This is a genomic window from Corynebacterium sp. c25Ua_89, from assembly GCF_047459735.1.
GTDB classification, from domain to species: domain Bacteria; phylum Actinomycetota; class Actinomycetes; order Mycobacteriales; family Mycobacteriaceae; genus Corynebacterium; species Corynebacterium simulans.
On the sequence record NZ_JASBOD010000006.1, the window covers coordinates 1 to 55,316 of the forward strand.

A 55,316-nucleotide genomic window follows, 5' to 3' on the forward strand; every position below is an offset into this window, starting at 1 on the left:
TTTTCAAGAGCCGAGACCGAGGCCTTTTAAGTTTTAGTTATTCGATTTAGTCGAGGAGGCGGGCTACGCAGTCTGGGTCGGCGTCGGAAAGCATCTGGCGGAGTCGGTCGTACTCGTCCTGCTCACCGATTGCCTGTGCAGCGTGCGCGAGAGCAGCGATAGCACGCAGAACGCCCTGGTTCGGCTCGTGGGCATAAGGAACTGGGCCCCAGCCCTTCCAGCCGTTGCCGCGCAAACGGTCGAGGCTGCGGTGGTAGCCCGTGCGTGCGTAGGCATAAGCGGTGATATAGGCGATCGGCAGAGCCTCGTCCTCGCGCAGGCGGATTAGCTCCTGCTCCGCCAGCAGCGCCCACAGCAGTGGGGAATTAGGGTGCGCGACGATTCCGGCCTGCAGGTCGGAAACAGAATCCGCGCCTGGATCGGCAGGCAACTCAATAGGGGCAGGGGCTAGCATGTCTTTCATTTCCATGCCCGCAACCCTACCGCCAATCCGCTTGGTGGTGCAGATGGCTAGGGAATCTAAACCGCGTTCCAGAAGTCCGAGACGTGCAGATCAAAGGAATACAGCGCGCGCCGGACTACCGGCAGGGAAAGCCCGATGACGGAGGAGGGATCGCCCTCGATGCGGTCAATGAACCAGCCACCGAGAGCCTCTAAGGTGAAGGCGCCGGCGCATTCCAAGGGCTCGCCCGTTGCCGCATAGGCGGCGATGTCACGCTCGGTGGCAGACGCAAAGAAGACCTTGGTACGGGAGGTCTCCACGTGGCGCTTTTCGCCATGGATGATGCAGTGACCGGTTAACAGCTCGGCGCAGTGGCCGGCTTGGGCGCGCCAGCGCTCCACGGTGGCCTGTTCGGTGTGCGGCTTGCCTTGCAGCTGGCCATCCAAAAGCAGCATTGAGTCGCCGCCGATGACAACGTCTGCGGGGTAATCGGGCGCTACCCTTTCGGCCTTTGCGGTGGCAAGGGCTGCGACGACGTCGGCAGGCGGGGCGCTGCTTAGCGACGCCTCGATGGCTCTTTCGTCGACGTGTGCTGGGGCTAAAACAGGTTCAACCCCGGCCCCGCGCAAGATGGAGGCGCGGGATGGGGATTGAGAAGCGAGGACAATTCGCATGAATTCGGCTTCAACCTTGGCGCTTAGTAGTAGCGCACGTTACGGAACGCGGACGGGTTATAGGTCTGTCCCGGCTGGCCCCAGAGATCGCGGGTAGCGCGGGTATCTGCGGCCTTGGCGCGGGCATCGGCATCCAGCTGGGTCAAAACTGCGGAAAGCGCTGCGACTTCTTCGTCAGAAGGGTTACCCTTGAGGACCTTAATCAGGGGAGCAGTCATGGTGTTTTCCTTATTACAAGACGATGTTGCCGTGCTTCTTCGGCAAAGTAGGGACAATTTTACGTTCCAGGAGACGCAGTGCTTCGATGATGGAAGCGCGGGTCGCGGCGGGAGTGATAACCGCATCCACCAGGCCGCGCTCGGCTGCCTGATACGGGCTTAGGTACTCGGCTGCTTCTTCCTCAGAAATCTCGAGCTCCTGGGCCAATGCGGCGGCGGCGGCAACTGCGATTTCGGCGGTCGGCCAGGCGTAGGACAAGTCTGCGCCCAGGTCCTTGGAGCCGAAAGCGATGTAGCCGGTACCGTGCGCGCGGCCCACGATGATGCTGAGCTTGCCGACGCTCGCTGCGGAGTAGGCATGCACGAACTTCGCCAGCGCTGCGGTTTCAAGCTGCAGGGCGGGAGCATCCACGAATTCGAGGATTGGCGTATTGAAGGCGTCGCAGAGGCGGACAAAACGTGCGGCCTTGGCGGAAGCCGCGGCGTCGAAAGTTGCACGGTTGGCGATGATGCCGACGGTGCGGCCCTCGACGCGGCCGAAGCCGGTAAAGACGCCTTCAACTTTAGCTTCGAGCTCGAAGACATCGTCGCAGACTGCTTCGAGGACTGCGTGCAGGTCAACTTCGCCGGAATCGCCGACGATGCTGTTGAGGGCTTCGTCATCCGCAGACATATTTTCTTCGACGGAGCCCACCATGAGCGGGGCATCCGTGCGCGGGGCCTCAGCGCGGTTATTCGCCGGCAGGTAGCTCAAAACCTGTTGGATCAAGGCGATCTCATTGGCTTCGGAGCTGGCGTTGAGATGGCCGTCGGGGGCAATGGTGACGTCGGCAAGCGCGGCGACCAGCGAAGCATCCTTGGAATCGGCGTAGACCGCGGTGACCTGCGGGATAAGGCCAGATGCCGTGGTGGCGCGGGCCAGGATGCGAGCCTGCATTGCGGAGGAAACGATGCCTTCCTGGGCACGGGGCTTGTCTCCGGCGACCATGGCTACGATAGGAACGCCGGTCTTAATGGCAAGGTCATAAAGCTTGGTGATCTTCTCGCCGTAAACCTCGCCCATGGTGCCGTCAAAGATGGTTGCGTCCTGTGCATAAGCACATACCTTGCGGCCGCCTACCGTGCCATAGCCGGTGATAACGCCGTCGGTATAAGGGCGGTCATACTCGCGGCCGAAGTCGGTGGAGCGGTGACGCGCCAGTGCGTCGGTTTCGACGAAGGAGCCGGCATCGAATAACGCGGTAATCGCGCTACGTGCGGCAGGGACCTCGCCCTGTGGCGCTCGGGACTCGGTGAGTTTATTGCTCAGGTCCTCAATCTTGCCAGCGGTGGTCTTCATGTCAGTCATAGATATGCAGTCTACAAGCTTGGGCGCCATACGCTCACCTCGCGGTGAACGCATGGCGGGAAATCATATGGCGCCCAGTGCTAGGAAGAACTCGAGCGTAGACTAGAAAGCCCCCACGAAGATTGCGAAGATCCGTTTCCTACAGGTTCGCTTGGGGAATCGGAAGCATCATCGATTTCCGGAAGTTCCACGTATTCCGGAAGCGCCGCTGGTTCTTTAAGCGGCTGCTTGGCAGGGGCCATGTCCATTCCAATGTCTTTGGCGAAGATTACTCGGGTGCCGGTATAGACAGACTCAGCATTGGCGGAAAACTCAAACACGCGTGCGCCACGCAGTGAGTGCTGCGCTAATGTGCCGTCGCGGAGACCGTAGGCCCCAAAACCGGTGCCCGGGCCGTAGCCCAATTCGATGCCGTAATAGTTGCCCATGTAGGTGTTGATGTGGTCGTGGCCGCAGTAGATTCCGCGAATGTCGCCACGGGCCTGGGCCGCGGCATAAACACCAGAATTGAAGGCGCCTACATAGCAGTCTTCGTTCTTTTCTCCTATGATTCCATGCTTCTTTACCGCTTTCGTGTGGTCAAGCAGACCGTTCTTGAGCGGGCCGCCGAACCACATGTCGCGGTGCTCATAGGTAGGAATGTGGAAGAACATAAGCCCTTCGACCTGAGAACCTGTCGCCGCGGCCAGCGCATCCGACTGCTGTGCGTACCACGCAATCTGCTCTGGGTGAATGTAATCATAGGCCGGCAGATCTGCTGCATCTTGTCCACCGATGGTCTCCGGGTGATAGCGGCCAGAATCGAGAAGCCAAAAGCTGAAGCGAGCAGTCGCGGCGTCGTAAAGCACAAGATGCGTATTCGAAGCACCATAGCCGCCGGACGAGGCAGGCGCATTTCGGTTGTGGCGGTAGGAACGCACGAACTGCGTCATGTGCTGGTGGCGCACGCCAGTGCCGCCCTCCTCTGCGGAATCTTCGTCGTGGTTACCAAAGGTAACGGCCCAGGGGATACCACGGCTTTCCATTGGCAGGACCACGTTATTGATGGCTTGGTAGACCTGTTTTGGGGTGGTTGGGCCGGCGGAAATGACATCGCCGTTGATAAGCACAAACCCTGGCTTTTCTGCGTCGAGAACGTGCTCCATGAACTCGATTGTGCGCTTATCGGTTAGGTGATCATCTTGAGTGTCATTGAACTGAATGACTTTAAAGGATCCGTCGGAATTGAATTCCAGACGAGATGGCTTTTGATCGTCTTGCGAGGGGCTATCCAAGGGAAGCGAAGCATCTTGCGCGACTGCTGTGCTCCGGTTTGAAGCTACGGCGCCAAGCCCGAGAAGAGAGGCACCTGAGAGGAAATTGCGGCGTTTAATCTTGGACATAGCGCTTTCCTAGTCTCCTTATTAAATAAGAAATTTTTGAAATACAGTTGGAGACTAAGGCGCTTTGGTATCCGGGCAATGGCCGCCAGATGAAGAATAGGAGAATAGGGAGAAACTATATAGAGCAGGACGTTGCCGTGCTTGCGCGCTAGACGGAGGACGTTCTTGTCGGCGTAAAGGAGCGGCGGCTTGCTCGCGGCGTCGCTTAAGTTCGGCGATTTCTCCGGCAGTAGTGGCAGCCTGCTCATCCTCGAGGGAGGTCAAATGTGAGGAAATATTCATGTTTGCAGAGTTTAAAGAATGCCCTCGCGGTTTTGCGTCTCAAAACGCCGGTGATTTCCCTCGCAAAACTAGTTTGTGCTGCTAAGTGATGTGGGGCAAAGAAAAGTGCCTAGCTTCCCTTTGTGGAAAAGCTAGGCACTTTACGGTTTGAGGCTGGGGAATTTAGGCTGCGAGGCCGAAATCCATGAGGAAGAGCTCTACCTCGTAGACCTCTTCGGTGCGCGGTGCGCGGCCGGCAATGGAGTTGAATACGGAAACGATGTCATCCGTCGTGGCCGGTGTGGTGCCACGGTTGACAAGCTCCTCGGTAACGAGGGCTTCCATAGGGGTTGCGTCCAAGGCGTCAAGGCCCGTGCCGGTGACGCTCTTGAATGTGGTTGCGAACGAGTTAATCAGTCCGTTGATGGTATTCATTGATGCTCACCTTCTTTCGATCTGGACAATGAATCTTCGGCCGCTAGGGGTAGGGAAAATAAATGTAGGTAAAAACAAAGAAACTAGCGGACGAGCTGATAAGTACCCGATGGTACGCTCGGTCCGCTAGTTTAGCAACCTCTAGTTCCGTGTTAGTTAACTTTTCGTTAACTTAACGCTTGAAGAGCTTTGTTTTAGGTCCTGCCTTAATGCTTGCTGGAAAGGCCTGGGAAGAGCTCAATACCGAAGTAATTGTGAATCGAATCCTTAGCAATCCAAGAGATGGCAATCAGGATGATTACGCCCAGGACTGCGTAGACGGTCCAGCCCAAAACCTTCATCTGGGCGGAGGCCTCGGTGTCGCCGACGATGACGCCGTCGCTGTCGCGGATTGGGTCACCGGTCATGCAACGCATGCCCAAGGCGAAAAGGAGTGGGATGCCAGCGCCGAAGGCTAGTGCCAAGCCGGCGACGCGGGTGATGGCGACGAGAATTTCCATTGCGGTCATGGCGATTCCTACTTTCCTTGAGAGATTTCGTGGGCGGAGCTGGAAGCGTCGTCGACGACGCCGTGTGCGCCATTCGCGGCGCCCGGAGCGTTGCCGGTGGCAACGCCTGCGGCAACCTTTTCGTGAGCCTGCATGGAGGAGTCAACAGACTCAGCGTCAGCGTCCCAGTCATCGTTGACGTTGGATGCATCCACTGGGTTGCGGCGAGCGCGCAGCAGGATTACGGCGACCATGGCGAGCAAGATGATGGCGTCAACGATGGCGCCAGTCAGGGTGTTGGTTGCACCGCTAACCAGGTTTGCAATCCACCAGGTGGCGAAGCCGACTGCAGCAGCGCAAGGCAGCGTGATTAGCCATGCGGAAACCATGCGCATTGCAACGCCCCAGCGGACCCGTGCGCCCTTCTTACCCAGGCCGGTACCGAGGATGGAGCCGGTGGAAACGTGGGTGGTAGACAGTGCCATGCCGCCAGCGGCGGAGGTGAGGATGATGGCTGCGGAAGATGCCTCGGCGGCCATACCCTGTGGGGACTCGATTTCCACCAAGCCCTTGCCCAGGGTGCGGATGACGCGCCAGCCGCCAGACATGGTGCCGGCTGCGATTGCCACTGCACAGGCAATGATGACCCAGGTCGGGATGCGCTGATCGGCATTAGCCTCACCAGCTGCGACGAGGGCCAAGAAGATAACGCCCATGGTCTTCTGGGCGTCGCCTGCGCCGTGTGCCAAGGAAACTAGGCATGCGGTGACGATCTGGCCGTGGCGGAAGTGCTCGTTCTTTACGCGCTCCGGGATGGTGTTAGTAACCCAGTAGACCAGCGCGGTGCCGCAGGCCGAAACCATGGCGGCGATGAAAGGGGATGCGATTGCTGGGATGATGATTTTGCCGGCGATGGAAGACCAGGCAACGCCGCCGCTGCCAAGGGCTGCAAAGGCTGCGCCGATGAGGCCGCCGAAAAGGGCGTGGGAAGAAGAGGATGGCATTCCGAGGAGCCATGTAAATAGGTTCCAGAAGATGCCGCCAATGAGGCCGGTGAATACGACCATTAGGAGTGCTTCTCCATCGGTTGCGACAGAGAGATCGTAGGAATCAAGGTTGACGATGCCTTTTGCCACGGTTGCGGCAACATGAACGGAAAGAAAGGCACCGAGCAGGTTGAGCACTGCGGAAATGGTGACTGCGGTAAATGGCTTCAGAGCGCCGGTGGCAATGGAGGTGGCCATTGCGTTAGCAGTGTCGTGGAAGCCGTTGGTGAAGTCAAAGGCAAGGGCAGTGACGATCACGATGGCCAAGATGATTAGTGTCGCTGTCACGGGCGCGACCCCTTTCCAAGGTTCTTCTCGAGCGAGGGAGCGTGGCGTGACGGCCGAGATCAAACTAGGCGACAGTGTCGCAACCGCGTTCCTAACTAACAACGGTATAGAGTAGACCCCTCATGGGGTTGGGTCTAATCTCTCAATGGTTGCCATGACCTTGGGTTTTGCGCTTTATGTTCGGTATTTAAGTCATTAGATAGCCGGTCTTTGGTGAAGATTCCCGCTGTATACATATCGCGTTAACCTATTGTTAACCCAAGGCGGGGGAGTGCACCCCCCGACCGATATGCATTTTCCGTTTAGGTCCTATTTATTCACTGGCTTATTGGTCCTCGATGGGCAGCCAAGCGTAGCCAAATGGCCCTAATTCCACCGGGCCCAGATCGACGGCGTCCGCGGTGAAGTTGTGCAGACACAGAAGACCGCCCCGCTGGAAAGCAAAGATGCCTGCTTCGCCCGTTTCTACCGCCTCGAAGGGGGCGTTTGCTAGCTCGGGGAAGGCCTTTCGTTGGGCAATGAGTTCGCGCACGGTATTGAGCAGCGATGTCGGATCCGTTTTTTGCTCTTCGACGTTGATCTTCGTGCCGCCCACGATTGGGCGGCGCGGGTGCGGGGCCGTGGTGAAGCCAGCGCCGTCGCCAGGGGCCCATTGCATAGGGGTGCGCACCGCGTCGCGGTCTGGAAGTGAAGGAGAATCCGCCATGCCGATTTCATCGCCGTAGTAGAAGAAAGGCGAACCCGGCATGGAAAGCAAAAGCGAGAAGAAAAGCTCAATCTTGCGCCGGTCATTTCCCAGAAGCGGAGCCAAGCGGCGGGCAATACCCACGTGGGCACGCATCTGCTCATCCGGAAGGTAATGGCGATACATCAGCTCGCGGCTGGCATCGTCGACCATTTCGAGCGTTAGCTCGTCATGGTTGCGCAGGAAGGTGCCCCACTGGCAGCCGGCAGGTAGCTCGGGGATTTCATCCATGATGGAGTAGAGGGGGGTGGCGTCGCCAAGCGCAAGTGCCTCATAGATACGCGGCATCAGGGGGAAGTTGAAGACCATGTGGACGCGATTGCCGGTGCCGAAGAATTCCATGGTTTCTTTCGGCGGCTGGTTGGCCTCGGCCACCATGACCGCCTCCGGATAGTTCTCATCCATGAAGGCACGTAGCTTTTCGACGAACGCGATGGTCTCCGGAAGGGATTCGCCTCCCTGGCCATCACGCTCATAGAGGTAGGGGATGGCGTCCAAGCGGAAGCCGTCTAGGCCCTTGTCCATCCAGAAAGAAACGATGCGGAAGACTTCCTCGTGGACGGCAGGATTGTCATAGTTGAGATCCGGCTGGTGCGAGTAGAAGCGATGGAAGTAGTACTGCTCGCGCACCTCATCCCAGGCCCAAGTGGAATCTTCGACGTCGGTGAAGATGATGCGGATTTCGGGATACCGGTTCGGATCGTCTCCCCACACGTAGTAATCGCCGTAAGGGCCCGCAGGATCGCGGCGGGACGCTTGGAACCATTCGTGCTCGGTAGAAGTGTGATTGAGAGCGAGGTCCGTCATTAAACGCATACCGCGCTTGTGGGTTTCGGCTACGAGCTGTTCGAAGTCTTCCATCGTGCCGTAATCGGGGTGGATGGCGTAGTAATCGGCGATGTCGTAGCCGTCATCCTTCAAAGGGGAGGCGTAGAAAGGCGAAAGCCAGAGACAATCGACGCCGAGCCACTGTAGATAGTCAAGCTTTTCGATGACGCCTTGGAGCGTGCCGACGCCTTGGCCGCCGCTGGGACCCGCGTCCTTAAAAGAGCCGACGAGGGCCTGGTAGAAGATAGCGTTTTCGTACCAATTCATGCGAGGTCCTTTCTTTTTGCGCGCCAGAGTAGATATTCAATGGCGCACAGGCCACCGGCCAAAAGACCGGGCCAGATGGCGGGAGAGGCAGAGAAGAGATTGACTACTGCTTGGATTAAGGCAAGGAAGGCAAAGAAGCCAACAAAACCTAGAGCAGTGTCCCACAATAAAGCCCGACGCATTAGCTGACTTTGAGGTTGAACGCGGTTCCGTCGGACAATTGGATGGCGGTAGCGCCTTCCTTTAATGCGCGAACGCTGGCGTTGTGTTCCGTGGCGCCATCAGTGTGTGCCGGGGAAAATTCAGCGACTTCGGGATTGCTAACCTCGGCATCGAGACCTGCGGACTCGGTGATGACGAGGAACTCATCGATTTTTAGGTCGAAGGTCTGACCAGATAGCTCCTCTGTGCTCAAGATGAGTGGGGCAGGCATGCCCGCGGACTCAGCTTGGCTTGCTGCGACTTGTTCCTCCTCCGAAGGCGCGCACGCAGCGCTGGCCAAAGCTAGACAAGCAGAAATAGCGGCAAACCCTAAGTTTTTAAGCATTAGGCCTTCACACCTCCGGCGGTGAGACCGGCGACGATGCGATGCTGGAAGATGAGCACCATGATGATGAGCGGGATAGTCACGAGTGCGCCGGCGGCCATGGTAGCGGCATAAGGGTATTCGAACGCGGAGGGGCCGGAGAAGCGGGCGATGGCCACGGTGACCGGCTCAGTGGAATCATTCGAGAGCTGGCGCGCCAACATGAATTCATTCCACGTGGTGATGAAAGCAATGATGGCGGTGGTAAACAGTGCCGGTGCTGCGAGCGGGAGCAGAACCAGGCGGAAAGCCTGGCTGCGGGAGGCGCCGTCGACGCGGGCGGCTTCCTCTAGCTCCCAGGGCAGCTGCCGGAAGAAGCTGAGCAAGGTATAAACCGTCAGTGGCAGCGCGAAGGAAATATTCGGAATGATCATCGCGCGGTAGGTGCCGATCCAGTCGAGGTTGCCAAACATCTGGAAAAGCGGGGTAACCAAGGCGATGGCGGGGAACATGGAAGCCGCCAGAATTATGCCGGTAACGATGCCCTTGCCGGGGAAGTTATAGCGCGCCAAAGCATAAGCAGTGAATACGCCTACTGCGACGGCGATGGCGGTGGTGGCCAACGAAATGACCAAGGAATTGCCGAGAGCGGCAAGGAAGTTATTGCCCTTATCAGTAGCCAGTGCATCCTGGAAATTCTCCAAGGTGACATGGGTAGGCCACGGCGTGGTGTCGAAAGTGTGGTCTTTATTGCGAAGCGCAGTAATGACCATCCAGTAGAAGGGCGCAAGCCCCCAGAACATGATGAAGATGATGCCTGCGTAGTGTCCGAACTTTTTCATTACTTGGCCGCCTTCCTATTCGCACCGCGCTTACTGCCAGAAACATCGGCCCCCAAGAAGCGAACCAGAATGAAGGCCACGACGAAGATGAGCAAGAAGATGAGTGTGGACAGCGCAGAAGCCGAGTTGAAGTTGCCTTGGCGCATATCCTCAACCACTAGCTGGGAGATAGTGGCAGTAGGGGCGTTGGAAGAAGCCGAAATCATGATGACAGGAAGGTCGTACATGCGCAGTGCGTCGAGCGTGCGGAACAAGATCGCAACCATCAGCGCCGGGCGCACCAGCGGCAGCGTGATCTTGAAAAAGGTTTGTACGCGGCTTGCGCCGTCGACGCGGGCTGCGTCGTAGACATCCCGCGGAATCATCTGTAGGCCTGCCAAGATAAGCAGGGCCATGAAAGGGGCAGTCTTCCACACGTCAGCGATGATGACTGCCAGACGTGCGTAGAAAGGATCGGTGGTCCAAGCGAAGTCGGTGCCGAGCAGGGAGTTAACGATGCCATCTGGTGCGAACATGAACTGCCACAGCTTTGCTGTAACGGCAGTAGGAATAGCCCACGGCACCAGGACCGCGGCGCGCACTAGGCCGCGGCCCTTGTACTCGCCATTCATGATGATGGCCATGAACATACCGAGGATGGTCTCAAGCAGGACGGTGACCACAGTGAAAAACAGCGTGATCTTCAGCGCCGGCCAGAAATCCGTGGCAATCACGCCCGGAGGGCATTGCGCTATCTGCCCAGTGCCGGAAACACACCGGTTATTGATCCAGTACAGGTAGTTCTCAAGGCCTGCAAAGCCGCCTTCTTCAAAGATTCCTGTCTTGGGGTTGAGGTGGCGGTTTCCTTGGAAAGAAAGCCAGATGGCACGCAGGATTGGGTAACCGATGACGACGGCGAGCACAAGGAGAGCCGGCGCGATAAGGCCCGCGGCATGCAAATTCTGCTTGCGCTTCATGGCGGTGGGCGTTGTTACTGCCACGCTGGGGACGCCTTTCTGCTGGAGATTAACTGGTTGGGTAAGAGTCTAACTGGTGTGCCTGACATCAAAGACAATGCGGGGCGTGCGCGAGCACACAAGCTCACCCACGCCCCGCATGGCACCTACTTCTTGAGCCTTCCTACAAGAAGAAAGGAGCTGCAAGGAGCTTAAAATTTATCCCTGGGAAGCAGCCTCGATGGCGGCCTTCATGTCCTTGGTTGCATCGTCCACGGACTTGTCAGCGGTCAAAGCTGCATAAGCGTTATCCTGCACGGCCTTGGAAATAGCGGTGTAGAACGGGGAAACCGGACGCGGCGCTGCGTTCTCGAGGGATTCCTTGAGAGCTGGCAGGTACGGGAACTGCTCAATGAGGGCTGGGTCATCGTAGACGGAAGCCAGAACCGGCGGGAAGGAAGCCTCAGCGAAGGACTTCTGGTTTTCCTCGTTGATGATGAACTTCATGAAGTCCAGCGCGGTGGCCTTCTTCTCAGAGTTGATGTTGATACCGTTGTTGTAGCCACCCAGGGTGGAAACACCGACGCCGTCCTTGCCCACCAGCGGCTGGACTTCGAACTTCACGCCCGCATCTTCAGCGTTGGTGTACATATAAGGCCAGTTGATTGCGAAAGCAGACTTGCCCTCGGTGAAGGCCAGATTGGTCTCCTCCTCGGTGGCGGCGGTGGAGTCCTTGGAGATGACGCCGTCCTTGTAGGCGTCGACAAGCGCCTGCAGGCCGGCCTTGGACTCTGCGGAATCCACGGAAGGAGCGCCATCATCAGAAAGAACGGAGCCGCCCCAGCCCTCCATGAAGCCGGCGGTGTTAACGGTCAGTCCCTCGTACTGCTTGAGCTGGGTGGTCAGGCAGGAGGTGTCCTTCTTGAGCGCCTCACATGCGGACTTCAGATCAGCGAACTTCTCCGGAGCTTTGTCTGCCAAGTCGGTGTTACGGAACAGCAGCTGGCCGTTGGTGTTCTGCGGCAGTGCGTAGAGGGTGTCGTTGTAGGTAGCGGACTCAACGGTGGAGTCCAGCAAACCATCGGTATCAACCTCAAGGTCATCGGTCAGCGGAGCGAGCCACTGGTTTGCGGCGAACTCTGCGGTCCAGACGACGTCGAGTGCCATGACGTCGTAGTCAGAGTTGCCTGCCTGCAGGGACTGAACCAAGGTGTCGCGCTGTGCGTCAGCCTCACCGGCCAGCTCCTTCAAGGTGACCTTTTCTTCTGGGTGCTCCTTGTTCCACTTTTCAATGATTGGCTGGATCTTGTCAGTGTCATTCTTACCCATCGCGAAGGTGATAGGGCCGCGGCCGTCGGCACCGTCTACGGAGCCCTGTGCGGCGGAATCGGATGAGCCTTCGTCGGAGGAGCAGCCTGCCAGAGCCAGCGCGAGAGCAGCGGTGGTTACGACGGCGCCCTTCTGGACGGTACGAAGTTGAGAGCGAAGTACGGACTTCTTCATGGGCAATAAACCTTTCGGAAAACTTCTTGTGCCTTAAAAATAAGTTACAGTGTCCACACTTCGTGGAATTTTTGACCTAATTCACTAGGTAGAAATGAGCCTTCCTGCAAAAGTCCTGCAGAAAAGGAAAAGTTGGGGGTGGCTATTACCCCCAACAACTCTTTGCAGTTTGGATTAGCGCTCGATGCGTTCGCCCGTTTCGGGGTCGAAATGGTGTGCATTTTTCGCATCAAAGGAGAGAAGGACTTCTTCGCCGCGCTGTGGAGTGCGGCCCTTGTCAGCGCGGGCCACGAAGCGCTGCTCGCCCACATTGATATAGACGAAGGACTCGGCGCCGAGCTCCTCGACGATGTCGACGGTGCCGTGGATACCGACTGGGCCGTCGATGATGTGCATGTCTTCCGGGCGAATGCCGATGCGGCCGCCGTCGTAGTCAAAGATATTCATCGCAGGCGATCCGATGAAGCCGGCGACGAACTCGTTGACCGGGGCGTCGTAAAGCTCACGCGGGGACGCTACCTGCTGCAGTACGCCATCTTTGAGCACAGCAACGCGATCACCCATGGTCATCGCTTCAACTTGGTCGTGTGTGACATAAACCGTGGTGGTGCCGAGGCGTTGCTGCAGGCTGGCTAGCTCTGAACGGGTCTGCACACGCAGCTTGGCGTCAAGGTTGGACAAAGGCTCATCCATCAAAAAGACCTTTGGATTACGCACGATGGCACGGCCCATGGCCACACGCTGGCGCTGACCACCGGAAAGATCCTTCGGCTTGCGGTCCAGGTACTCGCTAAGGCCCAAGATATCGGCAGCTTCTTTTACCTTCTTCTTGATCTCATCCTTTGGCATCTTCGCCAGCTTTAGCGCGAAACCCATGTTTTCAGCCACGGTGAGGTGCGGATAAAGGGCGTAGTTCTGGAAGACCATTGCGATATCGCGATCGCCCGGTTCCAAACCGGTGACGTCTTTATCGTCGATCAAGATGCGGCCACTGGAGGTCGGCTCCAAACCTGCAAGCGAACGAAGCGTCGTGGATTTTCCGCAGCCTGAGGGGCCGACCAACACCAAGAATTCGCCGTCTGCGATTTCCAGGTCAAGGTCTTTGACCGTGGGGGCTGCGGCGTTGGGGTAGGTGATGTTGACCTTTTCAAAAGTGACCTTTGCCATGCGCCTACACTAGCACCCCCGTTAAATCACATATGCTGGTTGGCGCCATGAAAAAGCTTATCCCTCTCTTTGTCCCTCTTTTTGTTCTCCCCTTAGCCAGCTGCTCCGGCGCTGCTTCTGAGGACGTTGCCGCACCAATGACCACCGTCGCCGCATCCCAGACTTCTTCCGAATCCGCTCAAACTTCTGCCGCGCCGAGTAGCGAGCCGACGAAAGAATCGGAAAAGCCTTCCAGCTCTGCGACACCCGCACCGCGCGATACCACTTTCAAAAAGATCTTCGGTGAGCAGGCTGATGCGAACGCTGCGCGCGGCTATTTGGAAGAAAACGGCCACTTCGATCGCGCCCTTATGAAGGACAGTCTTACTGCCGCGGGGCTTAACATCTCCGATTCTGAGGTCACTGAATATGGCCAGTGGGTTTGTGAATGGGTGGATCCTGAAATTCGCTACACCGTCGTCATGGAAGGCGATGGCCGCTCTCTGACGGGGGATAAGCGTTTTATCTACGACAAGCTCATTGTTGACACCGTGGAATGGCTGCCGGGCAACCGAGGCATAACCATCTCCCCGGAACAGGTGGAAAAGGCGCTGCCGCAGGCAGTCTTGACTAGCTGCTTGGATGAAAGGTCCGCGCAGGAAATCCTGCATAAGCCAAACTGGTTCTAGCCTTTGTTCTGCGTGTAAACATGCATGCGGCATAGTCGAGTACCCTCTTAGAGCATGACAGCTGCACTTGATATTGAACGCATTCGTACCGCGCTGGCGGATGACTTTGCTCTAGTTGAATATGTTGAGCAGACCGGCTCAACCAACACCGATCTTATGAAGGCTGAAAACGTTGCCGATGGCACGGTGTTGCTGACCAACGAGCAGGTTTCCGGTAAGGGCCGGTTAGGTCGCACCTGGGTAAGCCCAGCTGGTTCGCAGCTTATTCTTTCTGTTCTTATCCTTCCGGATTCCCTCGAGCGCCTAGGCACCCTGCCACTGGCATCGGGCCTGGCCGTCACCGACACCGTCGAGGGCTCCGTTCTGAAGTGGCCGAACGACGTTCACATCAACGGCAACAAGCTCTGCGGCATCCTTGCCGAGGCTGGCCCCGTGGGTGCCGCCTTCAAGTCCGCGCCCAAGACCGAAGTCAGCAAGGCTGAGGTAAACAAGGCGGAAGTAAACAAGGCTGAAGTCAATAAGGCTGAGGTCGCCCCGAAAACGCAGGCCGCGCCTGCGCCTTCCGCGCGGGTGGTTGTGGGCATGGGCCTGAACGTCACGCTTACTCGCGAGCAGCTGCCTATCGAAAAGGCCACCTCGCTCATGCTGGAAGGTCGCGATACGGATCGCACGGAATTGGCGATTGCCCTGCTCAAGAACCTGCGTCGTCGCATCACCCAGTGGGAGAACCAAGACCCACAGCTCATGGAAGATTACCGTGCGGTGTGCTCCTCGATCAGCCAGGAAGTTCGCCTTGAAGCGCCGACTGGCGACGTCGTGGGTGTCGTCGAGGGCATTGGCGACGACGGCCGCATCAACGTCGGCGGCGAGTATTACTCGGCAGGTGATGTCACCCACCTGCGTCCCGTGCAGTAGCGACTCGTTGCTGCGCTGAGTGGAGTGGCGGGGCGCTTTAAAGCACAATTTGCCAAATAGGGCCCGCCGCAGAGCGTGGTAGGCATTCCTATTTGGCAAATTGCGTCTATTTAGGGGCACTGTCCGCTCATCGGACCGCCGCCCATTCCCTGGGAGACCTCACCGGCAGTCGCCTCAGCGACAGTGCCGCCGATGGTGACGGTGTAGGAATCGCCGTTGGTGATTTCAGCCGCGGAATAGGCCACGTTGCTGAAGTCCTTCGCCGTCTCCGGCGGGTATCATGCACCCCTATGGGACTGATGAAGATGGGGCGCGGCGAAGTAGTCCGCGTGGATATGACAGCGCCGTTTCGCGCGCTGATCTTTCCTTTCCTTGAGCTCATCCTCATTACCGGCGTGGCATGGATGGGCATCGGCTGGGCGGATGTCCACGGCCTAGACAGAAACCTGCGTAACGGCATCGTTTTAATCTGGGCGCTGCTATCGCTGTGGCGTTTCGGTATGCCGCTCTACCGCGCGCGCCGGCGCCGCTTCATCGTTACTAACCTGCGCGTAATCGCCCGCGAGGGCGGTCATATTGATTCCATCCCGCTGCAGGATATTCGCGGTGCTAGGCGGCGCCGCGGTGGGATCTCGCTGGCCATCCACGGTTATGAGCGGCCAATGTATTTCTCTTCCATCCCCAAGGCCAAGCGCGTGGAAGAAATTCTCAACGAGCAGGAGCTCTTCTAATTCTTAACCTCTGTGGTGTGCAGCTGGTGGTCCAGATCCTCAGGAGCCAGGTTGGCTTGCTCGAATTCCTGGGTAAGCGGCAGCCGCATTTCAAGATCGGTGCCGGGGCAGAGCTCGATGGTGGCTTCGTCAACGACGTAGTCCAGTACGTGCCCGCCGGAGCAACGCGCGGCGTCGATAAAGTGAACGTGGCAGCCTGGCACCGAGATTCCCTTTTCAAACACTGGGGTGCGGAAACCACCGATGATGCCCTCGACGTTTTCAAAGTACAGCTCCTTATCGCCGCCCACCGCCTGCGCCATGGGCGGGTAGGGCTTGGACTGTTTGACCACGGTGCGCGTGCGCACTGACTCGAAGCGCCCCGTTATCCGCACCGCGTACATGTAGTTGGCGGAAGGCTCGACTTCATCGACGAAGGCCGAAAGCTCTTCGCGGCGCATTCCGCGCGGTGCTTGCACTTTGATGCGGGGTACGAAATTGGTGGCCACCGCAAAGGGCGTTCCCTGGTCCAGGTCCGCGATGGTGGCAGTTCCGTCGCCGCGCAGCTGGTAACAGATGCCGTCGAGAATCAACATTTCGCCGTCGAGCGCATCGAAGGTACCGATGCCAAAGTTGCCCTTGCCGAGCAGCTCACCAATGGTCATTTCGCCGTCATAAATGCCGTCCAACAGAGCGGCCATGAGGGAGTTCTGGAAGATGGTATGCCTGACGATCATAAGGTTAAGGCTAGTATTGGATGGGTGAGTCATACAGCAAAGCCCATCGTTACCGTTTATGGCGACGGCCAGCTCGCACGCATGATGCAGCCGGCTGCCGCCGAGCTCGACATCCACCTGCGCATTCTTGCCTCCTCGCAGGAGCAGTCCGCAGCGCAGGTCATTCCAGACGTGGTCTTGGGTGATTACCATGCCTACGAGACGCTGGTTTCTGCAGCCAAAGATGCCGATGCGCTGACCTTCGAGCACGAGCACGTGCCCACCGATCACGTGCAGGCGCTTATCGACGCCGGCTATAACGTCCAGCCGCAGCCTTCCGCGCTCCTGTATGCCCAGGACAAACTCTTTATGCGCCAAAAGCTGGCGGAGCTGGGTGCACCGGTTCCGCGTTTTGCACAAATCGCCTCTGTTGAGGATGCGCGTAATTTTGCCGAGCTTGTAGAAGGCCGCGTTTGCTTGAAGGCCCGTCGCGGTGGATACGACGGCCACGGCGTGTGGTTCCCCGCTGCAGAGGAGCTGGATTCCCTGGTCGCTGAGCTTCTGGAAGCCGGCACGCCTTTGATGGCAGAGGAGAAGGTTGACCTCACCCGCGAGCTTTCGGTTCTAGTCGCCCGCCGTCCTTCCGGCGAGGTGAAGGCTTGGCCGATTACCCAATCCGTGCAGCGTGACGGCATCTGTGCCGAGGCCTTCGCGCCCGCGCCGGGCCTGAGCCCAGAGCTGGCGCAGCGCGCCGCCGAGGTCGGCGAGCTCGTGGCCACGCAGCTAGGAGTGACTGGCGTGCTGGCAGTTGAACTCTTTGCTTACACTGTCGCTGAAGCGGACAACTGGGGTAGCGCGGCCTCGGCTGCCGCAGCCTCCGCTGCTGGTTTCCCAAGCGATGGAGCAGTAGAAGAATTTGCTGTAAATGAACTCGCGATGCGTCCGCACAACACGGGTCACTGGACCCAGGACGGTTCCGTTACCTCTCAGTTCGAGCAGCACCTACGCGCAGTCTTGGATCTGCCGCTCGGTGAGACCACAGCGCTTGCTCCCGTCACCGCCATGGCTAACGTCCTTGGTGGCCCGGAAGATCCAGAAATGCCAATGCCGCAACGCGTACGTGCCGTGATGGAGCGTTACCCGCAGGCCAAGATTCACCTTTACGGCAAGGACTACCGCGCCGGCCGTAAGATTGGCCACGTCAACGTCGTGGGTGAGGACGTCGAACAAACCCGCCACATCGCGGCAGACGCTGCGCACTTCCTCGTGCACGCGGCCTGGCTCTAAAAGCTCTGCCTGCATAATTTTCCACAGATTCCCGCAACCTTCTTGCTGCCCCCAGTAACAACTATCTAGGAGAAGATATGGAACCACTCGTTGGCCTCATCATGGGTTCTGATTCAGATTGGCCTACCGTAAAACCTGCTGCCGAAGTCTTGGCGGAGTTCGGCGTGCCTTTCGAGGTGGGCGTCGTCAGTGCGCACCGCACCCCAGAAAAGATGCTCTCTTATGCCAAGGACGCGCATAAGCGTGGCCTGAAGGCCATCATCGCCTGCGCCGGCGGTGCTGCGCACCTGCCGGGCATGGTTGCTGCGGCGACTCCGCTTCCGGTCATCGGAATTCCGCGCGCGCTGAAGGACTTGGATGGCCTGGACTCCTTGCTGTCCATCGTGCAGATGCCCGGTGGCGTGCCGGTGGCGACCGTGTCTATCGGCGGCGCTAAGAACGCGGGCCTTCTTGCCGTTCGTATCCTCGGCGCAGGGGATCCTGAACTAACCGAGAAGATGGCGCAGTACCAAGAAAATATGGCCGCCGAGGTGGAGAAGAAGGACGCAAACTTGCGCGCCCAGCTGCTGGGGGGAGTAGGCGATTTCCTGTAGCTACCGCCCTTAGGAGAACTGCCGGGCGGTGGAAACGCGGGGGATATAAGAGGTGGGAATCTTTACCCCGGTCGGTGTTGCGTTATGCGTAATCGCCTTGGTCAGGTGCTGGACTGCTAGCCGGCCCAACGCCGCCATGTCCTGGTCCACTACCGAGATCGGCACCGGTTGCAGGCGGAAGAGATTTAAGTCGTCGTAGCCCACCAACGCGATGTCTTCACCGATGGCCTTGCCGGCGTTATAGCAGGCGGCCAGCGCACCAGCCGTCATCATGGAATCACCCGCCACGATGGCGGTAACGCCCTTTTCAAAGAGCTCTAATGCTCCCACGTAGCCGTCCTTGCGGCGGAAGCCTCCTTGTACATAATGCGTGGAAAACTCGCTGCTTGCACCGCGGAAGACTTTCAGCCGCTGCCTGCCCGTAGAAGTTTGCTGCGGGCCTGGAATATAGCCGACCACGCGGTGACCCTTTTGACGCAGCTGCGTTAATGCCGCGAACATGCCCGGGCGCGGGTCCGAGGCAACGGCGGGGAAGGGCGGCAGCTCTCGGTCGATGAGCAGCAGTGGCCGGGAGTTCGCGGCGTCTTTTAGCGCTGCTTCGGCGCCTTCAACCGGGACGGTGATGATGCCGTCTACCTGCCGCCATGTCAGTGCGTCGAGTGCTTTGGCTAAGTGCTCAGGTGACTCAGAGCAGGTGGTCATGATGGCGGCGATGCCAACGCGCTCGGCTTCGGCTTCAATCGCGGCAGCAATGAGTGCGAAATAAGGATCCGCCAGGTTCGGAATCACCACACCGATAGCATCCGAGCGTGAACCGCGCAGCGCACGTGCCTGCGCATTCGGGCGATAGCCTAGTTGCTCGGCCGCAGCCTTGACCTTTTGCGTGGTCGCCGGAGAAATCGCAGGGTGATTGGCCAGCGCGCGGGAGACGGTGGAGATAGAAACCCCCGTGGCTGCGGCGAGGTCCTTCAAGGTCGGTGTGGCCACGGAAGTCCTTTCTCAATTAGGCTTTTGCATTATGTTCGGCCCTAGCTTAGTCCCCCTTTTGGTCCTGGGAGCCCGCGTGCAAGGCGGCGCGCCTGGCCCCATGCTTGAGCGCAGGCTCGAGCATGCATTTCGTATTTGGAGGGGACAAGACATCATCGTCTCCGGTTATGGCGAGGCCGAAGTCATGGCCGAGTACTTGGTGGGCAGGGGAGTCCCGCGCGAGAAGATAATCGTCGAGCCACGTGCCACGAGCACTAATGAGAACCTCGAAAATGCCTATGCGATGAGCAAGCCGCCTTACTTCGATGTAGTCACCAGTGATTTCCATGCACTGCGTACCAAGCTGTGGTCGTGGCACCTCGGAATCCCGATTCGCGTGCATCCTGCTTTCACGCCATGGGCGCTAAAACCAGAAAACTATTTGCGTGAGGTCCTTGCCACTCCGCACTCCGCGGCACGGATTATGTGGCGCCGTTTATTACCAGTCATCAGCGCTTTTGGGCGTTAGCAAATTCATTATGCAAGTTTATGCAAACGTTTGACTAGCGTTTGAGCAGCGTCTTAACCTAAGCCACGTAGTGAGTTACACACGGAAAAGGAAGGCCTTAGGTTATGACCGGTCAGGCACCTACTTACCGGATAGCGCATGGCGCATACGAGGCAGAAATTGCCAGCTTCGGCGGCGGTATTAAATCGCTGACCTTCGCCGCCGAGCCGCTGGTCGAGACCTATCAGGATCTCCCGCCCATGTGCGCCGGCGTAGTTCTTGCCCCGTGGCCTAACCGCACTGCAGATGGTCGTTTTAACTGGCGGGGGAGCGTTTACTGTCTGCCCGTCAACGAGCCTGAGCGCAACAACGCCATCCATGGCTTTGTATGCGACAAGGCTTGGGAATTAAAGCGCTACTGCGTGAACCAAGTTCAGCTCACCACCCAGATCGAGGCCCCTTGGCCGTGGCCCATTCAGCTCACCGCCACTTACAGCCTCGATCAAACTGGGCTTCACGCCCGCTTTGAGGCCCGCGCGGAGCAGGATTGCCCCTTCGCGTTTGGCCTTCATACCTATCTTTCTGCCCGCGGCGCGGCTGCCGACGCCTCAATTCTTAGTCTCGGCGTCACCGAACACCACCTTCTTGATACCCGGAACTTGCCCACGGGCGTGGTGGAAAGCGTCGTCGTCAAGCAGCAGCGTATCGCTGACGTGGCTTGGGATGATTGCTTCCGCGGACAGGGGCCCCTCACGGCGGATTACGTTTCCGCAGGCAAAGGCGTTCGCCTTGCAATGGGGCCGGGCCTTGACTGGATACAGATGTATACCCCGGACAACTACCCCGGCCGCGGCCGTGCACTCGCAGTGGAACCCATGAGCGCTCCACCGAACGCACTGCGCAGTGGCATCGACCTTGCCGAAATTAACGCACATCAACCGATTGCCTACGAGCTCCGCTTGAGCGCAATCTAGTAAAGAAAGCTCTCCACATGGAACCTTCAGTATTGAGACTCGACGCAACCTGGGTGGACTACCTGCTCGTTGCCTTGTACTTCCTCTTCGTCCTGGGAATCGGCTGGGCTGCCAAAGCCCGCGTTTCCTCCTCCATCGACTTCTTCCTCTCCGGCCGCGGACTGCCCGCATGGGTGACCGGCCTGGCATTCGTCTCGGCGAACTTGGGCGCGGTGGAGATCATCGGTATGTCCGCGAACGGCGTGGAGTATGGCTTCCAGACCATGCACTATTTCTGGATCGGCGCTATCCCGGCCATGGTGTTCCTGGGCATCGTGATGATGCCGTTCTACTACGGCTCCAAGGTGCGTTCCGTGCCAGAGTTCATGCGCAAGCGCTTCGGTAGCGCGGCGCACCTGGTCAATGCCATTTCTTTCGCCGTAGCCCAGCTGCTTATCGCAGGCGTGAACCTGTACCTGCTGGCCACCATCGTCGAGGCTCTGCTGGGCTGGCCTATGTGGGTCGCGCTCGTTGTTGCCGGCATCATCGTCCTGTCCTACATCACCCTGGGCGGCTTGTCCGCTGCCATCTACAATGAGGTCCTGCAGTTCTTCGTCATCATCGCTGCGCTTGCACCGCTGACGATTATCGGCCTGAACCGCGTCGGCGGCTGGCAGGGGCTGAAGGATTCCGTGGCGAACGATTCCCACTTCCACACCTGGCCGGGCACTGACATATCTGGCTTCGAGAATCCGGTCTGGTCCGTCATCGGCATCGTCCTGGGCCTAGGCTTCGTCCTTTCCTTCGGTTACTGGACCACCAACTTTGTCGAGGTCCAGCGCGCCATGGCATCGGAGTCGATCTCCGCAGCGCGCAAGACGCCAATCATTGGTGCTTTCCCGAAGATGTTCGTGCCCTTCCTCGTGGTTATCCCGGGCATGATTGCCTCCGTCTCCGTCGCTGACTTGATGGAAGAGACCGCCAAGCCAAACGACGCCATCCTGCTGCTGATGCGCGACCTGCTCCCGAACGGCCTTTTGGGCGTCGCAATTGCGGGCCTGCTCGCTTCCTTCATGGCCGGCATGGCCGCCAACATCTCCGCGTTCAATACAGTTATCTCTTATGACATCTGGCAGACCTACGTGGTTAAGGACCGCGAGGATGGCTACTACCTGAAGTTCGGCCGCATCGCGACCGTCGTCGCCACCGGCGTGGCCGTCTTTACCGCTCTTTTGGCCCAGAACTTCGGCAACGTCATGGACTACCTGCAGACGCTGTTCGGCTTCTTCAACGCTCCGCTGTTCGCAACGTTCATCCTGGGTATGTTCTGGAAGCGCATGACCCCGCACGCAGGTTGGTCCGGCCTCGTGGCAGGCACCGCTTCCGCGATTGCATTCTGGTACGTAGCTACCTTCACCGACGCCACCGCATCCATCTTCAACCTGCCGGGCCAGGGCACCGCATTCGTGGCCGCCGGCGTGGCATTTACGGTAGACATCATCGTCTCCGTCATCGTCACCATGTTTACTCAACCGAAGCCGGACGAGGAGCTCGTGGGCTTTGTTTCTTCCGTTACGCCGAAGGACCACTTCGAGGATTACACCGAGAAGAACCTTCCGTGGTACAAGCAGACCGTTCCGCTCGGCGTCATCTGCTTGGTCATTGCAATCGGCCTGAACGTCATCTTTGCCTAAAGGAGCAACCATCATGACACAAAAGACTTCTCCTCAGCATGCAGGCGCTTTCGATCTCCGCAACGTCATCGGTGCCCTGCTTGGCCTCTACGGCATCGTGCTTATCATCTGTTCCTTTGCCCTCGACCCAGGCGTAAACCCGGAAACCGGTATGGCGAAGGAATCTTCCGACAACCTCTGGGCGGGCGTCGCCATGGCAGTCGTAGCAGCAGGTTTCATGCTGTGGGCCAAGCTGCGCCCCATCATCGTTGACCCTTCCAAGATCGACGAGTCGAAGCTGGCGGAGGCCAAGTAATGGTAGAGATCACCAAGGCCACGCTTGCCGATGGCCGCGAAATCATCTACTTTGACGACACCCCACACACCGATCGCGTCTTAGAAGACAGCCGCGATCTGCCGCAGGTCACGCCGGCCTCAGAGATGCGCCGCGATCCGCTCACTGGTGATTGGGTGGCTTTTGCCGCTCACCGCATGAACCGCACGTTCATGCCGCCAGCCAACGAGAACCCGCTCGCCCCAACGCTGCCGGGCCAGCTGCCTACGGAGATTCCCTCGCCTTCTTATGACGTCGTTGTCTTCGAAAACCGCTTCCCGTCCTTTGCCATGGGCATGGAGGATTACGAGGAAGACGTGGACGAGATGGGCCTGGTCCCGCGCAAGCCTGCCAAGGCGCGCTGCGAGGTGGTCTGCTTTACTTCTGACCCGGAGCTGAGCTTCAAGGATCTCCCGGTCAGCCGCATCCGCACCGTGATCGAGGCGTGGGCACACCGCACCTCTGCGCTGTCTGCGCTGCCTGAGGTGGCCCAGGTTTTCCCTTTTGAAAACCGCGGCGCCGAAATCGGCGTGACCCTGCAGCACCCACACGGTCAGATCTATTCCTACCCGTTCCTCTCGCCGCGCATGCAGGCTATCGTGGCCAGCTCCCAGGCCTACGAGGGCGATCTTTTCCAGGACATCTTGGACAAGGAACGCGAGGCGGGAACGCGCATCATTGCCGAGACCGAGCACTTCACCGCATTCGTCCCGGCTGCCGCGAAGTGGCCGCTGGAGGCCATGGTCATGCCGAACGAGTACGCGGCTGATTTCACCGAGCTTTCCAGCGCGCAGCGCGACGACCTCGCCGCCCTGCTCAAGAAGCTGTATACCGCTGTGGACCGTTTCTTCGACGGCGTGGAGAAGACCCCGTACATAGCTGGTTGGAACCTCGCGCCGACCGACCCTACGCTGCGCGGGGACGTGCGCATGCACCTGCAGCTGTTTTCGCTGATGCGCTCGCCGAACCGCATGAAGTACCTCGCCGGCTCGGAGTCAGCGCAGGCAGTGTGGATCAATGACACGACCCCGGAGCGCATCGCCGCCCGTTTCAAGGAGGTGTGGGATGCTTAACTGGATTTCCACTCGCTCCGACGCCGCGCTAGCCGACGCCGCGACCGCACTCTTCCGCTCCAACTTCTCCGCGGAGCCTGCCGGGGTTTGGGCCGCGCCGGGCCGAGTAAACCTCATCGGCGAGCACGTCGATTATGCCGGCGGCGCCTCGATTCCTTTCGCGCTGGAGCAGAATACGGCCGTGGCCGTGGCTCCGCGCGAGGACGGCCAACTGCGGATTGCCTCCGAGTTCGGCGGCAAGGTCTACCGCGTGGACGTTTTTCTGGATGTGGTTGGCCCGGGTTGGGCCAACGGTACCCCGGATGCCTGGGCGGGCTACGTCGCCGGCTCCGTGTGGGCGAGCCTCGAGGACGGCGTCATAGCCTCCTGCGAGGGCCTCGACATCGCGATTGTCTCCGACGTTCCGGTAGGCTCCGGTCTCTCCAGCTCCGCGGCGTTGGAGTGTTCGGTGGCGGTGGCGGCCTACGAGCTTTCGACAGGCCACGCGCCTGACGACGCCGCCCGCACCCGCCTGGTTCTCGCCTGCATGCGCGCGGAGAACGAAGTCGTGGGCGCCTCGACGGGTGGCTTGGACCAGAACGCGAGCCTCTTCGGGGAGAAGGGCAAAGCGCTCGTCTTGGACTTCTCCACGGGTGAGGTGCGCCGCGTGCCGTTCAACATTGCTGAGCGCGACATGGTGCTGCTGATTGCGGACACCAACGCCCCTCACTCTTTGAACGACGGCCAGTACGCTTCCCGCCGCGGCGTCATCGATGCGGTTCAGTCTGCATTGGCGGGCTCTGGGGCCCGCGGCGGAACCATCCGCGATATTCCCGATGCCGTTGCGGCCGCCACCCGGTGGGCAAGGGAAGCGGGGGAGGATGAGGGCGTCGTTAAGCGCCGCGTCGCCCACGTCGTGGAGGAGACTGCCCGTACCTTGGAAGCTGCCTCCGACTTGGAGGCCGGCAACCTTGACCGTTTCCGGGAGCTCATGCGCGATAGCCACATCTCGCTGCGCGACCAGTACGAGGTCACCACGCCAGAGCTGGACTGCGCGTTCGTAGCGGCCGGCGAGGTGGGTGCGCGTATGACTGGGGGCGGTTTCGGTGGCGCGGTGATTGCGCTGGTCAAGCGTTCCGATGTGGAGTCGACGGCGGAGGCAATCGCTGCTGTCGCGGCTGAGCGCGGCTTCCCGGCGCCGACCTTCCTTGTGGCCAGCCCTGGCGACGGCGCGCGCCGAATCGCCGGCTAAGCCCCCTACTGGCGGCTAGAAAAACTTTCTGGTCGCCTGTAATAAACGCGGCGGTAGTGCAACTAACTAGGTGAACATCAACTTCCTAGTTAAGGAGTCATCATGAAAAAGACCCTCGTTGCTGCTACCGCCGCTTGCGCTATTTTGGCTGGTGGTGGCGCTGCAGTTGCTACCGGCTACAACCCGTTCAGCAAGGATGCGAAGACCACCGCTGGCACCCAGCTGACCAGTACTGTTGACGGTCAGCTCAAGCCGGGCCAGGAGCTGCTTATTGCGGCAAACTGCCCGGGCACTCGCGCGAACCTGACCACGTCGTGGGGTGCGACGACGGTGCTGTCGCCGGCAGCTGACCTCGGCCAACTGGTGGGCTATGTAACCGCGCCGGACAACATCGGCCCCGGTCCTGCCGACGGATACCACACCTACACCGTGACCTGCGATTCCGGTGAGACCGATACCTTCACCTTCGCGTCCGGCGGAAACGGCGGCCACTAGCGCCCCGCGCGGCCTGGCCTCCGCCTGGCCTCTGCAGCCCCGCGCGGCCTGGCCTCCGCTCTGGCCCTCTCCGCCTGGGGTTTCCACACGTCCCAGACTGGTCTCATTGGTTGGCTCCCATTGGTTGGGTTTCTTTAGGGGGTAATGAAACCCAATGGGCCGTATTCGTCGCCAACGCTACTCGTAAAGGGACCATTAGAGGGAAACCCGTAGAGGGGGACCAACACGAAAGCGTCGAAAACCGCCCCGCAAACGCAGTCTTTCCAACCAGCGCCAGTAGATGAGCCAAGCGAAGCCGTACCAGCTCAAACCGAAGCTAACGAGCCAGAGCCAGCAGAGGCAGATGGCAAGTTTTACCCATTTTCTTGGTGGAAAGCTGGCCTGTCAGCGTTTCTCCTTTTAATCGGATTTACTGATTTTGGCACGGCTCTAGGAACCAGTCTTTTCTTTATCATCTCCTCGGCGTGGTACCTGATAATGTCCGTCATCTATCGCGATAAACTGCACAAACGCCGTTGGCTGTGGGTGTGGGCGGTGGCGTTTGCCTGCCTGATCATCTTTTCGCGGCTAAGCCTAAAGCTTGGCCAGCGCCTTGGTGATGCCCTCCTGCAGCGTGGCCCGTGACTGCTTCATCGGATGCGCAATCGCACGCAGCCCCATGTACGCAATCTGGTCCGCCGCGCGGTTGAGCGGATCGCCCGCATGGCCAAGCACGCGGCGGATTTCCACCTCGCATTCGCCCTCGACGTCTTTCCAGGCCTGCTGGAAACGCGACCGCGCACCTGACGTCACGCCGCGCCACGTCCGCCGCGAGCGCACCGCCTTCGACTGCTTATTGCGCAACTGCTCCACTGCTTCGAGCGCCGCGACCGAGTCGCTTTCAATAATCGCCTTCTTTGCACCCACCTTGAGCAGGTACTTCAGCGCCAAGGTCAGCGATTCCAGCTCGAGCTCGTCAGTACCCGCCTTAGTCTCGCGGGTGCGCAGCCGGTAGTCGCCATTGCCCGCCACGAAGCACATGGAGCCCTTGAACACGGTGTCGGAGGAGGCGTCGGTAGCAATGCGCACCGTGGCGCCCTCCGGCCATGATGACGCCTGCGAGAAGTTTGGCCACCAATGTGCCTTCGGGGTCTCTACCTGCGTGGACTCTTTCTTCCGTGGTGCCTCGCCCAACTTCTTGGCCTTACGCGCGGTCAGGCCCGCTTCCTTGCGGCGCACAGAGCTCGCGCTTTTCGACGCCCTATTTTCCTCCGCAAAGCTGCCCGTCACCGTATAACCGCGCCGTTCCAGCGCCGACCGCAGCGCATTTTGCCGGCGCCCCGTGACAATCCAGACTCGGCCGTTCAGGTTCTTCGTGGCCTTCTCGAACTCGCGGATGGCAATCTCCACCACGTCGCCGCTCTTGGTCTGGCCCTTGCGTATGAAGCGAGTCTGCCTGGTGTTTACTGCGATGACCCAGCCATCAACAGTGCCGCCCGGCGCGGAGTCCCAGCGTTCGTCCCACAGTGCGATCGCCACATGGACCGGTGCGTTCACCATAGAGTCGGTGATCTTCCGAGTGCCATACGTACGGGACTGCGTGCCGGTGAGCGCGCTGAGTTCGAGCGGTTCCATCGTCTACTAGTAAACCATCTGCGCCCGACACCAAGCTGCTCGGGCTCAACCCGGCGCTAGCGGTGGGCGTCGACGCCGCGGGCATGGCCGCCTCCCTGGCCAAGACAGTGCTGATTCCGGTTAAAGAAAAAGTCGCGCACTAGTCTGTAATAATTCCGAGCCTGCTGCAACATACTCTATGTGAAGTATGTTCCAGCAGGCTCGTGGAGTTTTATTTGTCCGTCTTAACCTTGCCCGGCGCGCGAAGGCGGGAGTTCTCCCGGCATTTTCGCGCGCATTATCCTGCCGTCTTGGCGTTCTTAAGGCGTCGCGTGCCGCAGGAGTACGCTGAGGAGCTGGCTGCCGACGTCTTCGAGCGCGCCTGGGCCAACTTCGACACCCTGACAGGGGAGAACCCGCTGCCATGGCTCTACGGCATCGCACGCAACGTGATGCGCGAGTTCTATCGCTCGCGCCGCGAGTTCGAAAACCTCGACGACTTCGACGGCGCCCTTCCCGATGAATCTGCTGCCGTTGACTTGTCCCTCGACATCAACCGCGCCCTGCTGCAGCTTCCTTATGTCGAGCGCGAGATCCTCACTCTCTTCGCCTGGGAGGAGCTCACGCAGGCCGAGATCGCCGAGGTCCTCGGCATCACCCCTAACAACGTCCGCGTGCGCCTGCACCGCGCCCGCACCCACCTTTCCGAGCTCACCGGAGGCCACGATGACTGATCCGCTTTTCCAATTACGCGCCGCAAATCCGGTGCCAGACGCTGCGCTTGACGACGCCGCCCTTACCCGCTCCGAGGCGGTCCTCAGCGGCATCGTCGATTCGGGGTCACGCCCGCCGTGGAAGGCCGTGGCCGCGGGCATCGGTGTCCTAGCTCTGGTCGGCGGGGTCATCCCGTTTGTGAACCGCAGCGAGCCGGTCGCCGTGGCGGAGGTGCTCACGCACGCGGGCGCGGCTGCCGCCGCGCAGCCCGACGCCGCGGACAAGGGCGTGACCTCAAAGGAGTACCTCAAGCGCGTGGACACCGATGGCTCGTCTACTGCCACGACCGAGTACTCGGTGGGCGTCGACGGCACTGTGAACATCTCTTCCCAAGGCGAGCTGCCGGGGTTCGACCCGCAGCCGGTCATCCCCGCAGAAGACCTCATGGCGGCCACCGACCGCGCTGGGCTGGAAGCTCTTGCGGATCGTTTCCCCAACCGCGCCCTCGGCGCGCTGCAGCTGCTGCTGCAGCCGGGTTTGAGCAGCGAGCAGCAGAAGATTGTCTACGACATCCTGGCCGCCACCGACGGCAACGACCTGGCTTCGACCTCGCAGGGCTCCGACGACGGCGTGGGGGAGGACGGCCTCATCAGCGTCATTCGCGACGCTGACCACGTCAGCTTCTCCATCCTTCCGGCAACCGGTCAGCTGGTCCGCGTGGTCGGTCTGGTCGGCCCCAACGTGACCACCACCGTGGAGGCCACGGCCATCTTGGGCTGCGTGTCCGTCACCGGCCTGGAAGGCCCCGACAGCATTTCTCTGGCCTGCGGTGATAACAACTACCTGGTCAATGACCTCAAGTGGTCCACCTGGGGCGCCGATGAGGCCACGGCTGAGGGTACGGCCGTGGAAAACGACTGCGACCCTTTCTGCGCGGAGGGCAAGTTTAAGCAGACGCCGGTGCGGGTGGTCGTCGACAAGCGGGAAGCCTGTGGTTATAACGCCAAGGTGTACTCGCGCATACGTGTCATCTACCCGGACCACGAAGAGGTTGAGGAGATTGGCTGTGCGTAGCGGCTAGGTCAGTTGGCGGAGCGCGAACTGCCCGTACATGTCACCGAGCTCCTCGGCGGTGTACGGGCCATCGGGGCTAAACCACGTGGCCACGCCGATGCCCATGTCGATGAGCGCCCAGCAGGCAATCTTGAGGTTCTCGGCTTGGAAGCTGCCCTCGTCGACGACGTTCATCCAACGCGCCACATAGTCGCGGCGCAGCTGCAGGACCACGGACTTGTGGGGTTCTTCGAGGTTGTTGAGCTCGTTGTTGACCACGCGGACGCGCTTGGCGTGGGTGGCGTGGAAGATGACGTGTGCGCGCATCGTGGCGAGGATCTTTTCCTCGGAACCCGTGACCCCGGCGAGCGCCGCGGCGTTGGCACGTAGGAGTTCCTCCATGGCGGAGACGGTGACCTCGGCGAGCAGCTCTTGCTTGGACTTGTAGTGGTTGTAGAGGCTCGATGCCCGCATGCCCACTGCCTTTGCGATGTCTTCCATGCCGGTGCCGTGGTAGCCGCGCTGGTCAAAGAGGTCGAGGGCGGCGGTGGCGATTTGGCCGCGGCGCTTCTGGTTAGCCATGGTGGTGTGCCTTTCGCTGGGTACGTTCTCTTGACAGGCGGTGAGGTGTGTATCACAATAGCAGACTAATAGTGATTCGTACCGGAGGCCCGTAATGTCCAATAATCTCTTTGATTCTACAACTGACTTTCTCGGCGCGTTCGACGGTATCAGCGCCCAAGATGCCGAGGTCTGGGCACGTGCTCGCTCGTTTCGTGAAGATTGCCTTCCGGTTATCAATGGGCATTGGGAGAAAAGCGAATACCCCCTCGAACTCGTGCGCCGCTTAGGCGAGCTCGACCTCATGACGGACGGCCTTGACGTTCCTGGCCACGAGTCCATGACCTCACTCGGCGCGGGTTTGGCGCTCATGGAGGTCACGCGTGCCGACGCCTCGATGGGCACTGTCGTTGCCGTGCAGGCCGGCCTGGCTATGCGCTCCATCGCGATGCTTGGCTCGGAGGAACAGCGCTCCCGCTACCTGCCGGCGATGGCGTCGTGCTCGCTGCTCGGCGCGTTTGGTCTGACAGAACCGCTGCACGGTTCTGACTCCATTGCGCTGGAGACCACCGCGGTCCGCGACGGCGATTCCTGGGTTCTTAACGGCGAAAAGAACTGGATCGGCAACGGTGCTTCCGGTGGCGTGACCGTGATTTACGCCCGTATGGAGGACGGAAACGTGGGTGGCTTCATCGTTCCGCAGGACGCGCCGGGCTACTCGGCCACGGTGATTACTGGCAAGCTGTCACTGCGCGCTATCCACCAGGCGCACATCGTCTTGAGGGATTGCCGCATTCCTGCCTCCAACCGGTTGCCCGGCTGCCAAACGTTTAAGGATGTCTCCCGCGTACTGACTGCAACGCGCATCGGCGTCTCGTGGATGGCGTTGGGCTCGGCCGTGGCTTGCTATGAAACCGCGCGCAACTACGTCATGGAGCGCGTCCAGTTCGGCCGTGAGCTGGCAAAAGCGCAGATTATCCAGCAGCGCTTGGCCAACATGGTGCTGGACCTCAACCAGATGATGCTGACCTGCCGCGAGGTTGCCGCTCGCGAAGAGGCCGGCACGCTCACCCCGCCGCAGGCTTCCGCGGCGAAGCTGCACAACACCCGTGCTGCGCGACGCATTGCTTCCGACGCCCGCGACATGCTCGGCGGCGTGGGCATCCTGCTAGAAAACGACATCGCGCGCCACTTTGCCGACATCGAGGCCATGCACACCTATGAGGGAACCGACACCGTGCAGAGCCTCATCATGGGCAAGGTCATTACGGGTTTCTCGGCCTACAAGTAGCAGCCTGCCCGCGCCCCGCTTGGCATGCGTGCCGCCTAGCGCTCTCGCACCTCGCTTGACGCTCGCTCCACCCCTTACCGGGTTTGGTCCCATTGGTTGGGTTTCTTTAGGGGGTAAAGAAACCCTTAGGAGCCATTGCGCGGGAGTCGGTTCTCGTAAAACTACCCAACCAACGGGACCGCTAGAGGAGGACCAAATCGCGGCAGCTGAAACCGCCCATTCGCCAGTAAGAGGCCAGCCGCTGAGGCACCAGCCGGCAGACGGCCTCGAAAGCGCCAACTCCCCCTAGGGAACACTGCTTCTATCTGCACAAATGCAGAGTTATCCACAGGTAAAAAATTGACTCTAGACACGGGCGCACGCGCTTGGCGAACATTGTTGTATGACTCAAACACAACGACTCATTCACTTACGTCCACTGTCCAACGATCACCACGTGTGGGAGCAAATAGCCAATGGCGAGCTTCTGCGAATAGCGCCCTGGGTCGCAACCCCGCGGGATTACTTCGAGCAATTACCCACTTACGAACGCCAGCGTCTCAAAGTGATTGCCGCGGGCAAAAGCGTGCACAAAGCCATCATGATAGGAAAGTCAGCAGCCAGGCTATGGGGCCTTTGGGTCCTCCCGCCTTTCGACGAAAAGATTGAAATGGCCAGGCAGTCCAAATCGCTGCCAGTCAAGACGAAGATTCCAGCCGATTACGATTACCGCAAGACGCACCTGCCAGACAACATGGTTTCCAAGCAGCTCGGCACCCGTTGTACAACTGTGGCACGAGCGTGCATCGACATTGCAAGGCACCATTCCTTCGAAGAGGGACTCGTTGCCATGGATTCGGCGCTCGCGAAGGAACTCACCACGAAGGAGGAGCTGCGCCGCACGCTGACCGCCATGGGTCGCGTGCACGGTGCCCCGCAGGCGCGAAAGGCGATTGAGCATGCCATCGCGCACTCGGAATCGCCTTTCGAGTCCTACTTTCGAGGCATCGCTATCGCGGAAAAGCTGGGAGAGAAGGTGGTTGCGCAGTACTTCATTCCGCCGAACTTCCGCGCAGACACATGCATTGACGACGCCGTCGTGATCGAGATCGACGGTGCCGTCAAGTACGACGGCTCGTCGTTTGGCAAGAGTGCCGAGCAAACAATCGTGGAGGAGCGACGACGCGAGAAGCTGATTCAGAACCGTGGCTTCATCGTGCTGCGATACAGCCCACGGGAACTGCTCACGGAGAGAGCCCGTGTAGTGCGGGAGGTGCGCCAGGCGCTGGAAGCTGCCCAACAGCGAGGATGGTCCCAGTCTACTGGTCCCTTTACGAGTAAGAAGGCCGGCTAAAACCCGCTAGGTGGTCCCTTTACCCCGTAAAGGGACCCAACCTATGGGACCAATCCGAAAGAAATGGTGGGGGACAGGTCCGCGGGCTAGTTGTGCAGCGGCTTACGCGTCGCCGCCATGTGCTTGGCGCGCTCGACGTTCGCGGGCAGTAACACCAGCGGCACATCGAACTCCACCTCACGGTCGGCGAACTCGTTAAAGCTCAGCGAGCCCTCACCGGTGTACATCTGCGCCAACTTTGCTGCGATGACGTGGTCGTTTTCAGTGGCATTCTCCAGGGGCCACTCGCGGTCGAGGGCAGGGCCGGAGTAAAGGTCAATCGCGTCATCGGCAGGTGGGGCGTAGCCCTCAATGAGCGACTCCGTCTCCGCGATGGCACGCGCCAGGACGTGGTCAGGGGACATCAATACGACGTCGTCTGCCGCGAGGAAGCCCTGTTCCTTGGCCATGAAAGCGTTGGGGAAGGGCTTGGTCGAGGTGATGAAGTCGAAGGCTTTCTGGTGGTAGTCGGCCACGCCAGCTGTGCGGAGACGCTCCAGTGCGGAAATCGTGCCCGACCAGCCCGGATAGAGACCCACGTTGAGCTCTGGGAAAGCCAGCTGGCTATCTGCGTGCGCCACGATTCGATCGCAGGAAAGGGCTAGCTCTAAGCCGCCGCCTAGGGCAACACCGCGCACCGCCGCGACCACGGGAACCGGCGCGAACTTCAGCTGGCGCAGCGTGTTTGAGCCGTCCGCAATGAGCTCTTTGACGCGTTCAGCAGAGCCGGACTCGCCCGCCGCGGCAATCGAAGCCAAGTCCGCGCCCGCGCAGAACACCGGCGAATCGTTGCCCACGACTAGCGCCTGCAAGCCGTGTTCGTCTACCGCAGAGACTGCAGCACGAATGACCTCAAGAGCGGTGGTCGGCAAGGAGTTCATCGGGGTATGGAAGTCCACGATGCCGATTCGTCCCGCTTCGGTTTCTAAAGCATGCACCGCGCCGGCGGGCAACGACACTACGGTCTCGAGCGCCAGCGAACGCAGACTCTCGACACCCTCGCGGGCAGGCAGTGGCCGCAGCTTGCCGTCAGCGCTAAGCACCTGACCGTCAGCAAAGAATCCACTGGCCTTGGCTGCCGCATCTACCAACGCCGGCACGTCTTCACCGTAGGCGGAGGCAACCCACTCGATGCCGATGGCGTCGGCAAGCGCGAAGATGCCCTTCTTCCAGCCGAAGCCGAGGGTGAGGCCGTCGTCGATAAGCCCGACGTGCGCGGCGATTTCCGGTGCTACCTCGCAGCAATAGCGCAGCGTATCGAGGAAAACCGCGCGGGCAAAGCGGCCGCCCGGCGAATCTGTGTCCATGACCTCGCGCGGATCCTTGAGCCCTATGACTGGGTCGTCCGGTTGGGTGCGTGCCACGTACTCATAGTCGGAGTTGATGACCTCGTCGCGCCCGCGGTAGAAGCCGCCTTCGCCAGTGCGCCCGGTCAAACCGCGCTCGACCAGACCCGCGATGAAAGCATCCTCGCCGAGCGGAACCTTCAACATCGGGTCGTCGGCAGGCAGCGCGGTTTCTAATGAGTTCCAGATGGGCCCCACCAACTGCAAACCGATGTAGTCGAGTAGCCCGAAGATGCCGGTGCGGGGGATGCCGAAGGCGCGGCCGAAGGAGGCGTCGGCAAGCTCGTAGCTCACGCCGAACTCGCGTGCGCGGGCAACGCCGGCTGCCATCCAGTAGCAACCCACGCGGTTGGCAATAAAGCCCGGGGTATCGCGGCACTCGAGCGCAATCTTGCCCAGGGTTTGTTCGATAGTCGAGCGCAGCGTGGCCTCGGTCTCACCGGAAGCGATGAGCTCGACCAAGCGCATGACCTTGGGCGGATTGAAAAAGTGGGTGATGGCGAAGCGCTCCTGGCGTGCGACCGGAACGCCGTCCTTGAGGCGAGCGAGCGGGAGGGTGGAAGTATTCGAGCTGAGAATCGCTGAAGGCTTCAGATGCGGCTCGATGGCTTGGTACAAGGAGTGCTTGGCTCCCAGGTCCTCGAAGATGGCCTCGATGATCCAATCGCGGTCTTCTAACAACGCATAGTCGGCGGAAGCGCGCACGCGTTCGGCGTCTTGGGGGAGATAAAAGCCGCGGCGCTTCAACTGTATATCGACGCCTTTCTGCGCGGACTCGACGTTTTGATCGAGCAGGACGACGTCGAGGCCCGCCGACGCACACAGCGCCGCGATGCCCGAGCCCATGGAACCCGCGCCGATGACGGCAACCTTGGTGATTGACATTTACTTCGCTCCTTCGTTCTCTATGATCAGCGTGATGCCTTGCCCGCCGCCGATACACATGGTGACCAGGCCATAACGCTTGTTCAGCCGGCGCAGTGCATAAGCCAAGCGGGTGACAAGTATGACGCCGGTGGCGCCAACCGGATGGCCGTGGGCGACGGCGCCGCCGTAGATGTTCGTCTTAGCCGGGTCGAAACCAAGCTCGTCTTGCACCGCGATGGCCTGGGCAGCAAAGGCTTCGTTGGACTCGATGAGGTCGATATCGTCCAGCTTCAGACCGGCCTTTTTCAGGGCTTTTGGCACTGCAGCGATGGGGCCTAAGCCCATGCGGGTGGGGTCGACGCCTGCGATGGACCAGCTGACGATCTTCGCCAGAGGCTTTAGTGAACGCGCCGCCAACTCCTCTTGGCCCGTGAGCACCACTGCGGCCGCGCCGTCGTTGATGCCGGAGGCATTGCCCGCAGTTACGGTTCCGTCCTTGGCAAAGGCAGGCTTGAGACGCGCCAGCTTGTCGACGCTCGTTTCCCTCACGTGTTCATCAAAGTCAAGGTCGCCTACGGGGACCAGTTCTTCGGCTTGGATGTTTTCTGCTTGCGCCGCCGCGGCGCGGCGCTGTGATTCCGCTGCGAACTTGTCCTGGCGCTCGCGGCTGATGGCGTAATCGCTGGCGATGTTTTCAGCCGTTACACCCATGTGGCCTGTCCCGAAAGGACAGGACAGCGCGCCGGTGAGCCAGTCGTAGAGCTTGCCGTCACCCATCTTCTTGCCGCTGCGCATTCCGTCGACGGAATAAGGTGCCTGGCTCATGGACTCGACGCCGGCGACTAGGGCGGTGGTGCCGTCACCAGATTGCAGAAGCTGGGCCGCGGAGATAATTGCCTGGACACCTGAGCCGCACAAACGGTTGACTCCGAGCGCGGTTGAGGAGTCCGGCATTCCGACGCCGAGGGCTACCTTGCGGCCGATGTAGAGATCGCTTGGAACTACCGGCAGGACGTTGGAAGCCACTGCCGTATCGATGTCTGCGGCCGGAATTCCCGAACGGTCAATCGCTTCGCGAGAAGCGAGCGTGCCGAGTTCCGTCAGTGATAGACGAGAGAGACTGCCACCGAATTTACCGATGGGCAAGCGTGCCGCGCTGGCGATGTAGACATTCTTGGTCATGTGTAGCCCCTAAGAATACGAATCACTATTAGTTAAAGATGAATCCTAGGTCACAATTCTGGAATGTGCAATGGTGTATTGGAAATAAAGTTGGTGGGCTGGGGTAGAGGGGGTACCTGCCCATAAGGCTGTGAACTGCAGATTTAGAGTGAATGACCGTTTTTCTTTCCAAATTGTTCAACAACACCTTAAGATGATGCACATCACATAACGATGCGACCCGCGTCACGAAAGGACAGCCTAGTGAGTGCTGAAACAGCTGCAGCCGTCAAAAACCCGCCCAAGGGTATTGGTGCCATGGCCGGCGCCATGTTCCTCATGGCCACTTCCTCCATTGGTCCAGGCTTTTTGACCCAGACCTCCGTCTTTACCGTCCAGATGGGCGCGGCCTTCGCCTTCGCCATTTTGTTGAGCATCGTCGTGGATATCGCGATTCAGCTCAACGTGTGGCGTGTCTTGTGCGTCTCCGGCATGCGTGCAAACGAACTGGGCAACACCGTTCTGCCAGGCCTCGGCTGGTTCCTTGCGGTGCTCGTCTTCTTGGGCGGCATCGTCTTCAACATCGGCAACATCGCCGGCACGGGTCTTGGCCTTAACGCGATGCTTGGCATCGATGCCCGAATCGGCGGCGTCATCGCAGCGGCGATTGCCGTCTTCATCTTCCTGTCCAAGCGCGCCGGCATCGCGCTTGACCGCTTGGTGGCTGCCCTCGGCGCCATCATGATTCTGCTCATGCTCTACGTTGCCATTGTGTCGCAGCCACCAGTAGGAGAAGCGCTCAAGAACACTGTGATGCCAGAAGAGATTGACTTCTTCGTCATCACCACGCTGATCGGCGGCACAGTCGGCGGCTACATCACCTTCGCCGGTGCACACCGCCTCATCGACAGTGGAATGTCTGGTAGTGAGCACATCAAGAACATCACCACTACCTCCGTAATGGGCGTCATCATCACCGGCATCATGCGTGTGCTGCTCTTCCTGGCGGTCCTCGGCGTCGTCAGTACTGGCGTAGCACTGTCTGAGGACAACACCGCGGCAGATGCGTTCCGTCAGGCCGCCGGCGAGTTCGGCCTGCGTGCCTTCGGCGTGGTGCTCTTTGCGGCAGGCCTGTCCTCGGTCATCGGTGCGTCCTATACCTCGATCTCCTTCGTGACCACACAGAAGGTCGCCCCGCGTACCCGCAACTTCCTGACCGTTGGTTTCATTGCGGTCTGCACCTTGCTTTTCCTGCTTCTAAACTCCGCTCCGCAGAAGCTGCTGATTTTCGCCGGCGCATTCAACGGCATCATCTTGCCTATCGCGTTTGCGATGGTGATGTGGGTTGCTTACCGACGCCGCGACCTCCTCGGCGATTCCAAGTACCCCACCTGGTTGCTGGTGCTGGGAACCTTGGCCCTGCTCCTAGAGTTCTACATCGGTTTTAACTCTTTCTCCGGAATCATGAAGCTCTGGGCTTAGGGGCCATAGTCGATGTCTTACACAGCGCGCTCTTCCTCGATGCAGCCTGCTAACGTACGGGCGCATGCACGGCAGAATCAGATGGTGACCACCGCAGGTTTCGCTGATGGCTTCATGCAGGCGAACCTGCTCGCCGTGCCGCAGGAATACGCATTCGACTTCCTGCTGTTTGCCCAACGTAATCCGAAGGCGTGCCCGATTGTGGGCGTATTAGAGGCGGGCCAATACAGCTCGGAACTGCTCGCCGGTGGCGACATCCGCACTGACATTCCGGGCTACCGCATCTTCCGCGACGGTGAGCTGACCGATTCCGTGGAAGACGCCACCGAGTTCTGGACTGAGGACATGGTTGCGTTCCTCATCGGCTGCTCGTTCACTTTTGAGTCGGCGCTGCAGGAAAATGGCATCACGCTGGCCCATATCGAGCAAAGGCGCAACGTCGCAATGTACCGCACGAACATCGCGACTGTGCCGGCAGGCATTTTCAGCGGACCGCTGGTGGTCTCCATGCGGCCGATTCCCGCATCTCAGGTTGCCGACGCCGTGCGCATTACCTCGCGCTACCCGTCGGTGCACGGAGCGCCGGTGCATGTGGGTAACCCTGAGGCTATTGGCATTGAGGATCTTTCGCGGCCTGACTTCGGCGACGCCGTGGACATCCCAGAGGGTCACATCCCGGTGTTCTGGGCATGCGGCGTGACACCACAAGCAGTAGTGATGAACTCGAAGCCGCGCTTGGCGATTACCCACCAGCCCGGCAAGATGCTCGTCACCGACGCGCGTGACGTGGACTATCAAGTGCCTTAAGCCCGGTCTGCGGCTGCGCTTGCGGCTTCCTCCGCAACTGCTACGACCGGCCGCGCGGTTTGGTTCCATTGCTTGGGTTTCATTGGTTGGGTTACTTTACGAGTGGCCGGTGCCGGAAAACTCGGCTTACTGGTCCCTTTACCCCACAAAGGGACCCAACCTATGGGACCAAACCGCAATGGGGGGCAGGGAAGCCGCCCCGCCAAGCCACCCCAAGCTAGATGACCGCGAGCATCTTCTCGCAGGTGCGCAGCAAGCTGTCGTGCAAGAGCGCGGCAGCTTCTTCGCGTTTTCCTTCGGCAACGAGCTGGGACAAGCGAATGTTTCCCTCAATGTGCTCAGCATGCAAGGTGGGGTAACGCGGGATGACGAGCAAGAAGCTCAGCCGCATCCGTGCGAGCAGGTTGTTCATCTGCTCGTTAAGCGTCGGGGAATTAAGCGACGCCACCAGTGTGCGGTGAAAACGCTGGTTGATGTTGGATACTTCTTGGTCCTCACCGCGTTCCTGCGCGGCGCGAGCAGAAGTGACAAGCTCAATCAACGCTGCTGGGTCGGCGAATTCGCCCCACAGCACACCGGAGGGCTCGATAGCGGCACGTGCGATGAACAGGTCACGCACGTAATCGGCATCCGGCGTCGCAATGAAGACGCCTCGGTTAGGGATGCGCTCCACGAGGCGCTGCGCAGCGAGCTCGGTGAAGGCCTCGCGGAGAGTATTGCGGGAACAAGAGAAGCGCTCAGCGGCTTTCACCTCGCTGAGCTGTTGGCCAGGCATGAACTCGCCGGCCGAGATGCCATCGCGAATTTTCGACGCCACGGACTGAGAAAGCATGCCAGACAGCTTAACTCATTGGGCGCGGAGGCCGCTCGAAAAAGAAGGTCACGGCCACTAGTCGATAGTCGCGATAACCTTCGACGGATCCAAGCGGTCGCCTTCCTTGGCCAACAGCTTGATGGTGCCGCCGCGTGGAGCCTTTACAACAGATTCCATCTTCATAGCCTCGATGGTGGCGATGTCATCGCCTTCTTCGACGGTGTCGCCGTCGGCAACGTTCCAGGCCACGAGGTTGGCGTCGTAAGGCGCGGTGACAGCACCCTCCGTGCTGTCGCCCTCACCGGCAGATTCTGCGTTGCCTGCCGCGCCAGATGGTGCAGCGCCGGCAGCCACACCGGAAAGCAGACGCTCTGGCAGACCAACGCTAACCAGCTTGCCGTCGATTTCGATGGCCACCTGGGTGCGCTTGGCATAGATGGCTTCCACCGGCGCGATGTGGCTCGTAGCCTCTGCAGAAGGGCGGTAGTTGTGGTCCAACCAGTCGGTGTAGATACCGGCTTGTGCCTCAGCATCGCCGTGATCGGCCAAGACCTGGGAGGAGACCATGTCGCGGTGGAAAGGCAGGACGGTGCGCACGCCTTCGATATCGAACTCCTCGAGCGCGTGCTTTGCACGAGCCAGGGCGATCTCACGAGTTGGGCCCCACACCAGCAGCTTGGCAATCAGTGAGTCGTAGTATGGCGGCACGATGGAGCCGGAGCGCACGCCGGCGTCAACGCGGATGCCAGGGCCCGTCGGCGGCTCAAAGCGCACGATGGTGCCAGGGCATGGCGCAAAGCCGTTCAGGATGTCCTCGGCGTTGATGCGGAATTCGAAAGCGTGGCCGGTGGATTCCGGATCAGTCGAGATAGAAAGTGGCTCACCCGCTGCGATGCGGAACTGCTCGGCAATGATGTCGACGCCGGTGACCACCTCAGTGACTGGGTGCTCAACCTGCACACGGGTGTTGACCTCGAGGAAGGAGATGGTGCCGTCCTCAGAAACGATGTACTCCACGGTTCCAGCGCCGGTGTAACCCACCTTGGCGCAGATGGCGCGTGCGCCTTCGTGGATGCCCTTGCGCTGTTCGTCGCTAAGCGCTGGGGCAGGGGCTTCCTCGATGAGCTTTTGGAAGCGGCGCTGCGTGGAGCAATCGCGGGTGCCGAGCACGGCGACGTTGCCGTGGGTATCGGCGAGGATTTGCGCCTCGACGTGGCGTGGGTGAGTCAGGAACTTTTCCACGTAGCACTCTGCGCGGCCGAAGGCTTCCTTAGCCTCGCGGCCTGCAGAGTTGAAGGCCGCCTCAATGTCTTCCAGGTTTTCCACGACCTTCAGGCCGCGTCCACCGCCACCATATGCAGCCTTGATGGCAATCGGCAGACCGTGCTTTTCAGCGAAGGCGCGGGCCTCCTGCCAGTCGTCGATGGGGTCGGAGGTACCAGGAGCCAGAGGAGCGCCGACCTCCTCGGCCACGCGGCGGGCCGCAATCTTGTCACCAAGCAGCTCGATGGATTCTGGAGTTGGGCCAATCCAGGTCAGGCCCGCACTGGCGACGGCGCGGGCAAAGTCAGCGTTTTCAGAAAGGAAGCCATAGCCCGGGTGGATGGCATCGGCGCCGGCGCGAACCGCAATGTCTAGCAATGCCGGGACGTTCATATAGGTATCGGCCGCGGTGTTGCCGGGCAGGGCGTAGGCCTCGTCGGCCACGCGGGTATGTAGGGCGCCTGCGTCTGCCTCGGAGTAGATGGCGATGGAGCGAATGCCCAGATCGCGGGCGGCGCGAGCGATGCGGACGGCGATTTCGCCGCGGTTTGCAATAAGGACTGCAGAAATCATGATTAACCTTTAAATAGTTGTAGCGAGTTCGAAGCGGACCGTGGCTCCCGGTGGAAGCTGTGCGGCGATATCAATGTCTTCTTCGAGGACGGTGGCAATAACGGGGTAGCCGCCGGTGACGGCGTGGTCACGCAGGAAGACTACCGGCTCACCCGATGGCGGAACCTGGACAGAGCCGGCGACCATTCCTTCACTCGGAAGCTCGCCGGAGCGCGCACGTGACAAGGTCGCATCGTCGCTGGCCCTAAGACGCAGGCCGACGCGGTTGGACTGTGGAGTAACTTCCCATTCGGTATTTAAGAATTTCTCGAGGGATTCCTTGGTGAACCAGTCATCACGCGGGCCCAGCACACAGCGCAGCACGCCCTCGGTCTGGCCACGGGACCCTTCGGTCACGCGCAGCGGGTTCGTTAGCTGCGCGTCGGTCATGGCGGTAGAACGCGGCAACACACCGATGATGTCGCCTAGGCGCACCGGCGCCGGGCCCAGCCCGGAGAGCACGTCGGTGGACGCGGAGCTCAACTCGCTATCGGCAACGATGCCGCCGCGGATGGCGATGTACGAGCGCATGCCGTAGGTGGCGGGCTCGACGCGCACGGTGGAACCCGCGGTAACTAGCACGGGGCGCGCGAGGTGCACCGGCATCTCCTCGAGGACCACGCGGGCCTGGGCGCCGGTGACGCAAATGACGGTATCGGTGAGGGCACGCAGGCGAATGCCGCCGATGTTTTCCAGCACTGTCGCACCGCGCGGGTTGCCCACCGCTACGTTGGCGGTGGCTGCTGCTGCCTGGTCAGCCGCGCCCGAAGGGGTAACGCCTAAGTTGCCACGACCCGGGCGGCCTTGGTCCTGGAAGAGGGTGACAAGGCCTGGGTCGATGACTTCCATGCGTGGCAGGCGCGCCGGGGTACGGCGGCCAAACGGGGTGGTGGACACGATGTCTGGCAGGGAGCTGACGGCACGGTAGCGCACGCGGTCGCCGGGCTGCACCAGCGCCGGCGGCTGCGCATCCGATTCCCACATCGGGGTCGAGGTGGTGCCTAGCAGCTGCCAGCCGCCGGGGGAGACGCGCGGGTAGACCGCGGAGAAGTTACCGGCGATGCCTACCGCACCATTCGGCACCGCGGTACGCGGGGTAGAGCGACGCGGGATGTCGACGCCGCGGGAGGCATCTGCCGGGGTGCAATACGTAAAGCCTGGGGCAAAGCCGCCGAAGGCAGCAAGCCACTCGGTTGAGGTATGCCAGTCGATAAGCCCCTCGCGAGACATACCGAGTAGGTCGGCAGCTTCGTCCAGATCCGCGCCGTCGTAAAGCACGTCGATCTCCACCAAGCGTGGCTCCTCCACGGAGCGTGCGGAAGGGCGGAAATCCTCCAAGAGCTCGGCGGCGGCATGCGCCGAGTTTGGGGTATTAAAGGTGAGCAATAGGGTAGTCGCTGCGGCAATCGCATCGACTTGGTCTTTCAGCGGCTGTGCAGTAAGTGCCTCGTGCCAGGTCATGACCTGGGAAAGATCATCCAACTCCACGAGCAACGCGCGGGTTCCTACGGGGTGAATGTGCATTAGATAAAGCTCCGGATCTCAATGCCACGGGCATCCAGCTCGGCTACCACGCCGCGTAGCATCTCCACGGCGCCCGGGGAGTCGCCGTGGGTGCAAACGGACTGCGCATCTACGCTAAGGACGCTGCCGTCGATGGCGGTGATGGCGCCGGTTTCTGCCACCTCGAGCACGCGCTTTACGACGTCGTCTGCCGAGTGCAGCACAGCATTGTCCTGCGTGCGCGAGACCAGGGTGCCGTCGGGGTTGTAGTTGCGGTCGGCGAAGGCCTCGCGGATTACAGTCAGGCCGCGTGCCTCGGCGACGTCGACTGCCACGCCGCCCGGTAGAAGCATGACCGGAATATCTCCAAAGGCCTTGATACCGTCGATGACTGCCTTGGCCTGGGCCTCGTGGTGAACGATGGCGTTGTACATCGCGCCGTGCGGCTTGACGTAGCTCACGCGAGTGCCGTGTGCGCGGGCCAGCGCCTCAAGCGCGCCGATTTGATAGGTGACTTCGTCTGCCAACTCAGCCGGGTTGTAGTCGATGAAGCGACGGCCGAACGCGGCTGGGTCGTTGTAACCCACGTGTGCACCAACGACGACGCCTGCCTCTTTAGCTGCGCGGACGGTGCCGGCGATGGAGTGTGGGTCACCCGCGTGGAAGCCGGTGGCGACGTTGGCAGAGGAGACCAGCTTGAGCATCGTTGCGTCGTCTGCGACTGGATTGCCTGCGGTGGTCTCGCCGAGGTCGGCATTGAGATCAATAAAGAGCTGGCTCATACACTCAAATCCCCTTTTAAAATTGTTCAACAATCTATAGGCGGACAGTGTATCGTGCGTCACGCCACTTTGTGAAGTAGGACGCCATTTTTGAGTAAGAGCGGGGGTAGTCACGCTGTATCGATGTGCGTGACTACCCCCCGATGATGACGGTGGTGGGGCTGGCGGGGTATGCGGCGTCAAGAGTGCGTTCTCTGCAAGCGGTGACCGGGCGGACATAAGGTGGGATCTATGACGCAGCTGTATGAATCTTTGGAAACGTATCTGGAAAAGACCAAGGCGCAGCGTGAGGAGCTTTATAAGTGGTTCCACCAGCACCCAGAGCTCTCGCTGCAGGAGGCCGAAACCAAGGCACGGATTATCAAAGAGCTGGAGACGCTTGGCGACGTCGAGGTAGTCGACGTCGGAGCCGGCGTCGTCGGAATCCTGCGCAACGGCGATGGCCAAACCGTGGCGATGCGGGCCGATTTTGACGGCTTGCCGGTCAAGGAAGACTCCGGCGTGGACTATGCTTCCACTGCAACGCAGATCTCCGCTAAGACGGGCGCGGAAGTTCCGGTCGGGCACATGTGCGGCCACGACATGCACACCACGTGGCTGCTGACCACCATCGCATTCCTGGCAGAAAACCGCGAGCAGTGGTCCGGCACTTTCGAGGCAGTCTTCCAGCCTGCCGAGGAGATTGCCGAGGGCGGCAAGGACATGGTTGCGGCGGGAATCACGGGCAAGATTCCGGTCCCCGATGTCATGCTGGGCCAGCACGTCATGGGCGCGCTGCCGCTGGGGCATGTTGCGACCAACGAGGGCATTAGCTTCTCCCAGGCTTCCACTGTGAAGGTAACTGTGCGCGGCGTCGGCTCGCATGGCTCCATGCCGGAGAAGGGCGTCGACCCAATCGTGCTTTCCTCCTCAATCATCATGCAGCTGCAGACAATTGTCTCCCGTGAGCTACCGGCCAGCGAGCGCGCGGTGGTTTCCGTGGGCACGATTCACGGCGGCACGAAGTCCAACGTGATTCCGGATGAAGTTGTGTTCGAGCTCAATACCCGCTGTTACTCGCAGGAAGTCGAAGACCACATTCATGCCTCGATCGAGCGCATCGTGAACAATCAGGCCGCCGCGGCGGGCGCGCCGGAGCCTTCCTTCGAATACTCCGATCGCTTCCCAGTGCTGGACAATGACCGCGATGTAACTGCCAAGGTCACCGAGTCTATGCAGACCTTGTTGGGGGAGGAGCGCACGGAGACCTTCGCGCCTTTATCGGCCTCTGAGGATTTCCCGGATATCCCGAATGCCTTTGGCACACCGTATTGCTTCTGGGTTGTCGGCGGCTTCCCAACTCCGGAGAATGCACCGGGCAATCACTCTCCGCAGTTCGTCCCTGAGCTGCACCCCACCCTGGAAGCAGGTGCGGAGGCCACGGTTGCTGCGCTTTGCCCTTGGCTGACGGTTTAAGGAAGCTGCGCTTTTAGATCCGGGTAGGAAGGCTGGGCGCCGCGGCCCAGCGCGGCGAAGGCACCGACGCGGGCGGCGTGATGGGCGGCGTCGGTAAGCGTGGCCCCTTGTAGGAGCTTCGCCACGAGCGCGCCTGTGAACGCGTCGCCGGCGCCCGTTGTGTCCACCGCTTTGATCTGTGGGGTGGGAATTGGCGTGGTGCCCTCGGCATCGGCCACGATGGCCCCGCGCGGTCCAAGCGTTAACACCACCGCGGCAAAGCCTTCGGCGCGCAAGCATTCTACGAGTACCTCCGGTTCATCGCTCGGCGTCTGCGCACCCAGTTGCTTGAGCACCAACCCCGCCTCGTGTTCGTTAACCACGAGTGGGTCTGCCTGTAGGAGCGCCTGCTTATCGACGTCTACCACCGGCGCTAGGTTCACCACCACGCGGGCGCCTACCGCGCGTGCGAGTTCGACCGCCTTCTGGAATCCTGCGGCGGGAATCTCGCCCTGTAGTAGCACCAGGTCTGCCTTGTCCATTGCCCGCGCGTGCTGTTGAACGAACTTAGCGTCCACCCGCGCATTCGCGCCGGGGACCACGACGATGGTGTTCTCGCCGTCGGCTGCGACCTCGATTACCGCAAGGCCCGTGGTAGTGGAATTGAGGTGTTCGACGTGGCTGAGATCGATGCCCGATGCTTCTAGCAGTTTCATGGCTGGGCCTGCGTAGGCGTCATCGCCGACTGCACCCACGAATGAGACGCTGGCGCCTTGGCGTGCCGCAGCTACCGCTTGGTTTGCGCCCTTGCCGCCGGCGAGGATGTCGCCGCCACCGCCTATCAGTGTCTCGCCCGGGGTGGGGTGGCGCTCCACGTTAATCATCAAGTCGGCGTTGATGGAGCCGACGACCACGCAGCGCGGCTGTTTTGCAGTCATGATGTTTCCTTTGTGTTTGTGCCTTGTGTGGTCCCTTGTGTGGTCCACTCTAAGAGTCCGCGTCTAGGCTTGGGGTGGCGCAAGGGCACAATTTGCCAAATAGTGGGGTGATTTCGGGGAGTTTTGGCGCCTTGTTTGGCAAATTGTGCTGGCATGACGCTAACGGACGTGCGCAAAACTGGGAAAGCCGCTCCCTATCTTCCAGCCCCTGAGAAGGGAGCTGAAGGAAGATGTGGAGCGGCTTATCTAAGCAGCGGATGCTTGAAGGGCTTAGAAGGTACCCTTAGCCTGCTTGCCGAAGTCGTCGACGGTTGCCTTGCGGGAGTCAACGTTCTGGTCGTTAGCCTGGGAGTTGTCGCCTTCCAGACGGCCAATCTGGGTTACCTCGATGTAGTTGTGGATGCGGCCTTCCTTGGTGTCGCCATCGCCGAAGTCGAGGTTTGCAACGCGAACCTTCTCGCCAGCGTTGATTGGGTTAGCCAGGGTGACCTCGAAGGTGCGGGTGGAGGTCTTCTCGTTGAAGCCCAGGTCGCGGATGTGAGCGCCGTTGGAAGAACGTGGGGTGATGAGGCGGTCAACGCCCTTCGGGCCCTTGTCGGTCTTCACGTCAACGCGGTACTGAACTGCAGGGAAGGTGCCGTAGTAACGGTCAGAGCCAACGTTTTCCAGCTGCAGAGCAACGGTGCCTGCGAAACCGGAGTGCTTAGCGCCGGAGGTGGTGAAGAAAGGCTTCAGGTCGAGCTTCTGCTTCTCGTCAGAGTTCTCGTCCTTCTTTACCTCTTCGAGCTTTGCCTTGTCAGCTTCCTCTTCCTTCTTAGCTTCAGCCTCGGAAACAGGTGCCTCGGTTACTGGAGCCTCATTGTCCTTGACAACCTCAGCGTCAGCCTTTGGATCCTTGTCCTCATGCTTAACCTCTTCGGTATTCTGTGCGTCCTTGTTAGGAGCGAAGGAGTCAGCGATGTCGTCGTACAGCTTGACGCGAACCTCGTTCTTGACTGGCTGCATTGCGGACCAAGCGGTCGGGGTGGACCAGGTGCCGTTGGTCTTGCAGTACTGCTGGGTGCCGGTCATGTTCAGAACGCGGAAGCCGTAAGTTGCTTCGCCGGTGTGGTTTGGCGGAACGTCGTAAGGTCCGATGGACTGGCCAGCCTCCCAGGACAGAGAGTAGGAAGCGGAAGCGCCGAGCTTGGTAGCGATCTCGTGGGAGATGCCTGCGGAGCCCTTGGAGTTCTTGCCGGAGACGTCGCCGCCCAAGTTCATGGAGGTGGTGCTGGTGCGGTCGCCGTTGACCTCCAGCTGGATGGACTGAGACTTGGACAGATTCTGCTGTAGCGGAATGTCCTTCTTAGTCTGGTTGGTGGTGGAGATGGTGCCAGCTGGCATGAAGGTGTCAGTTGCCTTGTAGACAACGGTGCGGTGGTCTTCCCATGGGTTGCAGACCGGGCGCGGGTTAAGGACGTTAGCCTTCTTGTGATCTGAGCCGTGGGTGGTGTGGATGATTGGCAGCTTGGCGTTGATGGCCGGAGTCTCTGGGTAGGACTCGGTGATGGTTTCAGCGTTAGCTGCTGGCATCATGAGCGTGCTGCCAGCGATGGCAAGACCGGCGAACAGGCCGGCGGAGCGACGACGGAAAGACATGTTCAGTTCTCCTCGAATAACTGGAGGTGGACGTATTTTTGGCGAGTTACGCACGGCGAATACGTTGGCGGTGCGTGACGAAGACCTACGCTAGCGACTGATTTCCAGCAACGCACTATAGAAATGTATTGACAATTAAAGATAGAAATTCACATAGGTGTCATGAACAATGTGAACGGTTTCGGTGGAAAATTGACGCTAACTGGGAATTTTCCGAATTGGGACTGCATCGTGCGAAAAGTGTTCTTGTCCGAACGGACATAAACTAAAGTATGATTACTTTCGGGGGTAATCCTTATGTGGAAAATGGCTAACTGACAGTCCTTGAAAGGCGAAAAATCCGTTTTGTTGGCTCAGCCCCGCGCTTCAACTTGGGGTAGTCTGTGCGAATTAATGCCTGGGATGTATTGTCACGTGGCCCATAACGCCCAGTGGTGAGGGTAACACCATGCGGGCTTATGTGCTCGGCTAACAGCATTTGGAAACCAGACAACCTTAATAGTTCAAATGCCATAACCTGAAATCATGAGCGCCAAATCTCCAGAAAACCTCTTGCTTTATCTTCCTGAAGAGCAAGAACGAGCCATCGCCGAGCTATTCGACGACCTCGTCCGGCGCGGCCTGCCACGCCAGAATCAGCGCCCGCACATCACTATTACTTTCGCCCAATCCATGGCCCCCGAGGCAGTGGAGCTGGCCGCTGAACTGCTTCCGCCGCTATTGCCAGCAACTTTTCAACGGGTGGGAACCGTAGTATTCGGAACGCGCTCGAAGCAATCAATCGCCTGGCTTTTGGAAACAACCGATGAGTTCGAAGCAGCCGCCCGGGAGATTAGCGCGGCCAATCCTGAATCACGAGGGGCCCGCTGGACCCCGCATCTAACGATGGGACTTCGCATCCCGCGCGACGAGGTCGGCCGCTATATCGACATCCTCGATGCTGCTACAAATGAGGCCACCCGCACCGCTGCACGCAGCGGCGGGCACTTGCTGAAGGAATTTACTGCGGCCCAAGCTGCGTACTGGCGGCCGGCGACTGAGGAATTGCGGGTGCTATGAGGATATCGAGTGGCGTGACGAGCACCCGCTAAGCGGGGAGATTTAGCGTTCTAGGCTAGGAACTAGTGCGCCTGTACAGGAACAGCGACTGCATCGCCCACCAGGTCGATGACCTCTTCGCGAGTGTCAGCATCGCGCAGTTGAGCGCGGAATTCTTCCTTCATCAGGCGGCGGGCCAGCTTCGACAGAATCTTGAGATGCTGATTGCCGGAGCCTTCCGGAACAGCGATCAGGAATACCAGGTCGGTTGCCTCCTCGCCCTCGGCCCACTGAATGCCGGGCTTGGGAAGACGGGCGAAAGCCAAGGTTGGGCGCGTAACTCCCGCAGTGCGGGCGTGCGGGATGGCAACGCCATTGCCGACGCCGGTGGAGTGTTGCTCTTCGCGGGCTAGTGCGGCGTCGACAAGCGCTTCGGCGTCGGAAGTGCGGCCGGCGGCTGCGATGGAAGCGACGAGCTCGCGAATGATGTCCTCGCGGTTGGTACCACGCGTGGTCTCAAGCGCGACCGTATCGAGCAGAAGCAGGGCATCGCTATCGCTGGCGCCTTCAGCAGGAGTTGCTTCCGACGCTGCGGCCCCCTTCTTGGCGGTGATACCGACGAGCAGGAGGATAAGCGCGGCGTCGACAAGAATGCCGGCCGCCAGGCCGATGATGAATCCGCCAACGTTGTCGACGGCGCCCAGCAGCGCCACGATCGGGCCGCCGTGCATGACGTGATCCTCGACGCCGAGCTGTCCCGCGATGGCGCCCGCGACGGCACCACCGATGACGTTAGCTGGAATGACCTGCAGCGGACGAGCGGCAGCGAGCGGAATCGCGCCTTCGGTGATACCGAACATGCCCATGAAGAGGGCGGCGATACCGGAATCGCGCTCTGCCTTGTTGAACCAGCTGCGGCGAACCAAGGTGGCGATGCCAACGGCTAGCGGTGGCACGGCAATCGCCGTTGCCGCCATGCCCATCGGGGCGGCATTGCCGGCAGCGATGAGGCCACCGCCAAAGAGGAATGCGGTCTTGTTGAAGGGTCCGCCCATGTCGAAGGCAATCATCGCACCGATGACAGCGCCTAGGACAAGCACGGAAGAACCCTGCATGCCGGCGAGGTACTCCGTCATTGCCTCAAAGGCAGCGGCGACTGGATGGCCGATGATGTAGATGAACGCCAGACCCACGATGAGTGTGGTGAGAATCGGAATGACGATGATGGGCCAGATCGGTGCGACGTACTTGCCCACTGGAATCTTCTTGATGGCCAGGGCAATATAGCCGGACAAGATACCTGTGATGATGCCGCCAATAAATCCGGCACCCGCATCCGATCCGTAGAGCGAACCCGTCGTGGCGATAAGGCCGGTGATAAGTCCCGGGGCAAGACCTGGGCGGTCCGCGATGCCCACGGCGATGTAGCCGGACAAAATCGGCACCATCAAAGAAAACGCCAGGGCACCTAGTTGATTAATGGTGAACCAGAAGCTTCCTTCCGGAATGGCGATGCCCTCCGGGGTTGGCGTGCCGCCGATCGACAGCGCGACCGCGATGAGTAGACCACCCGTGACCACGAAGGGGATCATGTGGCTGACGCCGTTCATCAGGGACTTATAAAGCGTCTGGCCAAAGCTACGCAGACCCGAATCGGCAGTACCTTCCGTGCGGCTTCCCACCGGGGTGGCGCTCTCTGCGGTATCACGCCGGGCCTCGGCTGAAGTTAGCGCCGTTGCCTCCAGCGCGCGGCCCAGCAGCGCCTCCGGGTGGCTAATGGCTTCGTCGACGCCGGTAGCTACGAGCCGCTTGCCGACGAAGCGGTCCTTAGCCACCACCGTATCCGCCGCGATGACAACGGCATCTGCCGCATCGATGTCTGCCTGCGAAAACTTCCCCTCGACTCCAATGGAGCCGTGAGTTTCCACCTTAAGCTCGTAGCCCAGCTTCTGCGCCGCGGCCTCAAGGTTTTCCGCCGCCATGTAGGTATGTGCGATTCCCGTTGGGCAGGCCGTGATGGCAAGCAGCCGCGGCCTTGATTGCGATGTACTCATAAAAGTGATCTAACAGGACTGGGAATCGGGAATCTAGCGGCGGTGGTATTTGGCCTGAGAAATGAAGTGAGGGAAGAGGAAGTTGAATTGCGATAGGTTTTCGGATGTACGTGTTAATTGGAAAAGGGGAGAATGAAGATGATCAAAAAGGGCGACAGATTGGACTTGTCAGGCGTATTCGTCGATGAAGGCATTTGGCTAGAACGCACTGATGATAAAGATGTCGGCGAATATCAGTACTCAATTCCACTGTCTATCGATGAAGAACCGGGAGCACTGGTTGGTGCGGTGGACGTGTCATCTACTGGCGAAATCTTAGGAGTCGAGCTCGTGATGATTCAACAGGTTATAGCTAATCGACAGCCTGAAAAGGGCGAGTAGCTTCTATTGAATTCAACGCTGAAGGCAGCCTTTGGGTGAGGTCTTGGGGTGCTGCGTTATTTCTGCCGAAAAGTCCGTTAGCGCAACTGATTAGCGTGATAGATTGCGTGTATGAATAAGTTCTCTCGTGTTTGTGCTCGTGCTTTGACAGTTGGGCTTTTGTCCCTTGGCGTGGTTAGCGGTGGTGGCGTGGGTGCGACTGCGCCAGAGGCTGCCGCGTTGACGCCGGAGGAACAGCACCAGTTCCTAGTTGATCCGGTTGGCGCAGTCTTGTGGCAGGGAATCAAGGGATCCTCTGACGCGCTGAACAGCAATCGCGGTGCGGCGATGGCAGCGTCTTTTTATTCGATGAATTCGCCGGCTCCAGGTATCGGCTTGCCTGCCTTTGATCGTTGCGTGCAAGGCGTGGGTTCCTCCACCACGGTTCCCGGAGTCCGTTACGTGGTCGGCGGATTGTGCGCGATGTTGGACCCGGCCGCGCGAGCGGAGATTGAACGTATCAACTTCACCCCGCAGTACTAGGCTTGAAGGCTGTGAACTCTACTAAGGTGAACACGGAACTTGCCCATAAACACGTCATCGTGATGGGAGTGTCCAGCTGCGGGAAATCCACGGTGGGGCAGCTGCTGGGAGGCCAGGTTGGTCTCGCCTTTAGAGACGGCGACGACATGCATCCGGCCACCAACATCGAAAAGATGTCCGCGGGGCACGCGCTTAACGACGCCGACCGCTGGCCCTGGCTCGAAGCAATCGGGCAGTGGATGCAGGGGCAAACCGAAGGCGCCATCGTGGGATGCTCAGCGCTTAAGCGTTCGTACCGGGATCTGATTCGCACCCATGCGCCGGATACATTCTTCGTTCATCTGCACGGCAGCTACGAGCTTTTGCTGGAGCGCATGCAAAACCGTGCAGGCCACTTCATGCCGGTATCGCTTTTGCAATCGCAGTTCGAAACGCTTGAGCCGCTCGATGAGGATGAGCCGGGGATCGTGCTCGACGTAGCACAAAGCCCCGCAGAACTAGCTATCGAAGCAGCGAGGTATCTGCGGGGCTAGATGCCCTAAACCGTTGTGGTCTGGCTTTCTTGGACTGAGGCTAACTGGGGCTAAAGCGCTGCAGTAATCCCAAAGATAATAAGCACGAAGACGAAGCCGACGAAGGAAACGAGAGCCTGGTTGAGAGTCCACGTGCGCAGCGTGGTTGCTACGTCCATGCCCATGAGACGGCCGACCAACCAGAAGCCCGAGTCATTGACGTGGCTGCCAAAGACCGAACCCGCGGCGGTGGCAAGCACGATAAGAGCAAGCTGCACCGAAGAGTAGTCTGCTGCTTCCACAGCCGGGACCATGAGCGCTGCTGCAGTAGTAAGAGCCACGGTGGCAGAACCCTGCGCAAGACGTAGCGCGACCGCAATGAGGTAACAGGCAAGAATGACAGGAATTCCGAGGCCTGCCAAAGAATCAGCGAGAGCATCGCCGATTCCAGAAGTGCGGAGCACGCCGCCGAACATGCCGCCGGCACCGGTAATCAGCACCACCGAGCAAATCGGGCCCAGGGAAGACTCCATGGTCTTTTCGATCGCGGTCTTATCCATTCCGCGCTTGAATCCGAGCGCAATCATCGCGGCAATCGCCGTGATGAGCAGTGCGATGGGGGTCTGACCTAGGAAGATGAAAAATTTCACCCAGGTGGCGTCGCCGGAAATGTGACCGGCGGAGGAAAGGGCGGACAAGCCGGTGTTGCCAAAGATAAGGAGCATTGGGATAAGAAGAATTCCGATGACCGTCGCCGGTGAAGCTGGCTTTTCCGGAAGCTTTTCATCCGCCACGCGTTCGCCGGTCAAAATATCGCCGACAACGAAGGGGTGCTTCTTGCCCAAGTGTAGGCCCAGGCGGTAGCCGGAGAGATACCACGTAGGAAGCGCTACCAGCAGGCCGAAGACCAAAATGAGGCCGATGTCAGCGCCATAGAATTCGCTGGCCGCGACAGGACCCGGGTGGGGCGGAAGGTAGATGTGCATTACTGAGAACGCGCCGGCCGCGGGAATGCCGTAGGCGAGAACCGGGCCGTTAAGGCGCCGCGCCACTGCGAAGATCACCGGCAGCATCACAATCAAGCCAGCGTCGAAGAAGATGGGAAAACCCATAATTAGCGAGGCAACGCCTAGCGCAAACGGTGCTTTGTCTTCGCCGAAGAGTTTCACCAGGGCGTCGGCAAGCGATTTAGCGCCACCGGAGGTTTCAACCAAGCGCCCGATCATGGCGCCCAAACCAACCAACAGCGCAACGGAACCAAGCGTTGAGCCGAAGCCCTTGGTCAGCGTCGGTACTACGCCTTCAAGAGGGATACCGGCAACCAGCGCAGTAAGGGTAGAAACTATGGTCAACACGATGAATGCGTGAACCTTGAAGTAGATCACCATGACCAGGATCAAGGCAACCGCGGCAGCTGCTATCCCCAGGAGAGGGCCGGTTGTAAGCACCGGCTCCCAGGTTTCCATGACGTCCATGGAACTAATCCTTTCTCAAGTTACGGCCTTCCTGTTAAGCCGTAGTTGTGAGTCAGATTATCATCGGAAATAAGTGTGGATATAACCACTCAAATGTGACTTTCGTACCTTGCAGCTTAAATTGGAACCTAAGTGCCAGCGCTACCTCGAAGGAGAACCATGTCGACGATTCCATTTATTTTGGACACTGATACTGCGCAGGATGATTGCGTAGCAATCCTGGTTGGATTGTTGGACAAGCGCGCGGACTTCCGTGCTATCACGATGGTGGCTGGCAACGTGGGCTTTGAGCAGCAGATTAAGAATGCGCACATGACCTTGAATGCGGCGGGCAAGCTGGGCGAGGTGCCTATTTATGCCGGTTGCTCGCAGCCAATGCTGCAGGAGTGGGCCTCGGCAGAAGACGTTCACGGTGACGGTTCGGGAGGACTCAGCATGGACTTTTCAGGTTGCGAGGTAGAAAAAGAGCATGCTGTCGACGCCCTGTTGCGCATCACCGCGGAGAACCCAGGCGAGGTATCCGTGGTGGCAATCGGGCCGCTGACGAATATCGCAACGGCAGTGGTCAAAGACCGCAACTTTGTAAAGAACCTGAAGTCGCTTTACATCATGGGCGGTTCCAACAATGGCCGTGGAAACATTACGCCGGCCGCGGAGTTTAACTTTTACGTCGACCCGGAGGCGGCGCAGATTGTCTTCAGCGCCGGCTTCGCGGACATCGTCGTGATGCCGTGGGATCCAGTGACCTTCAATGACGCCACCATGCCGCGCGCGGAGTATGACCAAAAGGTCGCGGTGGGTACCCCGATTGCGAAGTTCTTCAAGGCCATGTGCGATACCACTTTGGACTTCGATGAAGCCGCGGGCATCGGCGGTTCCACCCACCCGGATTCGATGACGCTAGCAACGCTGTTGCACCCAGAACTCATCCAAGAATCCGGGCGTTACAAGGTAGACGTGGTCACGGGCAACGGGATTACGCGAGGCTATGCGGCAATGGCGTGGGAGACCTTTGGCTTGGAAGCTAATGCGACGGTGATCGAAAAAGCGGACCGCGAAAGCTTCTTTGGCTTGCTTGGCGACGTCCTGGAAACCCAGACCAACCCAAACCGTCCGATTCGGAAAGCGGACTAGAACAGGTCCCAGATGGTGACTGCCAGAATCACCGAACCAAAGAAGAACACAAAGTAGTTCCACGGGTCATGGCGGTAGGCTTTGTACTCCTTGACTCGGTGGAACATATAGACCGGAAGCAGGAAGATAAGCACCGCATCGAAGACGCCACCAACCAAGGAGATGAGGTTGAGAATTGGCGGATTGAACACTGAGACCAGCGTGCCGGTGACAAAGATGAACACGTAGACGATGGTGAGCAATCCGCGGCGGTTCAGACGGTTCGCAGTGCGTGGCGCGATGAGGCGCACCATATAAGAGGTGCCCTCCTCAGCACCGAGCATGGTGCCGAAGTAAGAGGTAATAATCGCGAAGATAACGATCATCGGGGCCAGCCAGGCAAGCAGCGGTACGCCGGTGACGTTGGCGAAGTAGGACAGCACTGGCAGGTTCTGCTCCGTTGCCTCCTGCATGCCATCGGCGCCCAATGCCAACACGCAGGACCAGACGAAGAACATCGTGAAGATGACCAGCAGTGCGGCGGTGTAGAGCTCGATGTGGGTAACCCGCTTTTCCGTATTCTCGCCGTAGGTGGGCTGCATATCCACGGAGAATTGGGAGAGGCCGGCCATGTGCGAGAAAGAAAAGGCAAGCACCGGAAGAATCAGTACGGAGCCCAGCAGAATATACGGCCAGCTGCCATCTTGATATTCCACTTCCATGAAGGAACGCAGGTCCCACTGCGGGATCAGATAAATCGAGGTAGCAGCCAAAGAGATGATGAGCGGATAGACCAGCGCCTGCGCCAGCCACAGCATGGGCTTGCGGCCGATGGCGAAGATGCCGGTCAGGATGCCCACGCACAGGACCGAAAGAACCCAGCGGTTAATGGATGGTCCGTGGAGCTGATTGACAATGAAGCTGTCGATGGCGTTGGTCAACGAGATGGCGTAGATGAACACCGTGGGGATGTTCGCCAGCGAGTACATCAATGCCACGAAGAGGCCGGTATGCCGGCCCAAGTACTTGCGTACCAGCTCGAGGACGTCAAGCCCGTGGTCTTTGACCGGAGCGCCTGAGACGATGCGCGCGTAGGTCCGGTGGGAGAAATAGACCACTGGGAAGATGATGGCCGTAGCAAAGGCCAGCGGCCAGAAGCCAAAAGTGCCCGCCTGTAGCGGAAGGAAGAGGATACCTGCGCCCATCGCGGTGCCGAAGAGCGCGAGCACCCAGCCCAGCGCAGTACCTTCGGTCTTCTTGCCCTCGCGACTTACTGGGAAGGCAGTAGATGCGGCCTCGTCCGCGGCGGGCGCGGCAGTGTCATAAGTTGTCATCGGCTAGTTCTTCCCTTAGTAGTCCACTGCATCGCGCACGATGGGGCAGGTCATGCAGTGTCCGCCACCGCGACCACGGCCCAGTTCGGCGGAGCCGATCTCGATGACTTCCACGCCGGCGTCGCGAAGCTTGGCATTT

Annotated in this window: 57 protein-coding genes (1 of these 57 running past the window's edge); 24 read left to right on the plus strand and 33 right to left on the minus strand. The window is 59.8% G+C overall.

Translation table 11 applies throughout. From position 1 onward, the window contains the following. Positions 1-46: 46 nt before the first annotated feature. The 16 genes from QKB66_RS09365 to QKB66_RS09440 form a co-directional block, all read right to left on the minus strand. Positions 47-469, minus strand: a complete 423-nt coding sequence (locus QKB66_RS09365; RefSeq protein ID WP_062042025.1) for a DUF3151 domain-containing protein — start codon at positions 467-469, stop codon at positions 47-49. A 50-nt stretch (positions 470-519) separates the two neighbouring features. Beyond that, positions 520-1,116, minus strand: coding sequence for a Maf family protein (locus QKB66_RS09370; RefSeq protein ID WP_070823033.1), 597 nt, complete (start codon positions 1,114-1,116; stop codon positions 520-522). Between the two features lie 23 nt (positions 1,117-1,139). Beyond that, positions 1,140-1,334: an acyl-CoA carboxylase subunit epsilon gene (locus QKB66_RS09375; protein ID WP_061920746.1), complete on the minus strand. Its 195-nt coding sequence runs from the start codon at positions 1,332-1,334 to the stop codon at positions 1,140-1,142. A gap of 13 nt (positions 1,335-1,347) precedes the next feature. Then, positions 1,348-2,682 (minus strand): carboxyl transferase domain-containing protein, encoded by a 1,335-nt coding sequence (locus QKB66_RS09380; protein WP_248092398.1) that lies wholly within the window; start codon positions 2,680-2,682, stop codon positions 1,348-1,350. 80 nt (positions 2,683-2,762) lie between these two features. Further along, entirely contained in the window at positions 2,763-4,064 is a 1,302-nt protein-coding gene (locus QKB66_RS09385) for a metallophosphoesterase family protein (RefSeq protein ID WP_070823030.1), read from the minus strand. Positions 4,065-4,118: 54 nt separating this feature from the next. Further along, a complete protein-coding gene (locus QKB66_RS09390; protein ID WP_248092392.1) occupies positions 4,119-4,346 on the minus strand; it encodes a hypothetical protein in 228 nt (75 codons plus the stop codon). A gap of 162 nt (positions 4,347-4,508) precedes the next feature. Further along, entirely contained in the window at positions 4,509-4,760 is a 252-nt protein-coding gene (locus QKB66_RS09395; protein WP_248092389.1) for a hypothetical protein, read from the minus strand. A 206-nt stretch (positions 4,761-4,966) separates the two neighbouring features. Further along, positions 4,967-5,269, minus strand: coding sequence for a hypothetical protein (locus QKB66_RS09400; protein WP_248092386.1), 303 nt, complete (start codon positions 5,267-5,269; stop codon positions 4,967-4,969). An 8-nt stretch (positions 5,270-5,277) separates the two neighbouring features. After that, a complete protein-coding gene (locus tag QKB66_RS09405; RefSeq protein ID WP_248092383.1) occupies positions 5,278-6,582 on the minus strand; it encodes an inorganic phosphate transporter in 1,305 nt (434 codons plus the stop codon). A gap of 325 nt (positions 6,583-6,907) precedes the next feature. Next, positions 6,908-8,422, minus strand: a complete 1,515-nt coding sequence (gene treS / locus QKB66_RS09410; protein ID WP_248092380.1) for a maltose alpha-D-glucosyltransferase — start codon at positions 8,420-8,422, stop codon at positions 6,908-6,910. Next, positions 8,419-8,604: a hypothetical protein gene (locus QKB66_RS09415; protein WP_248092377.1), complete on the minus strand. Its 186-nt coding sequence runs from the start codon at positions 8,602-8,604 to the stop codon at positions 8,419-8,421. The genes treS and QKB66_RS09415 overlap by 4 nt, the downstream gene beginning before the upstream one ends. Beyond that, positions 8,604-8,969 (minus strand): hypothetical protein, encoded by a 366-nt coding sequence (locus QKB66_RS09420; RefSeq protein ID WP_414253178.1) that lies wholly within the window; start codon positions 8,967-8,969, stop codon positions 8,604-8,606. Before QKB66_RS09420 ends, QKB66_RS09415 begins: the two co-directional genes overlap by 1 nt. Continuing rightward, the gene (locus QKB66_RS09425) at positions 8,969-9,790 is read right to left on the minus strand and encodes a carbohydrate ABC transporter permease (protein WP_061920765.1); all 822 of its coding nucleotides are present in this window, start codon (positions 9,788-9,790) and stop codon (positions 8,969-8,971) included. Before QKB66_RS09425 ends, QKB66_RS09420 begins: the two co-directional genes overlap by 1 nt. Continuing rightward, positions 9,790-10,746 (minus strand): carbohydrate ABC transporter permease, encoded by a 957-nt coding sequence (locus tag QKB66_RS09430; RefSeq protein WP_062035752.1) that lies wholly within the window; start codon positions 10,744-10,746, stop codon positions 9,790-9,792. The genes QKB66_RS09425 and QKB66_RS09430 overlap by 1 nt, the downstream gene beginning before the upstream one ends. Before the next feature lie 198 nt (positions 10,747-10,944). Further along, complete coding sequence (locus tag QKB66_RS09435; protein ID WP_061920769.1) at positions 10,945-12,228, minus strand: ABC transporter substrate-binding protein; 1,284 nt, start codon at positions 12,226-12,228, stop codon at positions 10,945-10,947. A 174-nt stretch (positions 12,229-12,402) separates the two neighbouring features. Then, a complete protein-coding gene (locus QKB66_RS09440; RefSeq protein WP_414253179.1) occupies positions 12,403-13,395 on the minus strand; it encodes an ABC transporter ATP-binding protein in 993 nt (330 codons plus the stop codon). A gap of 47 nt (positions 13,396-13,442) precedes the next feature. Here QKB66_RS09440 and QKB66_RS09445 point away from each other — a divergent pair, with 47 nt between their 5' ends. Further along, positions 13,443-14,063 carry a hypothetical protein gene (locus tag QKB66_RS09445; RefSeq protein ID WP_070432437.1) on the plus strand — a complete coding sequence of 207 codons (621 nt, stop codon included), beginning with the start codon at positions 13,443-13,445 and terminating at the stop codon, positions 14,061-14,063. A gap of 54 nt (positions 14,064-14,117) precedes the next feature. Next, entirely contained in the window at positions 14,118-14,978 is an 861-nt protein-coding gene (locus QKB66_RS09450) for a biotin--[acetyl-CoA-carboxylase] ligase (RefSeq protein ID WP_414253180.1), read from the plus strand. Positions 14,979-15,088: 110 nt separating this feature from the next. Here QKB66_RS09450 and QKB66_RS09455 read toward each other — a convergent pair whose 3' ends face one another. Continuing rightward, a complete protein-coding gene (locus QKB66_RS09455; RefSeq protein ID WP_282440059.1) occupies positions 15,089-15,223 on the minus strand; it encodes a hypothetical protein in 135 nt (44 codons plus the stop codon). A 45-nt stretch (positions 15,224-15,268) separates the two neighbouring features. Between QKB66_RS09455 and QKB66_RS09460 the strand changes: the two genes are divergently transcribed. Beyond that, the gene (locus QKB66_RS09460) at positions 15,269-15,709 is read left to right on the plus strand and encodes a hypothetical protein (RefSeq protein WP_070588293.1); all 441 of its coding nucleotides are present in this window, start codon (positions 15,269-15,271) and stop codon (positions 15,707-15,709) included. Here QKB66_RS09460 and budA read toward each other — a convergent pair. Then, positions 15,706-16,425: an acetolactate decarboxylase gene (budA, locus tag QKB66_RS09465; RefSeq protein ID WP_248092374.1), complete on the minus strand. Its 720-nt coding sequence runs from the start codon at positions 16,423-16,425 to the stop codon at positions 15,706-15,708. The genes QKB66_RS09460 and budA overlap by 4 nt on opposite strands. On the opposite strand from budA, the gene QKB66_RS09470 reads away from it, so the two are divergent. Together QKB66_RS09470 and purE are read left to right on the plus strand one after the other, a co-directional pair. Continuing rightward, positions 16,411-17,691: a 5-(carboxyamino)imidazole ribonucleotide synthase gene (locus tag QKB66_RS09470; protein WP_414253181.1), complete on the plus strand. Its 1,281-nt coding sequence runs from the start codon at positions 16,411-16,413 to the stop codon at positions 17,689-17,691. The genes budA and QKB66_RS09470 overlap by 15 nt on opposite strands. 77 nt (positions 17,692-17,768) lie before the next feature. Continuing rightward, complete coding sequence (gene purE, locus QKB66_RS09475) at positions 17,769-18,284, plus strand: 5-(carboxyamino)imidazole ribonucleotide mutase (protein WP_414253182.1); 516 nt, start codon at positions 17,769-17,771, stop codon at positions 18,282-18,284. A 9-nt stretch (positions 18,285-18,293) separates the two neighbouring features. On the opposite strand, the gene QKB66_RS09480 is transcribed toward purE, so the two are convergent. Next, on the minus strand, positions 18,294-19,271 hold the full coding sequence (locus tag QKB66_RS09480) for a LacI family DNA-binding transcriptional regulator (RefSeq protein ID WP_414253183.1): 978 nt from the start codon (positions 19,269-19,271) through the stop codon (positions 18,294-18,296). A gap of 31 nt (positions 19,272-19,302) precedes the next feature. Here QKB66_RS09480 and QKB66_RS09485 point away from each other — a divergent pair, with 31 nt between their 5' ends. From QKB66_RS09485 to QKB66_RS09515, 7 genes are all read left to right on the plus strand, one after another. Continuing rightward, a complete protein-coding gene (locus QKB66_RS09485) occupies positions 19,303-19,779 on the plus strand; it encodes a YdcF family protein (protein ID WP_070823020.1) in 477 nt (158 codons plus the stop codon). A 104-nt stretch (positions 19,780-19,883) separates the two neighbouring features. Then, complete coding sequence (locus tag QKB66_RS09490; RefSeq protein ID WP_414253184.1) at positions 19,884-20,732, plus strand: aldose epimerase; 849 nt, start codon at positions 19,884-19,886, stop codon at positions 20,730-20,732. Between the two features lie 17 nt (positions 20,733-20,749). After that, positions 20,750-22,405, plus strand: a complete 1,656-nt coding sequence (locus QKB66_RS09495) for a sodium:solute symporter family protein (RefSeq protein ID WP_248092371.1) — start codon at positions 20,750-20,752, stop codon at positions 22,403-22,405. 13 nt (positions 22,406-22,418) lie between these two features. Then, entirely contained in the window at positions 22,419-22,700 is a 282-nt protein-coding gene (locus QKB66_RS09500; RefSeq protein ID WP_248092370.1) for a hypothetical protein, read from the plus strand. Then, a complete protein-coding gene (gene galT, locus QKB66_RS09505; RefSeq protein ID WP_248092369.1) occupies positions 22,700-23,791 on the plus strand; it encodes a galactose-1-phosphate uridylyltransferase in 1,092 nt (363 codons plus the stop codon). The genes QKB66_RS09500 and galT overlap by 1 nt, the downstream gene beginning before the upstream one ends. Beyond that, positions 23,784-25,022 (plus strand): galactokinase, encoded by a 1,239-nt coding sequence (galK, locus tag QKB66_RS09510; protein ID WP_414253185.1) that lies wholly within the window; start codon positions 23,784-23,786, stop codon positions 25,020-25,022. Before galT ends, galK begins: the two co-directional genes overlap by 8 nt. A gap of 102 nt (positions 25,023-25,124) precedes the next feature. Further along, positions 25,125-25,517, plus strand: coding sequence for a hypothetical protein (locus QKB66_RS09515; protein ID WP_248092364.1), 393 nt, complete (start codon positions 25,125-25,127; stop codon positions 25,515-25,517). 573 nt (positions 25,518-26,090) lie between these two features. On the opposite strand, the gene QKB66_RS09520 is transcribed toward QKB66_RS09515, so the two are convergent. Beyond that, entirely contained in the window at positions 26,091-27,131 is a 1,041-nt protein-coding gene (locus QKB66_RS09520; protein ID WP_248092362.1) for a ribonuclease HI, read from the minus strand. Between the two features lie 203 nt (positions 27,132-27,334). Here QKB66_RS09520 and QKB66_RS09525 point away from each other — a divergent pair, with 203 nt between their 5' ends. Continuing rightward, positions 27,335-27,844 (plus strand): sigma-70 family RNA polymerase sigma factor, encoded by a 510-nt coding sequence (locus QKB66_RS09525; protein ID WP_311517718.1) that lies wholly within the window; start codon positions 27,335-27,337, stop codon positions 27,842-27,844. Then, complete coding sequence (locus QKB66_RS09530; RefSeq protein ID WP_248092356.1) at positions 27,837-28,898, plus strand: hypothetical protein; 1,062 nt, start codon at positions 27,837-27,839, stop codon at positions 28,896-28,898. Before QKB66_RS09525 ends, QKB66_RS09530 begins: the two co-directional genes overlap by 8 nt. Positions 28,899-28,901: 3 nt before the next feature. Here the strand turns inward: QKB66_RS09530 and QKB66_RS09535 are convergent, their stop codons facing one another. Then, positions 28,902-29,459 (minus strand): TetR/AcrR family transcriptional regulator, encoded by a 558-nt coding sequence (locus QKB66_RS09535; protein ID WP_248092354.1) that lies wholly within the window; start codon positions 29,457-29,459, stop codon positions 28,902-28,904. 94 nt (positions 29,460-29,553) lie between these two features. Here QKB66_RS09535 and QKB66_RS09540 point away from each other — a divergent pair, with 94 nt between their 5' ends. Further along, on the plus strand, positions 29,554-30,729 hold the full coding sequence (locus tag QKB66_RS09540; RefSeq protein WP_414253186.1) for an acyl-CoA dehydrogenase family protein: 1,176 nt from the start codon (positions 29,554-29,556) through the stop codon (positions 30,727-30,729). Positions 30,730-31,111: 382 nt separating this feature from the next. Next, positions 31,112-32,062 (plus strand): DUF559 domain-containing protein, encoded by a 951-nt coding sequence (locus QKB66_RS09545; protein WP_248092349.1) that lies wholly within the window; start codon positions 31,112-31,114, stop codon positions 32,060-32,062. A gap of 86 nt (positions 32,063-32,148) precedes the next feature. Here the strand turns inward: QKB66_RS09545 and QKB66_RS09550 are convergent, their stop codons facing one another. Next, on the minus strand, positions 32,149-34,332 hold the full coding sequence (locus QKB66_RS09550) for a 3-hydroxyacyl-CoA dehydrogenase/enoyl-CoA hydratase family protein (RefSeq protein ID WP_282440057.1): 2,184 nt from the start codon (positions 34,330-34,332) through the stop codon (positions 32,149-32,151). After that, a complete protein-coding gene (locus QKB66_RS09555) occupies positions 34,333-35,496 on the minus strand; it encodes an acetyl-CoA C-acyltransferase (RefSeq protein WP_414253187.1) in 1,164 nt (387 codons plus the stop codon). Between the two features lie 297 nt (positions 35,497-35,793). Here QKB66_RS09555 and QKB66_RS09560 point away from each other — a divergent pair, with 297 nt between their 5' ends. Together QKB66_RS09560 and QKB66_RS09565 are read left to right on the plus strand one after the other, a co-directional pair. Continuing rightward, entirely contained in the window at positions 35,794-36,957 is a 1,164-nt protein-coding gene (locus tag QKB66_RS09560) for an NRAMP family divalent metal transporter (RefSeq protein ID WP_414253234.1), read from the plus strand. A gap of 12 nt (positions 36,958-36,969) precedes the next feature. Next, positions 36,970-37,764: a putative hydro-lyase gene (locus tag QKB66_RS09565; protein WP_414253188.1), complete on the plus strand. Its 795-nt coding sequence runs from the start codon at positions 36,970-36,972 to the stop codon at positions 37,762-37,764. A gap of 217 nt (positions 37,765-37,981) precedes the next feature. On the opposite strand, the gene QKB66_RS09570 is transcribed toward QKB66_RS09565, so the two are convergent. Genes QKB66_RS09570 through QKB66_RS09585 form a run of 4 tightly spaced genes read right to left on the minus strand, consistent with a single transcriptional unit; the run spans position 37,982 to position 42,738 of the window. Beyond that, positions 37,982-38,596, minus strand: a complete 615-nt coding sequence (locus QKB66_RS09570) for a GntR family transcriptional regulator (RefSeq protein WP_248092347.1) — start codon at positions 38,594-38,596, stop codon at positions 37,982-37,984. A gap of 57 nt (positions 38,597-38,653) precedes the next feature. After that, complete coding sequence (locus QKB66_RS09575) at positions 38,654-40,414, minus strand: acetyl/propionyl/methylcrotonyl-CoA carboxylase subunit alpha (protein ID WP_061920870.1); 1,761 nt, start codon at positions 40,412-40,414, stop codon at positions 38,654-38,656. Positions 40,415-40,423: 9 nt separating this feature from the next. After that, positions 40,424-41,977 (minus strand): 5-oxoprolinase/urea amidolyase family protein, encoded by a 1,554-nt coding sequence (locus QKB66_RS09580; RefSeq protein WP_062041948.1) that lies wholly within the window; start codon positions 41,975-41,977, stop codon positions 40,424-40,426. Further along, positions 41,977-42,738, minus strand: coding sequence for a LamB/YcsF family protein (locus tag QKB66_RS09585; protein ID WP_248092344.1), 762 nt, complete (start codon positions 42,736-42,738; stop codon positions 41,977-41,979). The genes QKB66_RS09580 and QKB66_RS09585 overlap by 1 nt, the downstream gene beginning before the upstream one ends. A 231-nt stretch (positions 42,739-42,969) precedes the next feature. Between QKB66_RS09585 and QKB66_RS09590 the strand changes: the two genes are divergently transcribed. After that, positions 42,970-44,193, plus strand: a complete 1,224-nt coding sequence (locus QKB66_RS09590) for an amidohydrolase (RefSeq protein ID WP_248092343.1) — start codon at positions 42,970-42,972, stop codon at positions 44,191-44,193. On the opposite strand, the gene QKB66_RS09595 is transcribed toward QKB66_RS09590, so the two are convergent. Together QKB66_RS09595 and QKB66_RS09600 are read right to left on the minus strand one after the other, a co-directional pair. Next, complete coding sequence (locus QKB66_RS09595; RefSeq protein ID WP_311517705.1) at positions 44,190-45,110, minus strand: ribokinase; 921 nt, start codon at positions 45,108-45,110, stop codon at positions 44,190-44,192. The genes QKB66_RS09590 and QKB66_RS09595 overlap by 4 nt on opposite strands. 270 nt (positions 45,111-45,380) lie before the next feature. Next, positions 45,381-46,748 (minus strand): hypothetical protein, encoded by a 1,368-nt coding sequence (locus tag QKB66_RS09600; RefSeq protein ID WP_248092340.1) that lies wholly within the window; start codon positions 46,746-46,748, stop codon positions 45,381-45,383. A 525-nt stretch (positions 46,749-47,273) separates the two neighbouring features. On the opposite strand from QKB66_RS09600, the gene QKB66_RS09605 reads away from it, so the two are divergent. Further along, on the plus strand, positions 47,274-47,807 hold the full coding sequence (locus QKB66_RS09605) for a 2'-5' RNA ligase family protein (RefSeq protein WP_311517704.1): 534 nt from the start codon (positions 47,274-47,276) through the stop codon (positions 47,805-47,807). Positions 47,808-47,869: 62 nt separating this feature from the next. Here the strand turns inward: QKB66_RS09605 and QKB66_RS09610 are convergent, their stop codons facing one another. Then, positions 47,870-49,840: a fructose-specific PTS transporter subunit EIIC gene (locus QKB66_RS09610; protein ID WP_414253189.1), complete on the minus strand. Its 1,971-nt coding sequence runs from the start codon at positions 49,838-49,840 to the stop codon at positions 47,870-47,872. Positions 49,841-49,972: 132 nt separating this feature from the next. On the opposite strand from QKB66_RS09610, the gene QKB66_RS09615 reads away from it, so the two are divergent. From QKB66_RS09615 to QKB66_RS09625, 3 genes are all read left to right on the plus strand, one after another. Beyond that, positions 49,973-50,221, plus strand: coding sequence for a hypothetical protein (locus QKB66_RS09615; RefSeq protein WP_049159522.1), 249 nt, complete (start codon positions 49,973-49,975; stop codon positions 50,219-50,221). Positions 50,222-50,332: 111 nt separating this feature from the next. Next, a complete protein-coding gene (locus tag QKB66_RS09620; RefSeq protein WP_223197716.1) occupies positions 50,333-50,743 on the plus strand; it encodes a hypothetical protein in 411 nt (136 codons plus the stop codon). Positions 50,744-50,805: 62 nt separating this feature from the next. Continuing rightward, complete coding sequence (locus tag QKB66_RS09625; RefSeq protein WP_414253235.1) at positions 50,806-51,276, plus strand: gluconokinase; 471 nt, start codon at positions 50,806-50,808, stop codon at positions 51,274-51,276. Between the two features lie 50 nt (positions 51,277-51,326). On the opposite strand, the gene QKB66_RS09630 is transcribed toward QKB66_RS09625, so the two are convergent. Then, on the minus strand, positions 51,327-52,721 hold the full coding sequence (locus QKB66_RS09630) for a GntP family permease (RefSeq protein WP_414253236.1): 1,395 nt from the start codon (positions 52,719-52,721) through the stop codon (positions 51,327-51,329). Between the two features lie 168 nt (positions 52,722-52,889). Here QKB66_RS09630 and QKB66_RS09635 point away from each other — a divergent pair, with 168 nt between their 5' ends. Beyond that, entirely contained in the window at positions 52,890-53,864 is a 975-nt protein-coding gene (locus tag QKB66_RS09635) for a nucleoside hydrolase (RefSeq protein WP_414253190.1), read from the plus strand. Here QKB66_RS09635 and QKB66_RS09640 read toward each other — a convergent pair. Together QKB66_RS09640 and QKB66_RS09645 are read right to left on the minus strand one after the other, a co-directional pair. After that, positions 53,861-55,177: a septum formation initiator gene (locus tag QKB66_RS09640; protein ID WP_414253191.1), complete on the minus strand. Its 1,317-nt coding sequence runs from the start codon at positions 55,175-55,177 to the stop codon at positions 53,861-53,863. The genes QKB66_RS09635 and QKB66_RS09640 overlap by 4 nt on opposite strands. Positions 55,178-55,192: 15 nt before the next feature. Next, positions 55,193-55,316, minus strand: the 3' portion of a protein-coding gene (locus tag QKB66_RS09645) for an arginine deiminase (protein ID WP_414253192.1). It continues 1,154 nt past the right edge of the window; the window shows 124 of its 1,278 coding nt (coding positions 1,155-1,278); the start codon falls outside the window, past its right edge; the stop codon is at positions 55,193-55,195.

Bases quoted from the DNA above. Each gene is read 5' to 3' on its own strand.
- QKB66_RS09430 (WP_062035752.1), bottom strand. From the start codon at position 10,746: ATGAAGCGCAAGCAGAATTTGCATGCCGCGGGCCTTATCGCGCCGGCT.
- QKB66_RS09435 (WP_061920769.1), bottom strand. From the start codon at position 12,228: ATGAAGAAGTCCGTACTTCGCTCTCAACTTCGTACCGTCCAGAAGGGC.
- budA (WP_248092374.1), bottom strand. From the start codon at position 16,425: ATGATCGTCAGGCATACCATCTTCCAGAACTCCCTCATGGCCGCTCTG.
- QKB66_RS09570 (WP_248092347.1), bottom strand. From the start codon at position 38,596: ATGCTTTCTCAGTCCGTGGCGTCGAAAATTCGCGATGGCATCTCGGCC.
- QKB66_RS09575 (WP_061920870.1), bottom strand. From the start codon at position 40,414: ATGATTTCTGCAGTCCTTATTGCAAACCGCGGCGAAATCGCCGTCCGC.
- QKB66_RS09415 (WP_248092377.1), bottom strand. From the start codon at position 8,604: ATGCGTCGGGCTTTATTGTGGGACACTGCTCTAGGTTTTGTTGGCTTC.
- QKB66_RS09555 (WP_414253187.1), bottom strand. From the start codon at position 35,496: ATGACCAAGAATGTCTACATCGCCAGCGCGGCACGCTTGCCCATCGGT.
- QKB66_RS09620 (WP_223197716.1), top strand. From the start codon at position 50,333: ATGAATAAGTTCTCTCGTGTTTGTGCTCGTGCTTTGACAGTTGGGCTT.
- QKB66_RS09605 (WP_311517704.1), top strand. From the start codon at position 47,274: ATGAGCGCCAAATCTCCAGAAAACCTCTTGCTTTATCTTCCTGAAGAG.
- QKB66_RS09420 (WP_414253178.1), bottom strand. From the start codon at position 8,969: ATGCTTAAAAACTTAGGGTTTGCCGCTATTTCTGCTTGTCTAGCTTTG.
- QKB66_RS09390 (WP_248092392.1), bottom strand. From the start codon at position 4,346: ATGAATATTTCCTCACATTTGACCTCCCTCGAGGATGAGCAGGCTGCC.
- QKB66_RS09600 (WP_248092340.1), bottom strand. From the start codon at position 46,748: ATGTCTTTCCGTCGTCGCTCCGCCGGCCTGTTCGCCGGTCTTGCCATC.
- QKB66_RS09370 (WP_070823033.1), bottom strand. From the start codon at position 1,116: ATGCGAATTGTCCTCGCTTCTCAATCCCCATCCCGCGCCTCCATCTTG.
- QKB66_RS09380 (WP_248092398.1), bottom strand. From the start codon at position 2,682: ATGACTGACATGAAGACCACCGCTGGCAAGATTGAGGACCTGAGCAAT.
- QKB66_RS09640 (WP_414253191.1), bottom strand. From the start codon at position 55,177: ATGACAACTTATGACACTGCCGCGCCCGCCGCGGACGAGGCCGCATCT.
- QKB66_RS09530 (WP_248092356.1), top strand. From the start codon at position 27,837: ATGACTGATCCGCTTTTCCAATTACGCGCCGCAAATCCGGTGCCAGAC.
- QKB66_RS09630 (WP_414253236.1), bottom strand. From the start codon at position 52,721: ATGGAAACCTGGGAGCCGGTGCTTACAACCGGCCCTCTCCTGGGGATA.
- QKB66_RS09445 (WP_070432437.1), top strand. From the start codon at position 13,443: ATGAAAAAGCTTATCCCTCTCTTTGTCCCTCTTTTTGTTCTCCCCTTA.
- QKB66_RS09440 (WP_414253179.1), bottom strand. From the start codon at position 13,395: ATGGCAAAGGTCACTTTTGAAAAGGTCAACATCACCTACCCCAACGCC.
- QKB66_RS09490 (WP_414253184.1), top strand. From the start codon at position 19,884: ATGACCGGTCAGGCACCTACTTACCGGATAGCGCATGGCGCATACGAG.
- QKB66_RS09395 (WP_248092389.1), bottom strand. From the start codon at position 4,760: ATGAATACCATCAACGGACTGATTAACTCGTTCGCAACCACATTCAAG.
- QKB66_RS09470 (WP_414253181.1), top strand. From the start codon at position 16,411: ATGCCTGACGATCATAAGGTTAAGGCTAGTATTGGATGGGTGAGTCAT.
- QKB66_RS09365 (WP_062042025.1), bottom strand. From the start codon at position 469: ATGGAAATGAAAGACATGCTAGCCCCTGCCCCTATTGAGTTGCCTGCC.
- QKB66_RS09400 (WP_248092386.1), bottom strand. From the start codon at position 5,269: ATGACCGCAATGGAAATTCTCGTCGCCATCACCCGCGTCGCCGGCTTG.
- treS (WP_248092380.1), bottom strand. From the start codon at position 8,422: ATGAATTGGTACGAAAACGCTATCTTCTACCAGGCCCTCGTCGGCTCT.
- QKB66_RS09500 (WP_248092370.1), top strand. From the start codon at position 22,419: ATGACACAAAAGACTTCTCCTCAGCATGCAGGCGCTTTCGATCTCCGC.
- QKB66_RS09635 (WP_414253190.1), top strand. From the start codon at position 52,890: ATGTCGACGATTCCATTTATTTTGGACACTGATACTGCGCAGGATGAT.
- QKB66_RS09485 (WP_070823020.1), top strand. From the start codon at position 19,303: ATGTTCGGCCCTAGCTTAGTCCCCCTTTTGGTCCTGGGAGCCCGCGTG.
- QKB66_RS09610 (WP_414253189.1), bottom strand. From the start codon at position 49,840: ATGAGTACATCGCAATCAAGGCCGCGGCTGCTTGCCATCACGGCCTGC.
- QKB66_RS09615 (WP_049159522.1), top strand. From the start codon at position 49,973: ATGAAGATGATCAAAAAGGGCGACAGATTGGACTTGTCAGGCGTATTC.
- QKB66_RS09450 (WP_414253180.1), top strand. From the start codon at position 14,118: ATGACAGCTGCACTTGATATTGAACGCATTCGTACCGCGCTGGCGGAT.
- galT (WP_248092369.1), top strand. From the start codon at position 22,700: ATGGTAGAGATCACCAAGGCCACGCTTGCCGATGGCCGCGAAATCATC.
- QKB66_RS09425 (WP_061920765.1), bottom strand. From the start codon at position 9,790: ATGAAAAAGTTCGGACACTACGCAGGCATCATCTTCATCATGTTCTGG.
- QKB66_RS09375 (WP_061920746.1), bottom strand. From the start codon at position 1,334: ATGACTGCTCCCCTGATTAAGGTCCTCAAGGGTAACCCTTCTGACGAA.
- QKB66_RS09545 (WP_248092349.1), top strand. From the start codon at position 31,112: ATGACTCAAACACAACGACTCATTCACTTACGTCCACTGTCCAACGAT.
- QKB66_RS09550 (WP_282440057.1), bottom strand. From the start codon at position 34,332: ATGTCAATCACCAAGGTTGCCGTCATCGGCGCGGGTTCCATGGGCTCG.
- QKB66_RS09560 (WP_414253234.1), top strand. From the start codon at position 35,794: ATGGCCGGCGCCATGTTCCTCATGGCCACTTCCTCCATTGGTCCAGGC.
- QKB66_RS09385 (WP_070823030.1), bottom strand. From the start codon at position 4,064: ATGTCCAAGATTAAACGCCGCAATTTCCTCTCAGGTGCCTCTCTTCTC.
- QKB66_RS09535 (WP_248092354.1), bottom strand. From the start codon at position 29,459: ATGGCTAACCAGAAGCGCCGCGGCCAAATCGCCACCGCCGCCCTCGAC.
- purE (WP_414253182.1), top strand. From the start codon at position 17,769: ATGGAACCACTCGTTGGCCTCATCATGGGTTCTGATTCAGATTGGCCT.
- QKB66_RS09595 (WP_311517705.1), bottom strand. From the start codon at position 45,110: ATGACTGCAAAACAGCCGCGCTGCGTGGTCGTCGGCTCCATCAACGCC.
- QKB66_RS09585 (WP_248092344.1), bottom strand. From the start codon at position 42,738: ATGAGCCAGCTCTTTATTGATCTCAATGCCGACCTCGGCGAGACCACC.
- QKB66_RS09460 (WP_070588293.1), top strand. From the start codon at position 15,269: ATGGGACTGATGAAGATGGGGCGCGGCGAAGTAGTCCGCGTGGATATG.
- QKB66_RS09590 (WP_248092343.1), top strand. From the start codon at position 42,970: ATGACGCAGCTGTATGAATCTTTGGAAACGTATCTGGAAAAGACCAAG.
- QKB66_RS09515 (WP_248092364.1), top strand. From the start codon at position 25,125: ATGAAAAAGACCCTCGTTGCTGCTACCGCCGCTTGCGCTATTTTGGCT.
- galK (WP_414253185.1), top strand. From the start codon at position 23,784: ATGCTTAACTGGATTTCCACTCGCTCCGACGCCGCGCTAGCCGACGCC.
- QKB66_RS09540 (WP_414253186.1), top strand. From the start codon at position 29,554: ATGTCCAATAATCTCTTTGATTCTACAACTGACTTTCTCGGCGCGTTC.
- QKB66_RS09520 (WP_248092362.1), bottom strand. From the start codon at position 27,131: ATGGAACCGCTCGAACTCAGCGCGCTCACCGGCACGCAGTCCCGTACG.
- QKB66_RS09565 (WP_414253188.1), top strand. From the start codon at position 36,970: ATGTCTTACACAGCGCGCTCTTCCTCGATGCAGCCTGCTAACGTACGG.
- QKB66_RS09625 (WP_414253235.1), top strand. From the start codon at position 50,806: ATGGGAGTGTCCAGCTGCGGGAAATCCACGGTGGGGCAGCTGCTGGGA.
- QKB66_RS09495 (WP_248092371.1), top strand. From the start codon at position 20,750: ATGGAACCTTCAGTATTGAGACTCGACGCAACCTGGGTGGACTACCTG.
- QKB66_RS09580 (WP_062041948.1), bottom strand. From the start codon at position 41,977: ATGCACATTCACCCCGTAGGAACCCGCGCGTTGCTCGTGGAGTTGGAT.